The sequence below is a fragment of the Streptomyces sp. 3-6 genome (assembly GCF_056323165.1).
On record NZ_JBWHZP010000013.1, the window covers coordinates 112,593 to 170,263 of the forward strand.

Sequence of the window (57,671 nt, forward strand, 5' to 3'; positions counted from 1 at the left end):
AGCACCACGCCGGTCGCGGTCGCCGTCCGCCGCCGTGCTCGTGCTGTGTCGTCGGGGTCGTCGGGCACGCTTCGCGACGTTAGTGGCCCAGGGGGCCCCGGTCCATGGCGCCTCGGCCGCCGGGCCGGGGACAGGCTGTCCCCGCGCACCGCCCCGGCCGGTTCACTGCCCCGACGGGTGACTGCCCCGGCCGGGCACCGCCCCGACGGGTCACGCCCCGACCAGGCACCGCCCCGACCGGTCACTGCGCCGGCCGGACACCGGGCCGGCCGTGCTCGCGTGCCGCACGCGGCCGGGCGCCGGGCGCGTCCGAGGGCGGACGACCACGCGGGAGCGGTCCGTCAGCCGTGGGGAGCCGGGGCCCGCAGGTCGATCCGGTGCTCGCCCGCGTACACGTTCATGGAGCCGCCCCGCAGGAACCCCACCAGCGTCAGCCCCGCCTCCGTGGCCAGGTCGACCGCCAGCGACGACGGCGCCGACACCGCGGCCAGCAGCGGGACACCGGCCATCACCGCCTTCTGCGCCAGCTCGAAGGAGGCCCGGCCGGACACCAGCAGCAAGGTCCGGGACAGCGGCAGCCCGCCCTGCTGCAGGGCACGGCCGACCACCTTGTCGACCGCGTTGTGCCGCCCCACGTCCTCGCGCACGTCCAGCAGGTTGCCGTCCTCGTCGAACAGGGCCGCCGCGTGCAGGCCGCCGGTCCGGTCGAAGACCCGCTGGGCGGCACGCAGCCGGTCGGGCAGTTCCGACAGCAGGTCCGCCGTGACCCGCAGCGGGGGAGTGTCGGCGATCGGCCACCGGGTCGTGGTCCGCACGGCGTCCAGGCTCGCCTTGCCGCACAGACCGCAGGACGACGTCGTGTACACGTTGCGTTCCAGGGTGATGTCCGGGACCGGGACACCGGGAGCGGTCTGCACGTCCACCAGGTTGTAGGTGTTGACGCCGTCCGCGGTGGCCCCCGCGCAGTAGACGATGTTGCGCAGGTCGGAGGCCGAGGCCAGCACGCCCTCGCTGACCAGGAAACCGGCCGCCAGGGCGAAGTCGTCGCCGGGGGTGCGCATCGTGATCGCCAGGGGCCGCCCGTTCAGCCGGATCTCCAGGGGCTCCTCGGCGACCAGGGTGTCGGGCCGGCTGGACACCACCCCGTCCCGGATGCGGAGCACCTTGCGTCGTTCCGTGACTCGTCCCATGTCCCCAGTCCTGGTCGTTCCCCGTTCCGTGCGGGCCGCGCGCCGGACGTCCATTGTCCCGCACCGGGCGGACGGCCGGGTCGTGGCGCCCTGCGGGCGGGCCGGTGAGGGAGGGAACGGGTGAGGGGGCGGTGCGGGGCGGTGAGTCGGCCGCGGAGCGGTCCGGGCGACGGCCACCGGGACGTGGCGGGCCCGTACGGTGGCCCGACCGGGGGTCTCCGGGGGACGCCTCCGCGTGGTCGTCCGCACACGCACCGTCGGACTCCCGCCCCCGGCGCCCGGCGGGAGCGGAAGCCGACAACGCCCGGACCCGATTCCTGTCACTTCACCTGCACTCGTACCCGTGAGTCACTGATCAGACTGAGGGATCCCGCTTCCGAACGACGAGGGGACCCCGCCCATGATCGGCTCGCGCATCGCCGCTGTCGGCCACTACCAGCCCGCCCGGGTGCTCACCAACGAGGACCTGGCGGGCATGGTGGACACCAGCGACGAGTGGATCACGAGCCGCGTGGGCATCCGCACCCGTCACATCGCCGGACCCGACGAACCCGTCGACGAACTGGCCGCGCAGGCCGCCGGCAAGGCCCTCGCGGCGGCCGGCCGGACCGCCGACGACATCGACATGGTGCTGGTGGCGACGTCCACCGCGATCGACCGCTCGCCCAACATGGCCGCCCGGGTCGCGGCCCGGCTCGGCATCCCCGGCCCGGCCGCCCTCGACCTCAACGTGGTGTGCGCCGGCTTCACCCACGCGCTGGCCACCGCCGACCACGCCCTGCGCGCGGGAGCGGCCACCCGCGCGCTGGTCATCGGGGCGGACAAGATGTCCGAGGTGGCGGACTGGACGGACCGCTCCACCTGCGTGCTCGTCGGTGACGGGGCGGGGGCCGCCGTCGTGGAGACGGCGGCCGAGCCCGGCGTCGGCCCGGTGCTGTGGGGGTCCGTGCCGGAGATGGGCCACGCGGTGCGGATCGAGGGGACCCCGCCGCGCTTCGCGCAGGAGGGGCAGAGCGTCTACCGCTGGGCGGCCACCCGGCTGCCGGTGATCGCCCGGCAGGCCTGCGAGAAGGCCGGACTGGCCCCCGAGGACCTGGCGGCCGTCGTGCTGCACCAGGCCAACCTGCGGATCATCGAACCGCTCGCCGCCCGCCTCGGCGCGGTCAACGCCGTCGTCGCCCGGGACGTCACCGAGTCCGGCAACACCTCCGCCGCCAGCATCCCGCTCGCCCTGTCCAAGCTGGTGGAACGGGGAGAGGTGAGCACCGGCGACCCCGTCCTGCTGTTCGGCTTCGGCGGCAACCTGTCCTACGCGGGACAGGTCGTCCGCTGCCCCTGACCTCCCGGGCAGGGCTGATCTCCAAGGCAGGGCTGATCTCCCGGGCAGGGCGACCTCCAAGGTAGGGCGTCCTCCTGGGCAGGGCTGATCTCCCGGGCACGGGCTCGGCGGCAGTCGTGGCCGCCCCGGGTCCGTGCGGCGGTCGTGCGGGATCAACGGCAGTCGTAGGTGACGTCCACCCGTGCCGTGCGCTCGACCGGCGTCAGCAGGCGCAGCTCGGCGTGCCCCTCGTAGCGGCCCCGGCCCTCGAAGGTCCACAGCAGGTGCAGCCGCGCCTGCGTCCGGCCCCGGGGCAGCTCCTCGCGGAGCACGCCCGAGGAGGTGCCGTCGCTGCGGGTCCAGCGGTAGGTCAGCACACCGGGCCGGCCGTTCGTCGTCACGGTGCCGACGAGATCCGCGGTGCCCTCGCAGCGCACCGTGGCCGGCCGGGCCGTGACCGCCACGTCCCGCACCGCGAGGTCCGGGCCCAGACGCTGCCAGGCCAGGAAGGCCAGCACGCACAGCAGGACGACCGCGGGCAGCGCGTGCCGCCGCATCCCCCGCCGCACCGGCGGCGCGGACGGTGCGGGCAGCGCCGGGACGACGGGCGTCCCGGAGGAGCGGTGTGCCGGCGCGCCCTCGACACCCGGGCCGAAGCGCAGCACCGTCCCCTCTACCCGGTCCGGCGGCACGGGGGGCGACGGCTCCGGCGCACCGCCCGCCGCTGCGGGGTCCGCGCGGCGGGTGTCCGCGGCCCGGGGCGTGACCGCTTCCGGGGACGTCCCGTCCCGGCCGGGGCCCTGGTCGTCGGGACGGTCGCGGAGCATCGCCGTCTCCGGTCCGGGCCGCTGGATCCAGTGGCTCGCCAGCACGGTGGCGCTGTAGTCGTCGTCCTCCCCGGGCGGGTTTCCGGGCGTGGGCCGCGGCGTGGGGTCGTTCGCCGATGTCATCGCAGGTCGCACCGCCGGGTGAGGAGCTGTTGCGACGCGCCCCCGTCCGCCGACGCCGGCGAGGTGGCCGCGCGCACCGTCCAGTAGCAGCCGAGGGTGGTGAAGGCGTGCTCGACGGTCACGGTGTACCGGGTGGCGCCGCTGCGCCGGACCACCTGCGCGGGCCCGTCCTGGGCGGCCGGCTGTCCGGAGACGTCGCCCGTGAACCAGCTGAGGGAGACCGACACCGGTCCGGTCCCGTCCGTCACCACCGTGACGGTGGTCGTGGCGGTGGTGGCACCGGTCTGCCGGAACTCCGAGACGGCGATGTCCTTCACCGCCGGTGCGGCGGGGGCGGCCGGTGAGGTGTCCGGCGGCGGGGGAGGGGAGGTGGGGGTGCCCGGCCCGGTCGCGGGGCCGCCCGGAGTGCCGGTGCCGGGGTCCGTGTCGGGGTCGGTGCCCGGGTCCGTCCCCGGGGCGGGGCCGGTGCCCGTCGGGTCCGGGCCGCCGGGTGCCGCCGTCGCCGTGCCGGACGGCCCGGCGGACGCGCCGGCCGCGGTGGCGGACGCCGACGGACCCTCCGGCCCGTCCGGTCCGGCCGTCGCGCCCGGCGCGGTGGGGCCCGCGGTGACGCCCGGGCGGGCGCTGGTGGTGGCGAAGACCTCGGCCGCCCGGCGCTCCGTGTCGCCGCCCGACGGCTGGGCCTGCGTCAGCAGCACGGCCAGGACGACGGCCGCCGCCGCGGCCAGCAGTCCCGGACCGCTCGGCCGCCAGGCCCGCGCCCATCCACCGCCCGGCGGCTGCCGCAGCACGGTGCGGGCGGTGTCCGTGGCGGAGAACGCCTCCGAACGGGCCGAGGGCAGCAGCAGCGGCAGCAGCGCGACCAGCGAGGCCAGCCGCCCCCGGCCGCGGTCCTCCCAGCCGGGCCCGTACGCGGCGCCCGCCACCGCCTCCATCTCCGCCACGAACGCCCGTGCGTCGCCCGGCCGCCCCGCCGGGTCCTTGGCCAGTCCGCGCCGGACCAGCGACCGGACGGCCTCGGGCACCTCGGCGTCCGGGACCGGTGCGTCGACATGGCGCAGGGCGAGTTCCGCCAGGTTCTCGCCCGGGTAGGGCTTGCGGCCGGTCAGGCACTCGAAGAAGGTGGCCGTCGCCGCGTACACGTCGGTGGCGGGGGAGGCGGGCTCACCGCGCCACTGCTCGGGAGCCATGTAGGCGGGGGTGCCGGCCACCCCGGCGCGCGTCCCCGCGTCCACCGCGATCCCGAAGTCGACCAGCTTGGAGGCCCCGTCCGGGCCGACCAGGACGTTCTCCGGCTTGTAGTCCCGGTGGACCACCCCCAGCCGGTGGGCGTCGGCCAGGCCCAGCAGCGAGCCCTTGAGCACCGTCAGCGCGGCCTCCGGCTCCAGCGGGCCCCCGCGTGCCAGCAGGGCGCGCAGGGCCACCCCGTCCACCAGTTCCATCACGATGGCCGCGCCGTCCGGGCTCTCCACGTACTCGTACAGCCCGGCCACGTACGGGCTGTCGAGCCCGCCCAGCAGCCGGGCCTCCGCGCGGAAGTCGTGGACGAAGCCGGGGCGGGTGCGCAGCGACGCGCTGAGGTACTTCACCGCCACCGGCACCCCGGTGCCCTCGTGCACGGCCAGCACCACCCGGCCGCTCGCCCCCGCGCCGAGTTCCAGCGACTCGGCGTACCCCGGTACCGTCCACGCGTTCATCGATCCCCCCGGACCGCAGTCCGTCCCCCGGAGCATGGCGCACCCCGGGGCATCCGGCCCTCGCGAACACAGACACGTTTCAGGCCACCGCGGTTGCGGGGGCCGTCGTCCGGGAGGAGCCGGCCTCCCGGAACCTTCTCGTCCGCCCTGGTGGCCACGGGTGGGCCCCCGGCCGCCCGGCCGTCCGGAAGGCGGTCCTTCCGGGGAGAGCGCTCCCCGGCTTTGTCCTGTGAGTGGAAAAAGTAGGGGGCAATTGCTGCACGACTTCTTCCCAGCACCGGCAGCCGCTGCTACGTTCCCTTCCGAAAGCAGGCCGCACACGTGGCCGGAATCCGGTGCGCACAGCCGATCGAGGCGGGGAGGGGCTCGTGAGACGCATGACCGCCCGACCCGCGAACGCCCACCAGGCCCGGCTGCTGCGCCTGTTGCGCGACGGTGGTCCCAACTCCCGCGCGCAGCTGGGCGATCAGGTGGACCTCTCGCGGTCGAAGCTGGCCGTCGAGGTGGACCGGCTGCTGGAGACGGAGCTCGTCGTGGCCGACGGCCTGGCCGCCTCGCGCGGCGGACGCCGTTCGCACAACATCCGGCTCAACCCCCGTCTGCGCATGCTGGGCGTCGACATCGGTGCGACCTCGGTCGACGTCGCCGTCACCAACGCCGAACTGGAGATCCTCGGGCACATCACCCAGCCGCTGGACGTGCGCGAGGGGCCGGTGGCCGTGTTCGAGCAAGTCCTCGCGATGGCGGCCAAGTTGCGGGCCTCCGGGCTGGCGGAGGGGTTCGACGGCGCCGGCATCGGCGTCCCCGGGCCGGTCCGCTTCCCCGAGGGCGTCCCGGTGGCCCCGCCGATCATGCCGGGCTGGGACGGCTTCCCCGTGCGGGAGGCGCTGAGCCAGGAACTCGGCTGTCCCGTCATGGTCGACAACGACGTGAACCTGATGGCGATGGGGGAGCAGCACGCGGGCGTCGCCCGCACCGTCGCCGACTTCCTCTGCGTCAAGATCGGCACCGGCATCGGCTGCGGCATCGTCGTCGGCGGAGAGGTCCACCGCGGGACGACGGGCAGCGCGGGCGACATCGGGCACATCCAGGCCGTGCCCGACGGCCGCCCCTGCGCCTGCGGCAACCGGGGCTGCCTGGAGGCCCACTTCTCCGGCGCGGCCCTCGCCCGCGACGCCACCGAAGCCGCCCAGCAGGAGCGTTCCCCGGAACTCGCGGCCCGGCTGGAGGCGAACGGCACGCTCAGCGCCGCCGACGTGGCCGCCGCAGCCGCCGCCGGGGACGCCACCGCCCTCGACCTGATCCGTGAGGGCGGCAACCGCACCGGCCAGGTCATCGCCGGGCTCGTCAGCTTCTTCAACCCCGGCCTGGTGGTGATCGGCGGCGGGGTGACCGGCCTCGGCCACACCCTGCTCGCCGCGATCCGCACTCAGGTCTACCGCCAGTCGCTGCCCCTGGCGACCGGCAACCTCCCCATCGTCCTGGGCGAACTGGGCCCCACCGCCGGCGTCATCGGCGCGGCCCGGCTCATCAGCGACCACCTGTTCTCACCCGCGTAGGCACCACGGCACACCCGCACCACGGCACCCCGTACCGCCGCACCACCGCACAGCGCCACCGTTCCACGGCACGGCGCCACTACGGCTCCTCACCCGGCCCGTTCCGCCGCACGACCGCACCGCCACGGACGTACCACCGCACCACGTACCACGCACCACGTACCGACGCACCGACGTACGGCCACCGCACCGCAGCACCACGTACCGCCCGGAAGCACCGCGTACCGCACCACCACACCAGACACGACAGCACCCGGCACCGCACCACGGCACCAGGCGCCCCGCACAGCGCCCTCCCCACACCGCTCCCCACACAGCGCCCCCCGCACGCCACCGCCACGACCGCCACCACCACAGCCCTGCCCTGACAACGTTGGCCCGGCCGCGCCCTGACACCGGCCCGCACGCCCGCCGAGGGGAAACCGCATGGCAACCCGACCACCGCTGCTCCGCATGTCCGGCATCACCAAGTCGTTCCCGGGAGTCCGGGCCCTGGACGGTGTCGACCTCGACGTCCAGGCGGGCGAGGTGCACTGCCTGCTCGGCCAGAACGGGGCCGGCAAGTCCACCCTGATCAAGGTGCTGGCCGGCGCTCACCAGCCCGACACCGGCACCATCCACTGGCAGGGCGAGCCGGTCACGCTCCGCTCGCCGATCGCCGCCATGCGGCTGGGCATCGCCACCATCTACCAGGAACTCGACCTGGTGGAGCACATGTCCGTCGCCGAGAACGTCCACCTCGGCCATGAACCCACCAGCGCCGGATTCGTCGTCCGCGGCCGGGCCGCCCGGACCGCGACCGCCGAACTCCTCGGCCGGCTCGGACACCCGGAGATCGACCCGGCCCGGCTGGTGGGCCGACTCTCCGCCGCCCAGCAGCAGATCGTGTCCATGGCGCGGGCGCTCTCCCACGACGTGCGGCTCATCGTCATGGACGAACCGTCCGCCGCCCTCGACCCCGACGAGGTCGACAACCTCTTCCGGATCGTCGCCGGACTCACCGCCGAGGGCGTCGCCGTCGTCTACATCTCCCACCGCCTGGAGGAGATCCGCCGCATCGGCGACCGGGTCACCGTGCTGAAGGACGGCCGGGCCGTCGCCGGCGGGCTGCCCGCCGAGTCGACACCGACCAGCGAGGTAGTCTCCCTGATGACGGGCCGCACCGTCGAGTACGTCTTCCCCGAGCGGCCGGCCGGACAGCCCTCCGGTGAACCGGTTCTCACGGTCCAAGGGCTCTCCCGCGAAGGGGAGTTCGAGGCCCTGGACCTCCAGGTGCGCCCGGGGGAGATCGTCGGGCTCGCCGGACTCGTCGGCTCCGGGCGCTCCGAGATCCTGGAGACGGTCTACGGCGCGCGCCGACCGGACACCGGGCGGGTCCTCGTCGACGGGCGCCCGCTGCGGCCCGGCAGCGTCCGGGCGGCCGTGCGGGCCGGGATCGGCCTGGCCCCCGAGGAACGCAAGGCGCAGGCGCTGCTGATGCTGGAGTCCGTCACCCGCAACGTGTCGGTGTCCTCCATGTCCCGCTTCTCCCGGGGCGGTTGGATCGACCGCGGGGCCGAACAGGGGGCGGCCCACGCGGCGATCCGCGAGCTGTCACTGCGGCCCGACAACCCCGACGTGCCGGTGCGCACCCTGTCCGGCGGCAACCAGCAGAAGGCGGTGCTCGCGCGCTGGCTGCTGCGGGGCTGCCGGGTGCTGCTGCTGGACGAACCCACCCGCGGCGTCGACGTCGGCGCCCGCGCGGAGCTGTACGCGGTGGTCCGCCGGCTCGCCGACGAGGGCCTCGCCGTCCTCCTGGTCTCCAGCGAGGTGCCCGAGGTGCTCGGCCTCGCCGACCGCGTCCTGGTCCTGCGCGAGGGGCGCGTCGTCCACACCGCGCCCGCCCGTGAACTCGACGAACACCGTGTCCTCGACCTCGTCATGGAAGGAAGCCCGGCCACATGACGCAGCCCGTCTCCCCGCCGCGGGACACCCTCGGCAAGACACCGCCGGCCGTCGGCCCGCCCGCCTGGCGCGCCGTGCTGTTCCGCGCCGATGTCCGCACGCTCTCCCTGCTGGGCGTGCTCGCCGTCCTGATCCTCATCGGAGGCTTCACCCGACCGGACGAGTTCCTCGACACCCGCAACCTCCAACTCGTCCTCACCCAGGCGTCCGTCATCGGCGTCGTCACCGTCGGCATGACCTTCGTCATCACCTCCGGCGGCATCGACCTGTCGGTCGGCGCGATCGTCGCCCTCGCCTCCGTCTGGGCGACCACCGTCGCCACCCAGGAGTTCGGCTTCGCCGGCATCCTCTTCACCGCCGTCCTGGTCGGACTCGGCTGCGGACTGGTCAACGGGGTGCTGATCGCCTACGGCGGGATGGTGCCGTTCATCGCCACCCTCGCCATGCTCGCCTCGGCCCGCGGACTCGCCCTGCAGATCACCGACGGCCGCACCCAGATCGTCACCGTCGACAGCGTCCTCGACCTCGGCGAACGCGACGCCTACGTGCTCGGAGTGCCGCCGCTCGTGCTGGTGTTCGCGGCGGTCACCGTGATCGGCTGGCTGCTGCTCAACCGGACCACCTTCGGCCGCCGCACCGTCGCCGTCGGCGGCAACGCGGAGGCCGCCCGCCTGGCCGGCATCGACGTCCGCCGCCAGCAGCTCTACCTCTACCTGCTGTCCGGACTGTGCTGCGGCATCGCCGCCTTCCTCCTCATCGTGCTGGCCGGCTCCGGCCAGAACACCAACGGCAACCTCTACGAGCTCGACGCCATCGCCGCCGCGATCATCGGCGGCACCCTGCTCACCGGAGGCCGCGGCACCATCGTCGGCTCCGTCCTGGGCGTCCTGATCTTCACCACCATCACCAACATCTTCGCCCTGAACAACCTGCAGAGCGACGTCCAGCAGATCGCCAAGGGCGCGATCATCGTCGCCGCCGTGCTGGTCCAGCGCCGTACCGCGAGCACGACCTAGGAAAGGGTTCACCGCCATGCCGCTTCCCACACCGTTCACGAGCCGCAGAGGGCTGCTCTTCGGGGCCGCCGCCGTGTCCGCCGGTGCCCTGGTCACCGGCTGCACCAGCAACGAGCCGAGCGAGAAGGAGTCCGACGCGGGCGCCCAGCCGGCCGCCGACGACAAGCCCGGCAAGCCGGTCACCATCGGCTTCGCCGGACCGCAGGCCGACCACGGCTGGCTCAACGCCATCAACGACAACGCCAAGAAGCGCGCCGAGAAGTACAGCGACGTCACCCTGGAGATCACCGAGGGCTCCAACGACACCGCGCAGCAGATCGGCCAGATCGAGACGCTCATCAACAAGAAGGTCGACGTCCTGGTCGTGCTGCCCGCCGACGGCAAGGCTCTCACCCAGGTCGGCCTGAAGGCGATGCGGGCCGGCATCCCCGTCGTCAACCTCGACCGGATCTTCAACACCCCGCAGGCGTACCGCTGCTGGATCGGCGGCGACAACTACGGCATGGGCCTCAACGCCGGCCACTACATCGGCGAGAAGCTCAAGGACACGCCGGACGCCCGGGTCGTCGAACTCGCCGGCCTGGACAACCTGGAGCTCACCAAGCAGCGCACCCAGGGCTTCGACGACGCCCTGAAGAACTACCCCAACATCAAGAAAGTGGCCCGCCAGGCGGCCGAGTTCACCGTCGAGACCGGCCAGGCCAAGATGGCGCAGCTGCTGCAGGCCCAGTCGAAGATCGACGCGCTGTGGAACCACGACGACGACCAGGGCGTGGGCGCGCTGCGCGCCATCGAACAGGCGGGGCGCGACGAGTTCCTGATGGTCGGCGGCGCGGGCGCGCTGTCCGCCTTCGAGGCCATCAAGGCCGACAACGGTGTCCTGAAGGCCACCGTGCTGTACCCGCCGACGATGGCCGCCTCCGCGATCGACCTGGCCCGCGCGCTCGGCCAGGGCAAGGGGGTCGGCGGGCTCGCCGAGTTCGAGATCCCCGCGTCGCTGACCTGCTACTCGGCCGTCGTCGACAAGGACAACGTGGACCAGTACATGTCCACCGGCTTCAAGTGAGGAGCCCCGGCCCACGGGCCTGACCAGCCCACCGGGCGGGGCCCGCCCCCGCCCGCACGGACGACGAGGAGGACATCCGTATGGCACAGCCGCAAGCGTCAGAAGGGGCAGCAGGCACGGGGAAGCCACGCCTGCGCGTCGGCATGGTCGGTTACGCCTTCATGGGCGCCGCCCACTCCCAGGGCTGGCGCACCGCGGGCCGCGTCTTCGACCTGCCGCTGGACCCCGAACTGGCCGTGATCTGCGGCCGGGACGCCGCCGCCGTGCGCGCGGCGGCCGACCGGTACGGCTGGGCGGCGACCGAGACCGACTGGCGCGCCCTCGTCGAACGGGACGACGTCGACCTGGTCGACATCTGCACCCCGGGCGACAGCCACGCCGAGATCGCGCTGGCCGCGCTCGCCGCCGGCAAGCACGTGCTGTGCGAGAAACCCCTGGCCAACACCGTCGCCGAGGCCGAGGCGATGGTCCGCGCGGCCGACGAGGCGGCCGCGCGGGGCCGGACCGCCATGGTCGGCTTCAACTACCGCCGGGTCCCCGCGACCGCGCTCGCCCGGCGGATGGTCGCCGAGGGCCGCATCGGCACCCTGCGGCACGTCCGCGTGTCCTACCTCCAGGACTGGCTGGTGGACCCGCTGTTCCCGCTGACCTGGCGGCTGCGCCGCGAGCAGGCCGGTTCCGGTTCGCTCGGCGACCTCGGGGCGCACATCGTCGACCTCGCCCAGTACCTGGCCGGCGAGCACCTGGCCGGGGTGTCCGCCCTGACCGAGACGTTCGTCCGGCAGCGCCCGCTGCCCGCCGGCGCGACCAGCGGCCTGGCCGCCGTCTCCGCCGCCGGCACCGGCGAGGTCACCGTGGACGACGCCGCCCTGTTCACCGGCCGCTTCGCCTCCGGCGCCCTGGCCTCCTTCGAGGCCACCCGGTACGCCACCGGACGCAAGAACGCCCTGCGCATCGAACTCAACGGCGAGCGCGGCTCGCTGGCCTTCGACCTGGAACGGCTCAACGAGCTGTCGTACCACGACGGCACCGAGCCCGGCACGCACGCCGGGTTCCGCCGCATCCTCGTCACCGAACCGGACCACCCCTACCTGGACGCCTGGTGGCCGCCGGGACACGGTCTCGGCTACGAGCACACCTTCGTGCACCAGGCACGCGACCTGGTCCACGCGGTCGCCGAGGGCCGCACCCCCGCCCCCTCCTTCGCCGACGGGCTCCAGGTGCAGCGCGTCCTGGCCGCCGTGGAGGAGAGCGCGGAGAAGAACTCCGTCTACACACCGATCGCCGCCTGAGGAGGACGGATACGAATGCCGCGCGACTTCACGCTGTTCACCGGCCAGTGGGCCGACCTGCCGCTGGAGGAGGTCTGCCGCCTCGCCCGCGACTTCGGCTACGACGGCCTCGAACTCGCCTGCTGGGGCGACCACTTCGAGGTCGACAAGGCCCTCGCCGACCCCTCCTACGTCGACTCCCGGCACCAGCTCCTCGACACGTACGGACTGAAGTGCTGGGCGATCTCCAACCACCTGGTCGGCCAGGCGGTGTGCGACGCCATCATCGACGAACGCCACCAGGCCATCCTGCCCGCCCGGATCTGGGGCGACGGTGAGCCGGAGGGCGTCCGGCAGCGGGCCGCCGCCGAGATCAAGGACACCGCCCGGGCCGCGGCCCGCTTCGGCGTCGACACCGTCATCGGCTTCACCGGCTCCGCGATCTGGCACCTGGTCGCCATGTTCCCGCCCGCCTCCGAGGCGATGATCGAGCGCGGCTACGAGGACTTCGCGACCCGCTGGAACCCGATCCTGGACGTCTTCGACGCCGAGGGCGTGCGCTTCGCCCACGAGGTGCACCCCGGCGAGATCGCCTACGACTACTGGACCACCGTCCGCACCCTGGAAGCCGTCGGCCACCGGCCGGCCTTCGGCCTCAACTTCGACCCGTCCCACTTCGTGTGGCAGGACCTCGACCCGGTCGGCTTCCTCTGGGACTTCCGCGACCGCATCTACCACGTCGACTGCAAGGAGGCCCGCAAGCGCCTGGACGGCCGCAACGGCCGCCTCGGCTCCCACCTGCCCTGGGGCGACCCGCGCCGCGGCTGGGACTTCGTCTCCGCCGGCCACGGCGACGTCCCCTGGGAGGACGTCTTCCGCATGCTGCGCTCCATCGGCTACGGCGGGCCCGTGTCCGTCGAGTGGGAGGACGCCGGCATGGACCGCCTCCAGGGCGCCCCGGAGGCGCTGACCCGCCTGAAGGCGTACGACTTCGAGCCGCCCAGCGCCTCCTTCGACGCCGCGTTCAGCAGCTGACGGACGCCGTCGCCGCAGGTCGGGAACGGGGGCCGGTGACCCTGCCGGTCCCCGGTCCGGCCTGCCCGGACCCCGCTTTGTCCTGTGCCGGGAGAAAGTTCAACCAGTGGCGGTCCAAGGGCTGTTGGACCCGGACGAACGCGGTTACCGTCCCTGAAGTGTCCGCGACACACACGCCTCCGGGGTGACGGCGCACCCCGGCGCCCACCCCCCTCGCACGTCCGAGCACCCGTTCCGTACGGCCCCACCCCGTTCCCGGAGGGACTTCGTGCACAGAAGCCGACCCACATCCGCCCGCACCACGAGGCGTACCCGATTCCGCACCGGCCTCGCCCTGTTCACCGGCCTGCTGCTGGCCGTCGGCGCCCCGGCGACCGTCGCCGGAGCCCACCCGGGGCATCCCGAGCACGACGAACCGGCCGCCGTCGAAGGGCAGTTCCAGCAGGTGCCGCTCGCCAAGGGCGAGCCCGAGATGGGCGAGCCGATGTCGCTCGCCGTCCTCCCCGACCGCAGCGTCCTGCACACCTCGCGCGACGGCACGCTCCGCCTCACCGACGAGGGCGGCGTCACCAAGGTCGCCGGCCGCATCCCCGTTTACAGCCACGACGAGGAGGGCCTCCAGGGCGTCGGCATCGACCCGGACTTCGAGAACAACCGGGCCATCTACCTGTACTACGCACCGCCGCTCGACACCCCCGCCGGCGACGCCCCCGAGACCGGCACCGCCGAGGACTTCGCGCCGTTCGACGGCGTCAACCGCCTCTCCCGCTTCGTCCTCAACGCCAACGGCACCCTCGACCTGTCCAGCGAGAAGAAGGTCCTGGACGTCGCGGCCACCCGGGGCATCTGCTGCCACGTCGGCGGCGACATCGACTTCGACGCCGAGGGCAACCTGTACCTGTCCACCGGCGACGACACCAACCCCTTCGCCTCCGACGGCTACACCCCCATCGACGAACGCGCCGACCGCAACCCGGCCTTCGACGCCCGCCGCACCTCCGGCAACACCAACGACCTGCGCGGCAAGATCCTGCGCATCAAGGTCGCCGAGGACGGCTCGTACACCGTCCCCGAGGGCAACCTCTTCGCCCCGGGCACCGAGAAGACCCGCCCCGAGATCTACGCGATGGGCTTCCGCAACCCGTTCCGGATGAGCGTCGACGACAAGACCGGCGTGGTCTACGTCGGCGACTACGGGCCCGACGCGGGCGCCGCCGACCCGGACCGCGGACCGGCCGGACAGGTCGAGTTCGCCAAGGTCACCGAGGCCGCCAACTTCGGCTGGCCGTTCTGCACCGGCGACAACGACGCCTACAACGACTACGACTTCGCCACCGGCACCTCCGGCGCGACGTTCGACTGCGCCGCCCCGAAGAACACCTCGCGGCACAACACCGGCCTCACCGACCTGCCGCCCGCCCAGGCCGCCTGGATCCCCTACGACGGCGGCTCCCTGCCCGAGTTCGGCAGCGGCTCCGAGTCCCCGATGGCCGGCCCGGTCTACCGCTACGACCCCGACCTCGACTCCAAGGTGAAGTTCCCCGAGGCCTACGACGGTGACTTCTTCGCCGGCGAGTACGGCCGCCGCTGGATCAAGCGGATCGAGCAGGACGACGACGGCTCCGTCGCGAAGATCAACGACTTCCCGTGGACCGGCACGCAGATCATGGACATGGACTTCGGCCCCGACGGCGCGCTCTACGTCCTGGACTACGGCCTGTCCTGGTTCCAGGGCGACGAGCACTCCGCCCTGTACCGGATCGAGAACGCCGAGGACGGCTTCTCCCCGATCGCCGAGGTCCGGGCCGACAAGACCTCCGGCGCCGCCGGACTGAAGGTCAAGTTCACCGCCACCGCCAAGGACGCCGACTCCACCGACCTCACCTACAGCTGGGACTTCGGCGACGGCACCAAGGGCGAGGGCCTCACCCCCACCCACAAGTACAAGAAGACCGGCACCTACTCCGCGACCTTCACCGCCAAGGACCCCGAGGGCAACACCGGCAACGCCAGCGTCCGCATCGTCGTCGGCAACACCGAACCCACGGTGAAGATCGACGTCCCGGGCAACGGCACCCTGTCCGCCTTCGGCGAACCCGTCCCGTTCAAGGTGACCGTCACCGACCCCGAGGAGAAGGTCGACTGCTCCAAGGTCAAGGTCGTCTACAGCCTCGGCCACGACTCCCACGCCCACGAACTCACCAGCGAGACCGGCTGCGAGGGCACCCTCGACCCGCCCCCCGGTGACGGCGGCCACGACCCCAACGCCAACATCTACGGCGTCGTCGGCGCCGCGTACACCGACGGCGGGGCGAACGGCCAGGAAGCCCTCACCGGCACCGCCCGCACCGTCCTGCAGCCCCCGCACCGCCAGGCCGAGCACTTCGGCACCCAGCAGGGCGTCTCCGTCATCGACAAGACCGGCGCCCACGGCGGCAAGACGGTCGGCAACATCCACGACGGCGACTGGATCTCGTTCACCCCCTACCGGTTCGACGGGCAGAAGAAGATGACCGTCCGCGCCTCCTCCGGCGGCTCCGGCGGCTACCTCGAACTGCGCACCGGCTCACCCGACGGCAAGCTGCACGGCTCGGCCTACATCCCGCCGACCGGAGGCTGGGAGACGTTCCAGAACGTCGACGTCCCCCTGCGGTCCCTGCCGAAGAAGACCTCCGAGATCTTCCTCGTCTTCCGGGGCGGCGACGGCGCGCTCTACGACATCGACGACTTCGAGTTCTCCAAGGAGCGCTTCAAGGCCGGCAAGAAGGTCCTGGTCTTCTCCAGGACCGCCGGCTTCCGGCACGACTCCATCCCCGCCGGCATCGCCGCGCTGAAGGAACTCGGCGGCCCGGCCGGCATCACCGTCGACGCGACCGAGGAGGCCGGCCAGTTCACCACCGCCAACCTCGCCAAGTACGACGCGGTGGCCTTCCTGTCCACCACCGGTGACGTCCTCAACGCCGACCAGCAGAAGGCGTTCGAGAACTACGTCAAGAACGGCGGCGGCTACATGGGCATCCACGCCGCCGCCGACACCGAGTACGACTGGGAGTTCTACGGCGGCCTCGTCGGCGCGTACTTCGACTCGCACCCGGCCGTCCAGAAGGCCACCGTGCGCGTCGAGGACCACGACCACCCGTCCACCGCGCACCTGGGCGACGCCTGGGAGCGCACCGACGAGTGGTACAACTACCGCACCAACCCGCGTGAGCAGGCCAAGGTCCTCGCCACCCTGGACGAGACGACCTACCAGGGCGGCACCATGAAGGGCGACCACCCGATCGCCTGGTGCCAGAACTACGGCGGCGGCCGGTCCTTCTACACCGGCGGCGGCCACACCAAGGAGTCCTACGCCGAGGAAGCCTTCCGCGCCCACCTGCTCGGCGGACTCCAGTACGCCACCGGCCAGGTCAAGGCCGACTGCAGGCCGAGCAAGGGCTACCGGACGATCTTCAACGGCCACACCCTGGACGGCTGGAAGCAGGCCGGCCCCGGCGGCTTCGACGTCAAGGACGGCACCCTGGAGTCCAACGGCGGCATGGGCCTGCTCTGGTACCAGGCCAAGGAACTGTCGTCGTACTCCCTGAAGCTGGACTGGAAGATGCGCGGCGACGACAACTCCGGGATCTTCGTGGGCTTCCCGGCCTCCGACGACCCCTGGTCCGCCGTGAACAAGGGCTACGAGATCCAGATCGACGCCACCGACGCGCCGGACCGGACGACCGGTGCGGTCTACTCCTTCAAGTCGGCGAACATCAAGGCCCGTGACCAGGTCCTCCGTCCGCCCGGCCAGTGGAACTCCTACGAGATCAAGGTCAAGGGCGAACGCCTCCAGGTGTTCCTCAACGGAGTCAAGATCAACGACTTCACCAACACCGACCCCGAGCGGAGCCTGACCGACGGCTACATCGGTCTGCAGAACCACGGCCCCGCCGACAAGGTCTCCTTCCGCGACATCCAGCTGAAGGAGCTGCCCTCCTAGGGCGACCAGAACGGCGGCGGGCGGAGGACGCCGGACCTCCGCCCGCCGTCCCGCCGGGCCCCCGTGGGCCCGGCACCGCTCGTCCGCCTCCGGCGCTCACCCCCGGTTCGCGTACGACAAGGAGGCTGCCCATGTCCGCCGAACCGTTCCTCCCCACCCCCACCGCGACCCCCTCCGCGGCCCCCCGCTTCGGCGTCTGGCTCGTCGGGGCCCGCGGCTCCGTCGCCACCACCGCCGTCACCGGCTGCGCCGCCGTCGCCGCCGGACTCCACCCGCCGACCGGCATGGTCACCGAGACCGCCGACTTCGCCGACTGCGGCCTGCCCCCGCTGTCCTCCCTCGTCTTCGGCGGCCACGACACCCTGGACTGCCCGCTGCCCAAGCGCGCCGAACACCTCGCCGCCGGCGGCGTCCTCCCGCACGGCCTGCCCGCCGCCGTCCACGCCGAACTCCTCGCCGCCGACCGGGAGATCCGACCGGGCGGGCCTGTGCCGGGGACCCACGGCGGTGCCGGCGGTGCTGGCGGTTCCGGCGGTGCCGGTGGTATCGGAGGGGCTTCCGGCATCAGGCAGCAGGGCGGCGAGCCCGTCCGGACGGGGGACTGTGAGGCCGCCGGTAGGCAGGACGGTGAGGCCGTCCGGACGCGGGGCGACGGGTCCGTCCGTACGCAGGACGGCTGGATCGACGCGTTCGCCGCCGACATCCGCGACTTCGTGCGCCGCCACGAACTCCAGGGCGCCGTCGTCGTCAACGTCGCCTCCACCGAGCCCGCCCCCACCGACGGCTCCCTGCCCGCCAGCTCCCTCTACGCGGCCGCCGCCCTCCGCGCCGACTGCCCCTACGTCAACTTCACCCCCTCCACCGGCCTGCACCACCCGGCCCTCGCCGAAGCCGCCGCGGCCTCGGGCCTGCTGTACGCCGGACGGGACGGCAAGACCGGACAGACCCTGCTGCGCTCGGTGCTCGGCCCGATGTTCCGCCGACGCGCCCTCGCCGTGCGTGCCTGGTCCGGCACGAACCTGCTGGGCGGCGGCGACGGCGCCGCCCTCGCCGACCCCGGGGCAGCCGCCGCCAAGAACGGCGGCAAGGAGCGCGTGCTCACCGACACCCTCGGCACCACCCCCGAGGGCGAGGTCCACATCGACGACGTGCCCGCCCTCGGCGACTGGAAGACAGCCTGGGACCACGTCGCCTTCGACGGCTTCCTCGGCTCCCGCATGATCCTCCAGACCGTCTGGCAGGGCTGCGACTCCGCCCTGGCCGCCCCCCTCGTCCTCGACCTGGCCCGGCTCACCCTCCGCGCCCGGCAGAAGGGCCTCACCGGGCCGCTGCGCGAACTCGGCTTCTACTTCAAGGACCCGGTGGGCGACGGCCCGGCCGCGCTGGACGAGCAGTACGCGGACCTGCTGACCCTGGCCGCACGGCTCCGTGATGACGCCGGCGGGGCGGGGGGCCCGGACGGAGGGCATGGAGGCAACGGAGGGGACGGAGGGCGGGGCCGGCGTGACCCGCAGGGCGGGCATGACCAGCAGGGCCGGCGTGACCCGCAGGGCGGGCGTGACGAGCACGGCTCGGGGGTGCGGCGATGACCGGCCGGGGCGCGTTCGCGGAGGGCCGGTTCCCGCCGGGCACGCCGGTCACGGGCGCCTCCGGGACGGCATGGGGCCCGTCCGGGGCAGCGCGGGGCACGTCCGGGGCCCTGTCGGACACGGGCGGGTCCGCCTCTGGCGAGGCCGGAGAGGCGGACCCGCCCGCCCCGGCCCCCGCACTCGCCCCCGTCCCGCCCGCCGACGGCGTACCCCGCCCCGCTGTCCCGCACGTCGGACCCGGCCGGCTCGGTGCCTGGGCCGAACTCCTGCGTCTGCCCGCCCTGTTCACCGTCCCCGGCGACGCCCTGGCCGGAGCGGCGGCGGCCGGTGCGCGGCCCGGGGTGCGGACCCTGCTCGCCATCGGCTCCTCCGTGTGCCTCTATGAGGCGGGCATGGCGCTGAACGACTGGGCGGACCGGGAGGAGGACGCCCGGGAACGCCCGCACCGCCCGATCCCGTCCGGCCGCATCCGCCCGGCCGCCGCCCTCGCCGCGGGGGGCGTGCTCACCGGTGCCGGTCTGGCGCTCGCCGCCGCGGCGGGCCGCCCCGCCCTCGCCGTGGCCGCGCCGCTCGCCGCGACCGTCTGGTCCTACGACCTCAGCCTGAAGCACACGCCCGCCGGTCCGGCGGCCATGGCCGCCGCCCGCGGACTCGACCTGCTCCTCGGCGCCGCGGCCACCGGAAGCGCCCAGGACGACGGCGGCCGGGACGGTGATGCCGGCCGTGGCACCCGTGCCGCCCTGCCCTCCGCCGTGCTGCTCGGCAGTCACACCCTGGCCGTCACCGCCGTGTCCCGCCGGGAGACCACCGGCGGGGCGGTCCTGGCCCCCCTCGCGGCACTCGCGACGACCGGGGTGCTCACCCGGCTCGTCACCCACCGCCGCACCCAGCTCCCGGCAGGCCGGCGGGCAGCAGCCGCCCCCGGCCTGCCGGGCCCCGGCACGGCCGCGCCCGCTTCTCCGGCCGCCGGAGCCCTGGCCACCGTCCTGGGCGCCGCCTACGCCGCCACCGCCGCCCGGCCCTACGTCCACGCCGCGCTCAACCCGTCACCCCCGCTCACCCAGCGCGCCGTCGGTGGCGGCATCCGCGCGACGATCCCGCTCCAGGCCGCCCTCGCCGCCCGCGCAGGCGCCCCGGTGACCGCCCTGCTGGTCGCGGCCCTGGCCCCGGCGGGCCGGTGGTTCGCGCGGCGGACCGCGATGAGGAAGGTGAGCATCACATGAGTCGCGACGCGTCGAGGAACAGGCACCGGGGCAGCGGCGAGGCAGCACCGCCGCCCCCGCAGGACCCCGTCCCCCTCCGCTTCGGCTACGGCACCAACGGTCTCGCCGACCTCCGTCTCGACGACGCCCTCGGCCTGCTCGCCGACCTCGGGTACGACGGAGTCGGCCTGACCCTCGACCACATGCACCTCGACCCCCTCGCCCCGGACCTGGCCGTCCGCACCCGCCGGGTGGCCCGGCGGCTGGACGCACTCGGGCTCGGGGTCACTGTCGAGACCGGCGCCCGCTACGTCCTCGACCCCCGCCGCAAGCACGGTCCGTCCCTCCTCGACCCGGACGCGGACGACCGGGCCCGGCGCGTCGATCTCCTCCTGCGGGCCGTCCGGGTCACCGCCGACCTGGGCGCGCACGCCGTCCACTGCTTCAGCGGCGTCCTGCCCGAGGGCACCGACGAGGACACCGGATGGAAGCGCCTCGCCCGGACCCTCACCCCCGTCCTGGAGGCGGCCGACGCAGCCGGCGTCCCCCTCGCCGTGGAACCCGAACCCGGCCACCTCCTGGGCACCCTCGCCGACTTCCACCACCTGCGCCGTCTCCTCGGAGATCCGGAGCCGCTCGGGCTCACCCTGGACATCGGCCACTGCCAGTGCCTCGAACCCCTCCCTCCCGCGGACTGCGTGCGCGAGGCCGCCCCCTGGCTGCGGCACGTCCAGATCGAGGACATGCGGCGCGGTGTGCACGAGCACCTGCCCTTCGGCGACGGGGAGATCGACTTCCCGCCCGTCCTCGCGGCCCTCGCCGACACCGGCTACCGGGGCCTGACCGTGGTCGAACTGCCCCGCCACTCCCACGCGGGCCCGCACTTCGCCGCCCACTCCCTGCCCTTCCTCCGCGCCGCCGCCCCGTCACCTGCGAGCCCGCCCCGCGCCGCCGCCTCCTCCGCTCCCGTCACGCCCGCCGCCCCCGCCCGCCCGACGGCCTCCCCTCCGCGGTCTCCCGCTCCGGCCCCCGCCGCCCCCGCCACCACCCGCACCTCCGATCCCGTCCCCTCACACGGCGATCCCTCCGCCACCCCCGAAGGGAGCACCACCCCATGAACCGCCCCCCTGCCGTCCCGGGCACCCCGGAGACGGATTCCGCGGGCGCCGCCGTCCCGTCCGCCGCCGCCCACCCCGCGGCACGCGCGACGACCGACGCCTCCGCCCCCGGCGCCACCGCATCGGAGGCCGACGGCTCCGCCGCCCCCGAGGCGCGCCTCACGCCCGCCGGACTGCGCCGGCACCTCACCGACCGCCTCGAACCGGCCGCCCTCGCCTGGCTGGACCGGGCCCTCGAAGAGGCCGCCGAGCACCCGGGCACCCACGGCCCCATCTCCGTGTGGGAGCTGCGGCTCGCCGAGGCCGGGCGCCGCTGCGGGACCGCCCACGCCGACGCCGCCCGCGTCCTCATCCTGAACGCCGCCCGTGCCGATGCCGACGCCCTGAACCGCGTCTACTCCCAGGGCACCGCCGACGAACGCCGCGCGGTCCTGCACGCCCTGGCCCACCTGGTGCCCGGCCCGGACGCCGTCCCGCTCGTCGAGGACGCCCTGCGCACCAACGACACCCGCCTCGTCGCCGCCGCACTCGGCCCCTACGGCGCCCGGCACCTCGACCCCCACACCTGGCGGCACGCCGTTCTTAAGTGCCTGTTCACCGGCGTCCCCGTCGACCGGATCACCGACCTGGCCCGGCGGGCCTGGGGCGACGGCGAACTCGCCCGCATGCTCGGCGACTTCGCCGAGGAACGCACCGCCGCCGGCCGCCCGGTCCCCGATGACCTGCACCGCGTCCTCGCCCTCACCGCGACCGCCGGCCCCGCCGCCCCGACGCCCGCCCCGGACCGCCCGCTCACCCCGCAGCCCTCCCCTGTGGACGACCCCCACGCCGACACCCCCCACGCGGACGACCCCCACGTCAAGGAGACCTGATGCGCCTCTTCGACCCCCACATCCACATGACGTCCCGGACCACCGACGACTACCAGGCCATGTACACCGCGGGGGTCCGCGCCGTCGTCGAGCCGGCCTTCTGGCTGGGCCAGCCCCGCACCTCCCCGGCCTCCTTCCTCGACTACTTCGACGCCCTCCTCGGGTGGGAACCCTTCCGCGCCGCCCAGTACGGCATCGCCCACCACTGCACCCTCGCCCTCAACCCCAAGGAGGCCAACGACCCGCGCTGCCTCCCCGTCCTCGACGAACTGCCCCGCTATCTCGTCAAGGACAACGTGGTGGCCGTCGGCGAGATCGGCTACGACTCCATGACCCCCGCCGAGGACACCGCACTGGCCGCGCAGCTCCAGCTCGCCGCCGACCACGGGCTGCCCGCCCTCGTGCACACCCCGCACCGCGACAAACTCGCCGGGCTGCGCCGCACCCTCGACGTCGTCCGCGAGTCCGCCCTGCCGATGGACCGGGTCCTCGTCGACCACCTCAACGAGACCACCGTGAAGGAGGCCAAGGACAGCGGCTGCTGGCTCGGCTTCTCCGTCTACCCGGACACCAAGATGGACGAGGACCGGATGGTCGCCATCCTCCGGGAGTACGGCCCCGAACGGGTCCTGGTGAACTCCGCGGCCGACTGGGGCAGGAGCGACCCGCTGAAGACCCGCAAGGTCGCCGACCTGATGCTCGCCGAGGGCTTCACCGAGGACGACGTGGACCGGGTGCTGTGGCGTAATCCCGTCGCCTTCTACGGGCTCAGCGGCCGGCTCGCCCTGGACGTCACCGCCCCCGGAGACACCCACGAGGGCAACTCCATCCAGCGCGGCGCCCCGAAGGACGCGCCCGGTCCGGCCGCCGCCCCCGCCGCGGGGGCGTGAGCCATGCGCTTCCGCCACCCCGACGGCTCCACCGTCCACCTCGCCTACTGCACCAACGTCCACCCCGCCGAAACCCTCGACGGCGTCCTCGCACAGCTCCGCGACCACTGCGAGCCCGTGCGCCGCCGCCTCGGCCGGGACCGCCTCGGGATCGGCCTGTGGCTCGCCCGGGACGCCGCCCGGACCCTGGTCGCCGACCCCTCCGCCCTGCGCGGCCTGCGCTGCGCCCTGGAGGAACGCGGACTGGAGGTCGTCACCCTCAACGGCTTCCCCTACCAGGGCTTCGGCGCGGACGAGGTCAAGTACCGCGTCTACAAGCCGGACTGGGCCGACCCCGAACGCCTGGAGTACACGACCGCCCTGGCCCGCGTCCTCGCCGGGCTGCTCCCCGACGACGTCACCGAGGGCAGCATCTCCACCCTGCCGCTGGCCTGGCGGACCGCCCACGACGACCGGCGGGCCGCCACCGCCCACACCGCCCTGCGCACCCTCGCCGAACGACTCGACGCCCTCCAGGACCTCACCGGACGCTCCGTCCGGGTCGCGCTGGAACCCGAACCCGGCTGCGTCGTCGAGACCACCCGTGACGCCCTCGCCCCGCTGACCGCGATCGGCCACCCCCGCATCGGCGTCTGTGTCGACACCTGTCACCTCGCCACCTCCTTCGAGGACCCGCACACCGCCCTGGACGACCTCACCCGGGCCGGGGTGCCGGTCGTCAAGTCCCAGCTCTCCGCCGCCCTGCACGCCGAACACCCCCACCTCCCGGAGGTCCGCGCGGCCCTCGCCGCCTTCGCCGAGCCGCGCTTCCTGCACCAGACCCGCACCCTCACCGCCGCCGGCCTGCGGGGCACCGACGACCTCGACGAGGCCCTCGCCGGGACCGCCCTGCCCGACGCGGCGCCCTGGCGGGCCCACTTCCACGTCCCCCTGCACGCCGACCCCGTCACACCCCTCACCTCCACGCTGCCCGTCCTGACCTCCGCCCTGACCCGCCTCGTCGGCGGCCCGCGCCCCCTCACCCACCACCTGGAGGTCGAGACCTACACCTGGCAGGCCCTCCCTCCCGACCTGCGCCCCAAGGGCAGGGCCGCGCTCGCCGACGGCATCGCCGCCGAACTCGCCCTGGCCCGCGACCTCCTGACGGACCTCGGCCTGAAGGAGCTCCCATGAGCCGCCCCACCCCCCTCCTCGTCCTCGACGTCGTGGGCCTCACCCCCCGCCTCCTCGACCACATGCCCCACCTGAAGTCCCTCGGCCAGGCCGGCTCGCGCGCCCCCCTCGGCACCGTGCTGCCCGCCGTCACCTGCGCCGCCCAGTCCACCTTCCTCACCGGCACCCTGCCCGCCGAGCACGGCATCGTCGGCAACGGCTGGTACTTCCGCGAACTCGGCGACGTCCTGCTGTGGCGGCAGCACAACGGCCTCGTCGCCGGCGACAAGCTCTGGGACGCCGCCCGCCGCGCCCACCCCGGCTACACCGTCGCCAACATCTGCTGGTGGTACGCGATGGGCGCCGACACCGACTTCACCGTCACCCCCCGTCCCGTCTACTACGCCGACGGCCGCAAGGAACCCGACTGCTACACCCGGCCGCCCGCCCTCCACGACGAACTCACCGAGAAGTTCGGCACCTTCCCCCTCTTCCACTTCTGGGGCCCCGGCGCCGACCTGGTCTCCAGCCAGTGGATCATCGACGCCACCCGCCACATCATGCGCACCCGCCACCCCGACCTGACCCTCTGCTACCTCCCTCACCTCGACTACGACCTCCAGCGCCACGGCCCCGACGACCCGCGCTCCCTGCGGGCCGCCGCCGACCTCGACGCCGCGCTGGCCCCCCTCCTCGACGACGCCCGCGCCGAGGGACGCACCGTCGTCGCCCTGTCCGAGTACGGCATCACCCGCGTGAACCGCCCCGTCGACATCAACCGGGCCCTGCGCCGCGCCGGACTGCTGGACGTGCACACGCAGGACGGCATGGAATACCTCGACCCGATGGCCTCCCGCGCCTTCGCCGTCGCCGACCACCAGATCGCCCACGTCTACGTACGCCGGCCCGAGGACCTCGACGCCACCCGCGCCGCCCTCGACGGACTGCCCGGCATCGACCAACTCCTCGACGACGAGGGCAAGAAGGCCCACCACCTCGACCACTCCCGCTCCGGTGAACTGGTCGCCGTGGCCGAACCCGACGCCTGGTTCACGTACTACTACTGGCTCGACGACGACCGCGCTCCCGATTTCGCCCGCCTGGTCGAGATCCACCGCAAACCCGGCTACGACCCGGTCGAACTCTTCATGGACCCCCTCGACCCGTACGTCAGGGTCAAGGCCGCCGCCGCACTCGCCCGCAAGAAGCTCGGCCTGCGCTACCGCATGGCGGTCGTGCCTCTCGACCCCTCACCCCTGCGCGGAAGCCACGGCCGTCTCCCGGCGACCGACGACGACGGTCCGCTCCTCATCTGCTCCACCCCCGATGCCGTGGGCGACCGCGTCGCGGCCACCGACGTCAAACAGCTCCTGCTCCGCCTGGCCGGCCTCGACACCTCGTTCACCCGGCCCACTGACCCACTGACCTGCTGACCCTCCGACCCGCCTCCCTGTCCGACGCACCTCCCCAGTGCATACCGCCGTCACCGGCACCCCGGGCGGCCGTGCGCGCCGTTCGCGCACGGTCCGGCAGGGACCGACTACCAAGAGTGAAACACACGACACTGACAACGGCCGGTCCCGGCGGTTCCGGCACCGGCCACGACCGAGAAGGCAGGCCCCGCGTGACCCTCCACCCCGAGCTCTCCGACACCGCGCCATCCGCCACCGGCGGGCCCGACGAGTCTCTGCGCCGCAGCCTCGGTGTGGGCCGGCGCCGCTTCCTCACCACCTGCACCGCCGTGGCCGCCGGCGCGGTCGCGGCCCCCGTCTTCGGTGCGGCCCCGGCACTCGCCCACGGCCGGGACAGCGACCACGACCACGGTCACGGCGCCGGGCACGGCCGCGGTCAGGTGCTCGTCCCGCCGCACAAGCGCGGCATCATCCTCTACACCGTCCGCGACGCCACCGCCCGCGACCCCCTCGCGAGCGACCTGCCCTCCGGCTTCCGCGAGGTGTTCAAGCAGCTCGCCCGGCACGGCTACCGGCAGGTCGAGTTCGCCGGGTACCGGCAGCACGCCAACGCCCCCGGCGGCGACAACCTCGAAACGGTGCAGGGCGCCAGGCTCCTGCGCCGCTGGCTCGACGACTACGGGTTGCGCGCCCAGGGAAACCACGGCTTCATACCGCCGTCCTGGCCGCTCACCCCGGCGGACAAGGACACGTTCAAGAAGCACCTGGAGATCGCCAACATCCTCGGCATGGACCACATGGGCACCGGCGGCGACCCCACCGGCAGCTCCCACCGAGAGGACTGGGACGTGGCCGCCGACAAGTGGAACGCGCTCGGCGCCATCGCCCGCCGCGAGGGCATCAAGCTCTACACCCACAACCACGACAGCGCCTACGGTTTCCTCCTCGACCGCGGCCCGCTCGACGACCAGGGCCGGCCCACCCGCAGCTCCGGCATCCGCAAGCTGGAGTACTTCCTGAAGGTCACCGACCCGAAGCTGGTCTGGCTGGAGATGGACATCTTCTGGGCGCACGTCGCCCAGTACAAGTTCCACACCTACACCGCCGCCGACGGCTCCACCCGCAGGAACGTCTTCGACCCGGCGGGCCTGGTCGCCCGCCACAACAAGCGCTACCCGCTGTTCCACGCGAAGGACGGTGTCGTCAGCACCACCAACGGCATGGGCTGGGACATGGTGCCGTTCGGCACCGGGGACATCGACTACACGACGTTCTTCTCCCGGGTGGGGCAGCCGAACTACCGCAACCCCATGGTCGAGGACGACAACTCGCCGAGCGCCACCGACCCCGCGCAGTCGCTGCGGGAGGCGAAGATCAGCTACGACAACATGGCGGCCCTCCGCAAACGGCGCTGCTGACGGCCTGCCCCGGAGGCCACCTGGAGCCGCCGCGCGACCGGGAGGTCGAGGAAGCCGCTCCCGGGCGAGCCGAGCGGCGTCGGCTTGGAGCGAGCCGGAGGCGATCGAGGTCGGTTGCCGTCGGTTGCCGTCGGTTCGGGTCGGTCCTCATCGGTCCTCGTCGGTCCTCGTCGGTCCTCGTCGGTCCTCGTCGGTCCGAGCCGATCCGTGCCCAGCCCGGGCGTCAGCCGATGCCCTGACGGTCCGGTCGCAGCCCGAACGCACGGTCCGCCGGGGACGGGGCGACCCGCTCCACGGCCTGCCGGAGCAGCTCGCGATGCCGCCGGAGCGGTGCGCACCGCTCCGGCGGCACGAGCAGCAGCAGGTCGTCCAGTCCGGCCAGCATGCGCCGCGTCACCTGCGGCGATTCGGCGGAATGGCCCCGCACCTCGGCGAACCCGAGGTCCACCAGGGCCTCCCAGCCGGGCAGCGGCTGCACCAGCCGGACCGCCCCCGCCCGATCACGGTGCAGCGCCACGTCCAGCGGCCGGCGGGACAGCACCGCCAGCAACTGCACCACCCGGTCCAGGGCCTGCACGGCGGTCGTCGGATCGTTGATCGCGGCGGACATCGCCCGCAGCGCGATGTCGGACAACTGCCGCAGTCCGAACCCCAGATCCTGGTGGAAGGTCCGCTCCACCCCCACGCCCATGGAGTACCGCAGGACGCGCGTGGGCGGCGCCTGCCCGCCGTGCACCGCGAGCACGGGCGTTCCGGGCACCACGAAGTCCCCGATCCGCGGCACCAGCCGCAGTACCACCCCGTGCCGCCGGGCCACCCGCACGAGTCGCCCGATGTGCACGTCCCGCAGCACGCCCGCCCGTCCCTCGTGCGGGATCCACGCTGTGACCGGTCCCAGCTCGGGCCGCTTCTCGCCGACCTCGGCCGCGGGCATCAGCGCGACCGCGCGGAAGGACTCCGCGGCGATCCGTGCGATCACATGACTGACCCGCATGAGTCGCAGCGTCGTGTTCACGTACATCACGAACAGCAGCAGGCTCAACGCGACCATCCCCAGGGTGAGGACCGACTGCACCAGCGGGACGGACACCACCCGCCGTGGATCGGTGGTGCTGTCGAAGGCGGTGAGCACGAGCAGTGTCAGGACGAACGTCGCGAGGAAGACGGCGAAGGTGGCCTTGGTGATCCGGCTCCGGACGAAGATCCGCACCACCCGGGGCGTGAACTGCCCGCTCGCCATCTGCACCGCGACCAGCGAGATGCTGAAGACCACACCGATGAAGGTCATCATCGCCGAGCTGACCGCACCGACGACGGTCTTCACGTCCTCGGCGAACCGCACCAGGTCGTCGAGCGTCTCGAAGTCGCCCTCGTCCCGCAGCGACTGGACGATCGCCGTGTCCAGTTCCTCGGTGACCAGCCACACCACGAAGACGGCCACCATGGCGGCTGTCGGCGCGAACCAGAAGGAGTCCCGCAGATGTTCCCTCAGCGGTGAGAGGGCACGCCGCCGACGCCCCGGAAGCGCACGGTGGGTCATCGTCCAGTCACTCATGGTGTGACCCTAGAGTGCTCGGGCCCTCAGGTCCCGGACCGCCGCCGCAGCGAAGGAAACGCAGGTGAAGGCCGCTGCGAAACCTTGGTATGGTTGTCCGTGTCGCCCCGGGGCCCACCCCTGGCACGGCGACGGACACCTGGTCCGGGTGGCGGAATGGCAGACGCGCTAGCTTGAGGTGCTAGTGCCCTTTATCGGGCGTGGGGGTTCAAGTCCCCCCTCGGACACTCAGAACGACGCATGCACGGGTGCGGGCCGAGAACGATCTCGGCCCGTTTCGCTTTCCCGGCATCCCGTGAGGATCGTGGAAGGCCCTCGCAACGCCTCCGGTGGGGGGAAGAGTGCGCGGCCGGTCCATCCCGGCACTCCCTGCACTCACCGTTCGCGAGACGCCGCCCCGCCGTAGCCGCACACCGTGACCCGTGAGGGGGAGCAGGCCGTGCCTGCCCACGCCGCCGCCACCGCTCCCCGCCCCCGGCCCGCCGGCAGGGGAGAAGGGTCGTATGCGTGCCCACGCCGCCCGCTCCCCGTTCCCGGCCCGCCGGCGCCGTCGGCCGATCCGTCGACCACGCCCTCGCCCCTGCCCCTGCCCCTGTTCCGCAGCGGTAGACCCAGCTCCCGGAGGGCAAGCGGGCAGGCCCCGCTCCCGGAGGGTCGGCGGGCAGCCCCTCGGGTTGCGCTGCCGGGTGTCCCTCCCGCGCCCTCGGTCGGGAGGGACACCCGGAGCCGGTGTGCGACGGGCCGCCGGGTGCCGTCGCGCGGACCGTCAGGGGTAGGACACGACCGTCGACGGCACGGTGTCCGACCCCGAGGTCGGCGCCCCCGTGTCGTTGATGACGCACTCGTACTGGCCGTTGCCGCTCAGCGAGACGACCAGGAGGTGATGGAAGCGCACGCCGGGGCGCACCGGGGCGGCGAAGCCGTGGTGCTGCACGATCGTCGGGTTCACGTTGTAGTAGCAGTAACTGCCCATGCCCCAGCCCTCGTGGGTGGTGACGTGGTCGCCGACCCTGTACGCGGCGTAGCCCTTGATCGAGCCGTTCTGGATGGCGGCCTGGTCGGGGGCGTCGTAGGCCTTCTCGTTCTGGAAGAAGATCGTGCGGCCGCGTTCGCCGTTCCACTGCACGTCGTACTTGTTGAAGTGCTCGACGAACAGGCCCGTCGCCAGGACGTCGTGGCCGTTGACGACGACGCCGTAGTCGCAGCGGTTGGTCTCCCAGCCGACGCCGTCGCCGTGGTCGGCGCGCCACACCCAGGTGTGGTCGATGAGGGTGTGCCGGGCGTTGACGACCATGCTCGTGGTCGCCCGGCCGGGGCCCGCGCCGCCGATCCGGATGAACACGTCCTGCACGGTGATCGGGTTCGCGGCATGGCTCCGGGACGCCCAGCGCGGCCCGACCTCCAGCAGGACGGGCGAGTTGACGGTCCCGGCGTCGATCAGGAAGCCCGCCAGCCGCACGCCGTCGACGTCGGCCACCCGCATCGCGGTGACGCCGTTGTCGGGGATGAGCGTGGCGTAACCCAGGCCCAGGACCACGGTGTTCGGCCGGTTCACGCGCAGGGGCCGGTCGACGTGGTAGATCCCCGGGGTCAGCAGCAGGTGCAGGCCCTGGTCGAGCGCCCGGTTGAGGGTGGCGGCGGAGTCGCCTGGCCGGGCGACGTAGAACCGCTCCAGGGGCAGCGAGGTGCCGCGTGGGGTGCCCTTGCCCCAGGTCACCCCGCGGGCGTCGGTCCGCAGCGCGGGCAGGAACACCCGGTAGCGGTGGCCGTCGAGATACAGGAAAGGCTTCTCCCGGGACCGGGGCGTGGTGCTCAGGGTCGTGTACGGCGGGTCGGGGAACCCCTGGGCGGGCGCGCCCTCGACACCGGAGAAGACCATGTTCCAGACGCCGTTGGTCCAGCCGCCGACGGAGCTGTCCCGGGTGTACCACTGCTGCTGGGAGTACGGTCCCACCGTGCCGTCGATGCGGCTGTCGGCGATGTAGCCGCCGCTGGCCCAGCCGTAGCCGTCCGGCGCCAGGTTGAGCCCACCGCGTACGTGCATGCGGCGGAACGGGGCGGCCTGGGCGACGGCCCAGCGGTTGGTCCCGTTGACCGGGACGACGGCCAGGTTCTCCGCGGAACGCCAGAAGTTCTGGGTGGCGTTGCCGTCGAACCAGCCCGCGTCGACCGTGATGTCACCGTGGATGGTGGTGTCGTCGGGGGAGAGGCCCAGCCCCGAGATCGACGTGTAGAACCCGATCTGCGCGTTGAGGCCGTGGTACGTGCCCGGCTTGAACAGGAACTGGTAGCGCCCGGGCCCGAACTGGTCCGACTCCTGGCGGGCGAACACCTCGTCGAGCCTGGCCTGGATGTTCCGCGTGGACGGGTCGAAGACGATCACGTGGGGGCCGAGGTCGCCGCCGCCTTTGAGCCGACGGGGTCGTCCGCGGTGGCGGGTGGAGGCGGACGCGGTGGCGGGCAGGGCCGCCAGCAGCGGGGCGGCGGCCGCGGCACCGATGACGGCGCGTCGGCCGACCGCGGGCAGCCGTGACGGTCCGGGCGAACTCGCGGACGACGACGATCCGGGCGAACTCGCGGACGAGGTGGGGGAGTCGGACGTCATGGGGGCGGCTCTCCTGTTCAGGAAGTGTTCGGGAAGCGAACGGATCCCGGTTCACGAAGTGAACGGGGTGGGGCGGTGAGAGCGCTCTCTCGCCGCTGAATGGTTCATCCCCGGAACAGTCGCGTCAAGAGGTACGGCGTGACTCGGTGGCCCGGGATGGTTCCAGCCGTCGCCCTCCGCGGGCCCCCACGCGGCGTGCCGGCCGCCGTAGTTCCGTACCCACGGTGAGCCGACGCCCCAACCCTTGACGCCCCGCGCCCGGAGGGTTTGACTCACGGCCTGGATCACGTCGTGAACCGTGAACCGTGAACGTGCACGCTGAACCGTCGTACGGCAGGGCGGTTCAGATGCACCCGGCTTTGGCGCCGGGCGTCCTTGCCGGTGCGGCGAGAGCCGCTGCGCCGGTGTCCAACTCCACCGCGTCGCGGCCGTCGTGCGGACGGCTGTGGACCAGAAACACCGTCGCCGCAGCGAGCCGCCCAGCGCCCCCGCGCCCAGCGCCCCCGTGTGCCGCGCCGGCGAGGGTGAGCTGACGCAGTGATATCGAGGTGACGCCGTCGGACGGCGCCACCGCTCCGGGAAGGTCACAGGCGTGCCGCCGCGTCAGCCCGCCGCGTCCGCCGTCTCCCAGGGGCTCGGCCCCGAGCCGTCCCGCCAGCGCAGCAGGTCGGAACCGTTCACACAGACGATCCCGCACTGCTCGGCGTACTCGAGCGCGGGGCCGGTGAAGTCGCTGGTGGTCACCATCACGGCCACATCCGCCCCGTGCACGGTGAAGCACGTGCCACCGAACCGCTGCATGTCCTGGGAACCCACCCTGTTCGTGTCGCCGTACCGCTTGCACTGGACGACGAGGAGACGCCCGTCCGGCGTCCGCGCGACGACATCGGCGCCCAGGTCGCCGGCCCCGCCCACGACCTCGACGTCACAGCAGCCGTCCCGACGGCACAGCTCGGCCATCGCCTCCTCGAACTCGTAGGGATCCAGGGCGTCGTAGGCCGCGGGGCGCGCGTCCGCCACCGGATCGTCGATCACAGCGGTGAGTTCGGGCCCCACCACCTCGCCACCGGACGGCGCCCCTCCCGCCTCCGGGGCGGGAGAACCGGCCGGGGTGACGGGAGAGTGGGGCACGGTGGCGTCCCCGGCGACGGAGGGCGTCTCGTCGAGCACGTCCACCGCCGTCTCCGCGGCGTCGTCCAGGGCCCGCGCGGCCGTGCGGGCGAGCTTCACCGCCGATATCCGGCGCCTTCTTCGCCAGAAGGCGACGGCCCCGGCCGCCACCAGGAGGGCCAGGGCCAACGCCCAGCCGGGACGACGCTCCACCGCGGCGGCCACCGTGCGGGCGGCCAGGCCCGTCAGGGTCAGGATGACGGCGAGGAGGAGGAAGTACATGGCGGTCTTGCGCAGTTCGAACGAGCGGCGGGTGCGCACGGAGTCCGAGGCGGTGGTGGCGTGTGATGCGGGCACGGCCATGGTGATGTTCCTCCCGGGAGACGCCGACGAAGGTCAACCACCGACTGCCCAGGTACGCGATGTTGTACCGGCCACGGTGATCACGGCTTCGCGCCCACCAGCATCAAGTGCCGGTGCCGGACGGTGCCGGAACAGTGCGATGAGGAAGGAGACTTGCTCTCGGCCCGAAACAGCACGGCGCGCGCCGTTCACGCGTGCGCGGCACTCACGCCTCCGCGCCGAGCCGACGCAGAGAGTCCGGGCCGCGACCACCGGGCGCGCCGCCCCCTGATCACTCAACGCCCAATCCCCAACCCCCAATCCCTACCCCCCAATCCCCAAGCCCCAACCCCCCAACCGATGCCGACCCGGCGAACCGTGCCCCCGCCAGTCGGCGCGGACAACAGCCCTCCGCTCGCTCGCTCGGTCGGACCGACCGAGCGGCCGGCGGCAGTCGGTCATGAAGAGATGAAGTGCCGAAAGCCACTGTCCGCCGCCCTCTACGGGCGATACTGGCGCTTTCTGACGATGTGCCAACCAGGAGCGGAAACGATGCACGATGCGCAGGGAAACGTGACAACGGGCAGCATCCGGGGCGGACGCCACGCGGTGGTCGTCGGCGGCAGCCTCGCGGGGCTGCTCGCGGCACACGTCCTCGCCGCCCATGCGGACCGGGTGACCGTCGTCGAACGTGACCGGTTTCCCGAGGCGCCGGAGCCACGCCCCGGTGTGCCGCAGAGCCGGCACATCCACGTCCTGCTGGAGGGAGGGCGGACGGCCATCGAGTCACTGCTCCCGGGGTTCGTGCAGGAACTGGAGGGGGCGGGAGCGCCCCGGGTGGGTGTCCCCGCGGACATGGTGCAGTGGCAGAACGGGCGCTGGTTCCGTCGGCTGCCCTCATCGGCGCACTACCACACCGGTCCCCGCGCGCAACTCGAACACCTCGTCCGGCGACGGGTTCTCGCCAACCCGCTGATCAAGGTGCTGGAGGGCACGGACGCCGTCGGTCTCCTGGGAGACGCCTCACGTGTGCGTGGCGTGCTCCTGCGTGAACGCGGCGACGCGACCCGACCGGAACCCCGGTTGGTCGAGGCGGACCTGGTCGTGGACGCCTCCGGGCGCAGCACGAAGGCCTCTCAGTGGCTCACGGCGCTCGGAGCTGAGGCCCCGCACGAGGAGACCATCGACACGGGTCTCGCCTACGGCACGCGTGTCTACCGTGACCAGGAGGGCATCCTCGGCACCGACGCACTCGGCTACTACGTCGTGCCCAACCCCTCCCAGACGTACGGTGCCGTGGTCCTGCCTCTGGGAGACGGCACCCACCTCGTCACCCTGTCCGGACTGCGCGTTGACGAACCGCCCACGGACGGCGACCAGTTCGTGGCCTACGCCAAGAAGCTGCCGCACCCGCTCGTGCACCGCTGGCTGAGCACGGCCGAACCCTTGTCACCGGTCCACGGCTTCCGCCACACCGCGAACGTCCGGCGCCGGTACGACCTGCCCGGTCGTCGCCCGGCCGGTTTCCTGGCGGTCGGCGACGCCCTGTGCACCTTCAACCCGATCTACGGACAGGGCATGAGCGTCGCCGCCCTGAACGCGGTCGCGCTCCGCGACGCCCTGGCCGACCCGCGGCACCGGCCCACGACGCGCCGCGTTCAGCGGGCCCTGCTGTCCTCGTCCCGGCAGGCGTGGGACATCTCCGCCGGAGCCGACAAGCGCATGCCCGGTGCGACGGGCAACGCGGTCGCCCCCCGCGCGGGCGACCGAGCGGCCCACTGGTACCTCAGCCGGGTCCAGGACCGCTACGCCGGAGACCCCGTGGTGGGCGCCGCCTTCCGTTCCGTACTCAGCCTGTCCGCGCCCTTGACCGCCGTCTTCGCGCCCTCGGTGGCCCGGGCTGTTCTCTTCGGCACGCCCGTCCCGACGCCGACCGAGCCCCCGATGACCCCGGAGGAACCGCGACCCTGACATGTCGGGAGCGCGCCCGGCGACGGGATCGCGGCCGTAGACGGTGGCTGTTGCTGTAGCCGTGGCCGTGGCTGTAGCCGTAGCACCGTAGCTGTAGGCATCGTCGTCGAAGCGTCTCCTGCGATACGCGCCGACGGGGACGGACGAGTGCTACGGCGAGCCCACGAAAGCAAGGAAGGGCTTCGCCGGGCCGTGATGACTCCTAGGGGCACCGGGGAACACCTGGGAAGGCCAGGTGACGGCGGGACAACTCCCGATCCGACGGGCAGTCAGGCCCTGAACCGTTCAGCACGAGCAGCGCGGTGGTCGGGTCGGGCCCGAACGGCGCCCGCCGTGCATCGCGTAACCCCGCTCACTCCGATGCGCCCTGGCAACTCCCCGGACCGGCCGGTGTCATGGCGCCCGGTGGCCTTACATGACGACCACAACGTCCCTTGGTCACACGAACCGCTTGAGGAGCGATGGCACCCAATCCCGCCCCGAACCCGTACCTCCACGCGCCGCTCGCGCCGCCTCGACCACGGATGTTCGCGTCCACCCTCGCCCAAGTGCTCTGGACGCTCGTCCCGATCGTCACCCTCGGCCTGGCCCTGGCGGTGCCGTTCGTCGTCGCCTCCGTGAAGGGGGTGGTGAAGGTCTGGCTCGCGGCCGCGTACGTCATTGCCGAGATCACCGTGTTCTCCCTCGGTCTGGTGGTCAGCCCGACCGACGACGACGGGAGCGCGGTGCCCGGGCTCCTGCTGACGTTCCTGATCATCACGGCGGCGACCCACACCGCGCTCCTCGACCACGAGAAGGTCCGCCTGGCCAAGTAGGAAGCGAGGGCGGGCCGTAGCACGGGGGCTCGCTCGCAGCTCCGCGGACATGCAGGGGCGCGGCCCATGTCGGGAACGGCGGAAGGGAGCGTGCGGTGCCGTCAGCCACCGGGCCTCCTTCCGCTCCTGCCCGGTCGCGCCCCCGTGCCAGGGAAGTCAGTCGGACGGACACGTGCTGACCGTACGGTGGGGATTGCATGCCCGACGCACACGGCGGTCCGGTTCGCCCGCCCGGCCGCGCGATGGATCACATGCCCGACGCACGAGGCACATCGCATGATCGACCCCGGGGCGCCGGCACGCGCTGGGCGGCGAGGCCCCACCACGGGAACGGGGCGGATTCACCGCCCGCCCTGGCCACCGGCCCGACGCAGCCACCCCGCAACCGAACCACCGTCCCTACGCCGCCTCACTCCTCCCATCGCACGCCTTACCCCTCCCTTCTCACACACGACTTTTCCTCCGCACGCAGCCGACGCACGTACGCGTCCAGCTCCGCCGCCCCCGCGAGCATCGCCCGCCCACGGTCGGCCAGCCGCCCGTGCCACTCGCGCAGCGTCCCCTCCAGGGGCTCCAGCCCGCCCGCCTCCCGCACCTGCGCGAGCAACGGGGCGATCTGCTCCAGCAGATGTCCTCCGCGCCGCAGTTGATGGACGAGCCGCGCGTCACGCACGTCATCGTCGTCGTAGACCCGGTATCCGGTCACCGGGTCACGTCGGGGCCGCACGAGTCCGGCGGCCTCCCACTTGCGCAGCGTCGCAGGCCGGATGCCGAGCTCCCGGGCCAGCGGGCCGATGAACCGGCGTCCGGATCGTGACCCGGGAGTCCGCCGGTCGGGCTGTACGGCGGCGGAGGACGTCGGCACCAGATCACCGACCGCCCTCTCCACGGCCAGCAGAGTGCGCCGGTCGTCGAGCAACTGTGCGTGGCTCTCGTCGATCAGACGCAGCGCCTCGTCCTCCGCGCCGCGGTTCACGGCCTGCATGATCGCCGAGGCCGTCCGGTGACCGTGCGCCGGCACCAGCGCCAGGAACGCCGCCAGGGCCAGGACGTGGACCGAGGTGTAGGTGCGGTAGCCGTGGGCGGTGCGGTCGGCGGGGGGCAGGATGCCGGCGCCCTCGTAGTTCCGCACGGCTTGGGTCGACAGACCGTGCCGCCGGGCCAGGTCGACGGGCCGCAGTCTCCCACCGCTTTGAAGCTTCGTCCCCATTGTGCGGAGGCTACTGCGTCAAAGTCTCCATCGAAAGTTCAACGATACCGTTGAATCCATGGCCACCGACACGCACGACCTCGCCCACGCCGTCGACGCCGCAGCCGTGATGGCACTGTTCCCCTCCCGCCCGCAGGTCCTCGCCCTGGGGGAGCCCACCCACGGCGTGGAGGACCTGCTCCACCTCCGCAACGACCTCTTCCGCCGACTCGTCGAGGCAGAGGACTACCGGACGATCGCTCTGGAGACCGACTGCACGGCCGGCCTGGTCGTGGACGACTACGTCACCGGCGTGACCGGCGGTACCGGCGCGCTCGACCACGTCATGGAGCACGGGTTCAGCCACGGCTGGGGCGCCTCGGAGGCGAACCGCGCCCTCGTCCGCTGGATGCGCGAGCACAACGAGAACCGCCCGCAGCGGGAGCGTCTCCGTTTCGCGGGCATCGACGGCCCGTTGGAGATCGACGGCGCCCAAAGCCCCCGCCGTTGCCTCATGGCACTCCACACCTACCTCGCGGCACACGTCGAGGCGGCCTTGCTGCCGTGCACCACCGACACCCTCGACCGCCTGATTGGCCCGGACGAGCGGTGGACCGAGCCGGGCGCGCTGATGGACCCCGCCCGGTCCGTCGGCCGCTCGGCGCAGGCCGGGGAACTGCGCCTCCTGGCCGACGACTTGACGGCCGTGCTCGACACCCGCATGCCCCACCTCGTCACGGCCGGCCCCCGTGAGGACTGGCACCGGGCGCGGCTGCACGGGCGCACCGCCACCGGCCTGCTCCGCTACCACTCCTGGATGGCCGACACCTCCCCGGCCCGTATGCCGGGGCTGCTGGCCACCCGCGACGCCATGATGGCGGACAACCTCCTCGCCCTCGCCGAACGAGGCCCCGTCCTCGTCCACGCCCACAACAGCCACCTCCAGCGCGACCTGAGCACGATGAGCATGTGGGACCACCCCCACCTGGAATGGTGGAGCGCCGGCGCGCTCGTGAGCACCCGGCTCGGCGACCGGTACGGCTTCCTGGCCGGCGCCCTCGGCACCCTCGCCCACCACGGAGTGGGCACGCCGCCCCCCGACACCCTGGAAGGCCACCTGCACCCGAACCCCGCCCCCACCTGCCTCGTCAGCGCACCGCGACTGGCGGAAACCCTGCATGACACTCCACCCGCCCGCCGCACCTCCCCGTACTTCGGCTACGCCCCACTGGACCCGTCCCATCTGCCCCGCATCGACGGGATCGTGTACCTGAGGGATGCCCGGCAGTGACCGGCCCCTGAGCCCTCCCGGGAGCCCGCCCGTGCCCCGCCTTCGCCCGCGACCTGACCCTGCCCCCGCCCGTGCCTCGCCTTCACCCGTGCCCCTGGCTCCGCCCGGGCCCGGACTCCGTCCATGACGTCGGGAGGCCCCCCGGGCTCCACCGGCCGTCGTCGAACAGACCGTGCACTAGGGTCTGCGTGGCCGTGTGACACGCTCGGTCCTGTCGCCCGCCGGAAAGGGACGTGATCGGCGTGATCCTGGGACTGGGGCTCTTCCTCCTCTGTGGTGCGGGAGCACTCGTCGCCCTGGCCGGGGTCGTGGCGATGGCCCTCCCCGGGCGGCCTCAGCCGTGGTCCCAACACCTCCTGCGCCGCGCGGCCGTGGCGACGGCGTGCGGGGCGGCGGCCGTGTACTCCTTGGGCCTGTTCGGCGTCCTGGCATCGGAGCAGGCGTTCGGCGAAGGCGCGGACTCGACCCCGGCCCCCGCCTGCCGCCACGGCATCGCCCCGGAGGTGAAGCAGGGCCTCTCGCACCACCGCTCCTCCTACCTGCCGCTCCGCTTCGACTGCGTCCGCGACGACGGCACCGTGTACTCCGGCGACCCCGACTACGCCTGGATGAACGGCACGGCGGCCTCCCTCGCCCTGGCCACCGCCGCCCTCGCGATCGGCGCGGGCTACGCGTCCGAGCTCCGGGCGCGCCGGACCGCGGCAGCGGTGTCGTGACCCTGCTGAGGGCGGCGGCGGTCTCGTGACCCTGCTGCTGGTCTTCGTCGGCCTGGTCATCGGCTGGGTCGCGCTGCGCGGCCTGCTGGCGCACGCACGGTTGTCGGTCTGGGTGCGGACCTCGGTGTTCTGGTCGGTCCCGCTCGGCTCGCTCACCTGGGCCGTGATCATGGTGGCAGACGAGCCCGTGCTCTTCCCGGACACCGCCCCCTGCCCGAGGGTGCCGTACGGGGAGGGCGTCATCGGCGACGGCGAGGTCACCGGAGTGTCCACTGCCTTCCCGCCCCGCGCGTACTGCCTGTGGGAGGACGGCACCGTCCACGAACTCGCGCCCGGAGCCGAGTTCCTCTTCTGGGTCTTCTTCGCCGTGACGGTCCTGTCGCTGGGTGCGGGCCTGTGGCACGCGGTCCGTAACCCGCAGGCCCTCCTGCGGTAGGCGCCCGGTCCCCGCGGAGGGTTCGCGCCCTTCGCCCACCGGGCACAGGGTGACCGGTCCGCGGCGACTCAGTGGGTGTAGCGCCCCTGCGCGCCCTGGACCGCCCGGTCCCGCCACAGGCAGTACACGGCGGCCGGGTTGTCCCAGTACCGCCACGGCAGCGCGTCCACATGGCCGTCGACCAGACGGAACTGCTGCAACGCCAGGTCGTACCGGCCCTGCCGGGTGAGGAAGTAGGCCAGCAGATGCCGTACGGACGCCGTGTCCGGGTGGTCCGGCGGGGCCGCTTCCACGTCGGCCAGAGCGGCGTCGACCATGGCGACGAGGTAGGGCGCACGGAAGTCGTCCGTCTCGGCCTGGGTATCGCGGTGCTCGTACCACGCCACCAGGGGCAGCGCGGTGAGGAGACTGCCGGGCGGAGCCGAGGTCGCGGCCTCCTGCGCGAAGGAGACGGCCAGATGTTCCGACCCGCGCCATTTCGCGCACCAGTACTGGAGGGCGGCGCGGTGCGCACCGTAGTGGTGCGGGTCCCGGGCGGTCACCTCCTTCCAGAGCTGCCGCATCTGCTCCTGGGACGCGCCGAGTCCGAGCGCGGCCCAGATCTCGGCGACGAACGGGGACGGGTCGCCCGGATTCAGTTGTACGGCACGCGCGTTCAACGCCGGCGCCTGCGCGAGGACCGCGTGGAATTCCGCGAACTGCTTCCGGCTGGTCTCCCGCGCCCAGGAGGCTCCCCGCAGGTGCCAGGCCAGCGACACCGTCGCCCGTGCCCGGATCAGCGCGGCGTCGGGGTCGTCGGGACCCACTGCCGTTTCCCATGCCTGCAGCCAACTCCCGGGACGCGCGGCCTCATGGTCTCCCAGTGCGTCGGCGTGGAAGGAGCGGCGCCCCCAGTCACCCAGCTCCCTGCTCCGGGCCAGCAGGTGGGCCGCAGGCTCCCAGTCGCCCCGAGAGGCCGCGGCGCGCGCCTGCTCCAGCTCGGGGTCGGCGGCGACCTGCCGGGTGTTCTGGGCCGACCGCGGAAGCAGGCCGAGCGCCTTCGCCCGCCGTGCGGATCCCTTCGGGGCGGCGGGTCCTGCCATGGTACGGCGGTAGGCCACGACAGCGATCGCCGCCACCAGGGTCAGGACAACGACGCGAGCGACATCCACAGGTCATGCACCGCCCCGGCAGCGCGTGCTCGTCATGGAGCCGTGCACACACCGGTGTACACACACGAGTTGACCCATAGGGGCGTCCTCCAGGGAGGGAAAAGGGGGGGCGACGGAGCGTCGGGTGATCGCGAGGAGTCAGGAGTATGCCCTGTCGCCGGGACCAGTCGCCAAGGTGTTCCCAGCATGGGCCCGAGCGGCGGGGTGGCGCGTTCCCCCAGATCGTTGCGCGATCGCCGAACGGCGGGTGCCCGGGCCCCGGCTGCCGTCTCCACCCGTTGTTTCGGCGAGCGGCACACCGGCCACTCGACGTCCTCCCCTTGAGGCTCAACATCAACCCCTCGGCACGCGCTCGGCGGCGACTTGGGCAAGGCAGGCTCGGGTGGCCGGCGCGCCGCGCGGACGAGCTCGGGGCCGCGGCCGAGACGCAGGGCGGCGGGTGCGCGCCGGCGTGCACCCGCCGCCCGGGACCGACGCGGCCGTTACCGTCGGTGCGGCGACCAACGGTCCGCCGAAGGCGCGGTCGTCACTTCACCACGACGTTGTCCCCGGACGACTTCGACGGTCCGGTCGTGGTGTTGCCGTAGTACACCCAGCGCCACGTCCCCGTCGTGGAGGCCTTCACGGTCGTCCGCAGGTTGCCCGAGCCGTTGGCGTACACCTTCTTCACCGTGCTGTAGGAGGTGGCGCCGGACGGCTTGAACTGGAGGGTCACCCGGCGGTCTCCGTAGGAGGCGTACTTCCTGGTCTCCCAGTTGGCCCGGGTGACCTTTCCGGTCACGGTGATGGTCTTGCCCTTGGCCACCGGTTCCGGCGAGGCGTTGACGGTCAGGCGCGAGCTCCGCTTGACGTGGACCGTCAGGCCCTTGTCGTCGACGTCACCGCCGCCGCCCTTGAAGTACACCTCGGCCCCGACGCTCCAGGCCCCGGCCTCGCTGTTGCGCATGTCCCACACGCTCGGGTCGAAGTACATCGTCTCGTCGAAGTCGCAGACGCTCGCACTCACCCTGATGCAGTCGCTCGTCTCGATGGCGTGCCACAGCCGGTCGTCGCCCTTGCGGTACAGGAACACCGCCGGCCACTTCCAGCTGCGCGTGGTCGTCATCCGGAAGGAGGCGGGCACCGCGACCTCCGCCGACGTTCCGATCACGATCGGCTTGCCGCCGTTCACCTGGACACGGGAGAACGAGACCCCGCCCTCGGCCGCCCCGGCCGGCACCGCGGCCACGGCTGTGAACGCCGTCGCCGCCCCACCGGCCACGACGACTCTCCAGAACTGCTTCCCCACCTGGTCCCCCATCCGTACCGACAGGCGCCGGAGTTCGTCCCCGGCGCCTTACAGACGACCGGCGCCGACGCCGGGTTGTGTCCCTGCAGATCACGAAGCGGCATCGGAAGGCCCCGCCCCTGGTGGGGCCGCGAGGGCGGTCGGGTTGCGGCGAGCAGGGCGGAGCCCCCACGCCGGCGACAGGCATCGGCCTCCGAGGGGCACGAGGGGCACGAGGGACGAGGGAGCTGGGGGCCGCGGCCGGGTACGGCAGGGCGCCGTGCGGTGCGGCCCCCGGGGAGGGCGCAGGCGGGGCTGCCCGGAGTCCGGTGGCCAGGGCCTGCCGACATCAACGGCAGGCCGGAGGAGCATGTCTAACGTATCGTCAACAGTCGGGTATAACGGTCCCGTTGTTGTCCCGTGCCTCGTCGTTGCCCCAGCGGGAGAGGTAGTACGCCGAGACGTACGCTCCCCGCCCGTTCTTGCCCGGGTAGGTGGTGTCGAGGTCCGTCTTGAGCCACCAGTGGTTGTAGGTGCCGTTGGCCCCGCGGATCTCCTGACCCCACACCTTGCAGTACACGTAGTGCGTGCCCGCGTACAGCATGCCCTGCGCGTCGTTGGTGTTGGGCTGTGCGTAGCCCGTGGTGCCGGCGAAGGTGTCGACCCAGTACCTGCCGGTGCCGCCGCAGCCGTTGTCGCTGGTCAGGTGGTGGCTGCCGTACGAGCCGGGGTAGGCGAGCGCGGTTCCGTTGATCCGGATGTTCTGGCCGACACCGTTGAGGAGCTGCTCGTAGTGGATGTGCGCGCCGGAGCTGTTGCCGGTACTGCCGGTGGTGCCGATCTGCTGCCCCTGGCTGACGTGGGCGCCGCTGGCGACGGAGAAGGCGTTCAGGTGGAAGTAGTACGTCTGCCAGCCGCCGCCGTGGTCGATCGTGATGTAGTTGCCGGCGCCGTTCGCCTGGTAGTGCCGGGTGGCGGTGCCGGCTGCCGAGGCGAGGACGGGCGCGTTGTTGGTGGCGCCGCCGTCACTGCGGACGAAGTCCAGCGCCCGGCGGACCTCGGCCGAGTGGTGACTGTACGTCCATTTCTGGCCGCAGGCGTAGGGGGCTTTGAAGAGGGGAGCGGCCTGCGCGGGCGTCGCCACGAACAGGCCGGCCACCAGGGCCATGAGGCTCACGAGGGTGATGCGTATCGATCGCATTGCCGTCTCCGAACTGCGAGGTGCGTGCGGTGGTGGTGTCAGCGGATGCGGACGGCGCCCAGGATGCCGCACGTTGGCGTGTTCACGACAGTGGGCAGTAGGCAGTGCGATGGCGCGCGGAAGCCTCCACGGAGACGCCGTCCTGCCGTCGGTCCCTGCGCAGTCGCGTGACACGTCAACGACATGGAAGCCGCACGGCAGTTGGCAGATCGAGCGGCGCACGTCGTCCCCTCAGGCACGATGTCCGCGGTGGCTTCGGCTCACTTGACGAAGACCGCTCGCGCCATGCCATCCGGGTCGGGGCCCGCCTCGGCGAGCAGCTCTCCGTCGGCGGACCAGATCCCCGAACGGCCGGAGGTGCGATGGAATCCGCCACCGGTCGGACCCGCGAAGGCCGCGGTGGCGGCCCACACGCCGTGGTCGGCCGCGACCCGGCGGGCACGCTCGCCGTGCACCTCGGCCTCGTCGGCGGCGTGGACGACCCCGGCCACGTAGCCGTCGATACCCAGCGCGGCCGTCCTCGTGGCGTGCTCGGGGATGCCGGTGTCGCGGCAGACGGCGAGCCCGAGCCGCCACCCGTCCACGTCGATCACGGCCGGCTCGCCGGGTACGAAGCGGACCGCCTCGCGGCCGTGCAGGTGGACCTTTCCGTAGGCCACCCGCGCGCCGCCCTCGTCCACCGCCAGGACGCCGATGCGCGGTCCCGCGACCGGCGCGCCGACCAGGGCGAGCGTCCCCGTCCCGACGCACGCGGCGATGAGCGGAGCCAGTCGCCCATCGTCCGGGGAGACCGGCGCCGCGTCCAGTTCGTATCCCGTCAGCGACATCTCGGGGAACACCACCACCCGTGCGTTCGCCGCCCGCACGGCCTCCGCGTGAGCCACCGCGTTGGCCCTCACGTCGTGAGCCCTGCACCGCGGTTGCGCCACCGCGATGCTCAACGACTGCCCCACCTCTGCCTCCCCTCGGCGGATGGCACGACCATCTCATCCTTCCGCGACACGGCCGAGTCGATGCGTCCGTGCCGGGAGTGGATGTCCGGCAGTCCACCAGCACCTCACCGCTTGCCCGAGCTCAAGCCCTTCGACCTCGTCGCTTCGGGGTCACCGTTCGCGTGCGAACGACGTCTCAAGGGGAGCGTCACCTGTTCCCTGCTGTGCGAACGGGTGCCGCACTCTCCCCGCGGAGTCACAGTCCCGGGCAGGAGTCATCGTCACGGAACTGTGTACACACGGGTGCACACGCACGAGGTGACCCATCGGGCGAGGTCCTCCTGGGAGGGGGCTTGAGACGACGGAGCATCGGAAGATCGCGAAGAGTCCGGAGTATGCCCTGCTGCTGTCACCTGCCGCGAAGGTATTCCCGACAGCTGTACGAGCGGCTGGGTGCCGTGGTGTCACGGTGGGGGCTGCCGTCGGCGCCTGCGCGGGACTGGTTGACTTCTTCCGCGGGCGGTCGACACCGGGCCTTCGGCCGTACGTTCCGCCCGCCGGCCATCGTTGCGGCTCACTGAAGGAAGTGCACGTGGAGCAGTTCGCTGCGGGCAAGGTACTGCGCGGCAGGTACCGGCTGGATCGTGTTCTGGGCAGGGGGGCGATGGGGCATGTCTGGCAGGGCACGGACGTGTATCTGGAGCGTCCTGTCGCGGTCAAGACCGTCACCGCGGATCTGCTGGCCCTGCCCGACCGGCGCCGTACCGCCTTGGCGCGTTTCGAGAGGGAGGCGAAGACCGCGGCGAGCCTGGATCACGCCAACGTCACCACGGTCTACGACGCGGCCGTCACCGAAGAGGTCTGTTGCCTGGTGATGCAGCTCGTCGACGGAGCGACCCTCGGCGATGTGGTCGACTCCGCAGACGAGGGGCGCCTCTCTGTGCCCGTCGCGGCCTCGGTGGCCGCGCAACTGTGCTCGGGGCTCTCCGCGGCCCACGCCGCCGGCCTCGTCCACCGGGACCTCAAGCCGCAGAACATCATGGTCCGCACCAGCGGCCTGGTGAAGATCCTCGACTTCGGTCTGGTGAAGGTCCTCGCGGACACCGACCCGCAGCTCACCATGACCGGCGAGACGCTCGGCAACGTGGCCTTCGCCTCGCCCGAACAACTGGCCGGGGACAGGACGCTGGACGGTCGCAGCGATCTGTACGCGGTGGGATGCCTGCTGCACCACATGCTCACCGGCCGGCTGCCCTTCCAGGGGCAGGGCCCCGCCGAGCTGGTGAGCCTGCATCTCACCGCGTCGCCGCCCCGGTTGGCCGACCACGGAGCAGAAGCGCCGGCCGCACTCCAGGAACTGACGCACGCCCTGCTCGCCAAGCGTCCCGAGGACCGTCCCGCCGGCGCGGCGGACGTGTATGCGGCCCTCGCCCCCTACCTGCCGGCCCCCGACCCGGCGCTCGCGACCCGGAGGATGCCGCCGGAGGATCCTCGGCGGCCGTTCCTCCTGCCCCAGGCGCCGGTCATGCCGCACTGGCCGGGGCGAGCTGCGGAGCGACCCCGGGGAGGGATCACGCGGTGACCGGCGGCCGGATCTCGATCAGTTCCTTGAGGAACGGGCTCGGTTCCCCGTGCCAGAAGACGTCCAGGCTGTCCCGGGCGCGCGTGGCCGCCACGAAGAGCAGGGATCGGGCACGCAACATCTCCGCCCGGTACCGCGCCGGGTCCGTCGCCTGCCGCTGCTGGACGGCGGAGCGTGGCACCAGCCCGTCGGTCACCCCGGCCAGGATCATGCGCCGGTACTCCAGGCCCTTGAAGCGGAACATCGTGCCGATGTGGACGCCGCTGTCGCCGAGGGGCCCGTCCGGGCCGATCTCCAACGCCATGATGTCGTGCAGTCGCAGCGTGTACGCGACCTCGCGCGCCATGTCGTTCGTCGGCACGGCGACGGCGATCTGCTCGTGCGGAACCTCTCCCCACGACTCGATCAGGGCAGCGATCGCCTCGCGCTCCTCCTGCCAGTCGGCCAGCCGGTGCAGGTCCGGTACGCCACCGCTGAGCACGGACCGGAACCCCGCCAGCGTCTCGGTGCTGCCGTCGAGGTCGTCGTACGTCTCCTCGCCGAGCACGTTCAGCGCGGAGCGCAGGATCTGCCGGGTGGTGCGGTAGCTCAGCGACAGCTTCGACGACCGGCCCCGGATGTTGATGCCGAGGCTGCCGAGAGTCACCTGGTTCTTGTAGATGCGCTGGTGGGTGTCACCGACCAGGAACAGGTCGTTGCGGTCCGGAGCGGTCATCGCGCGCAGCATCTTCCAGTGCGCGGGCCGCAGGTCCTGCGCCTCGTCGACCACGATGTGCCGGTACCGGTAGCGCAGCCAGCCCCCCGAACCGTCGGCCACGTGGATGTTGTCGAGCCCACCCGCCTCCTCCCGCCGGCGCTCGATGTCCTGAATGCGCCTGGCACGTCCCGCCTCCAACTGCGCCGCACGCTCGGCGATCTGGTCCCATGTCTGCACGCCGAGCCGGTCCAGGCGCTGCGTGAACCGCTCGGCGAGCTGCCAGATCTCGGCACGCTCGGCGCGGCTGACCGTGCGCCCGCGTCCGGCGCGGCGAGCCCGGAAGTAGTCCGTGCGGGACGTCACAGCCTGGCCGAGGATCACCTGCGTCCACTCGTCGTGCAGGAACTCCGCGTCCCAGCCGCCCTCGCCGAGCTCGTCGAGGAGCGAGCGCCATTCGCGGACCGCCTGCGCCTCGTCGACGATGCGCTTGCGATTGCCCGGTTCCGCCTCCCGCACGGTGCGCAGCGCGAGCTGGTCGACGTGGCTGATCTCGACGCGCGACAGCAGCGCCTCACCGCCCAGGGCCAGCAGCCGTGAACGCAGGTCCGCCGCCAGGTTCTTGTTGTACGTGGTCAGCAGGACCGGCTTGGTCCGGCCGGCCGGGAGCCGCTCCACCAGGTGCTTGACCCGGTGGAGCGCCACGATCGTCTTGCCGGTGCCGGGACCACCGCCCACCCGGGCAGGACCGCTGTAGTCCCGGGTGACGAGCTTGGCCTGAGTGGGGTGCAGGAACACCTTCCAGCGTCCGAAGTCCTCGCCCTCCAGCGCCTCTCGGAGCGCGTCGTCCGTCGTGGTGACGATCGTGGCGGGGCGGTCGACGGCCGCGCTGAAGTCCTCGGGATCCACGGGGTCGGGCGTCGCGACGGGCGCGGTGACCTGCTCCAGGACATCGTCGTACGACTTGCCGTCGTACAGCGCCAGCAGCACCTCGCCGGAGAGCTGCGGCGCGTACTCGACGAGGCCGAGGAGCTGGTCCTCAGTGGTCAGCGCGGCGACGACGGGCACCAGGGACGGGGCCACCCCCAGGTCGGTGAGCTCCTGTTCCGACCACTGCGCGAACAGCGGCTCCGGAGCGGCGGGCCCGGCGGGACGGGCGGGCTCGGCCGGGGCGCCGCTCGGCGGGGGAGCGGGAGCGAGCACTTCCTCCTGTACGACCTGGAGGTCCACGTACTCGATACCGCCGGTGACACGGTTGACCGAGTACGTGAGCCGGTCCAGGTGCGCGTACACGTCCTTGCGGTGCTTGACCGAGACGATCAGCCAGTCGTCGTCGGCCAGCCGCAGCAGCAGGGCGCGGTACTCGTCGTTGACACGCGCCGAGTGCAGCTTGTCGTGCCCCTGCAACTGCTTGAGGCGCAGGCCCGCGGAGTCGGGGTTGGTCTTGAACTTGTGCTGGAAGTCGTAGATCGCGCCCTTGACCGGGCGGGGGAGCTTGAGGATCTCCCGGTCCGCCTTGTCGAGCAGGCGCAGTGTGACGTTCTTGCCGGTCACGGCTGTTCGTTCCCCCCGTTGTCCGTGGTGGTGTCGTCTGGCTGGTGATGGCCGATGCGGTCGGCGAGAGTGTCGGCCGTCCAGTCGGCGGCGGGCCGCACCTCCCAGCCGGCCGCGGCGAAGTCGCGGTCCCGGTCTGCGGCCTCCGGGTCGAAGTCCTCGCCCTCCGGTGGGCTCGGGGTGCGGACGACTCCGACGCGTGCGTCCGGCCAGGCCAGTTCGGCCTGCCAGCCGGTGTGCGCGTCGAGCTCGTAGCCGTCCTCGGGAACCGGGACGCCCCGCGCGGCGAGGGCCTCGGCGAGCGCGAGCAGACCGGGCTCGTCCGGGTCGAGGTACTCGACGACCTTGTCCCATGCCGAGTCCCGGACGGGCGGCGCCTCACGCGGGGTGGACACCTCGGCGGCCGGGGGAGCCTGGGGTGCGGGCGGTGCGGCCTCGGCCGGTGCCGGGGTGCCGTCGGCGAGAGTGAGGCGGACGCTCTCCAGGACACCGCCGCCGCCCGTCACCGCCAGCGTCTCCACCGCGAACCCGTCGAGACGGCCGGTCGTGAGCTGGACGGCGTCACCGCCGCCGGTGTCGAGGAACTGAAGCACGTTGGACCAGTACAGCCAGGCCCGCCAGCGCCGCTTGTGCGCCTCCTCCCGGGCGTGGACACCGGGCGCGTCGTCGAGGAGGACGATGCCGGTCCACGCGGGGGGCCTGGCCCGGCCGTCGGCGGCGAAGACCAGCGGCAGCTCCGAGCGGTCGGTCACCGCGAAGAGCTGCACCGGACCACGCGGCCCCGCCGGTTTCCCGCCGCGCAGCGCCGCCGTGATCTGTCCGCCCAGCCCCTCCGGGGTGAGGGCGACCGGGCGGATCCCGGTGCCCATGAAGCCCGCCAGTGCCGCCTCCGCCCGCCACTGCCAGCGCTGCGCGTCCGGCCGGCGCAGGTACTCCACGAGCTGCACGGCCGGGTTGACCCACACCGTCTCCGCGAGTTCCCCGGGCAGCCCGCTGCGCACGGTGGAGTAGTAGCCGCGTGCCTTGTCGCGGGCCGCCTCGCCATACGGCTCCCACACCGGGTCGGCCGGTCCCGCACCCCCGCTTCCGGTATCCCGGACGCGGCGCCGCCAGTCGCTCACATCGCCGTAGGTGAGCTGGAAGACCCGGAGCCCTTCCGCGCGCAGCCGGGTGCGCTTGTCGGCGTCGTCACCGGCCCGGTTGTGCTCCCGGCCGGCGTGGAACTCGTAGCCGTCCAGGTACAGCGCCACGCGCGGGCCGGGCGCGTCGACCCGTTCGAAGAGGACGTCGGGGCGGGTGCCGTCGAGGACCCGCTGCTGGGAGACCCGCCAGCTCAGCGTGGTGCCGTCGGCGGCGGTGAGCCGCAGGTCCAGCGCGTGGGTGCCGGCCGGGGTGATGTAGGCGTCGCCGCTGGCGCGGCTCTCGGGCAGCCGGGCCCACTCCCGCAGCGTGTCGATGAACAGGACCTCGAGGTCGCTCTCGGCCTGCTGGTGCATCGGGATGTGCTGGGTGGTGGCGACGGGGGAGGTGGCCCAGCGCTCGCCGTCCGCGCCGAGCAGTTCGTCCAGCATCTGGCGGACCTCGTTGCGGCTGACCTTGTCGTAGTCGGCCGGCGGTACGCGGCGCAGCAGACAGCGGTGGCAGCCGTCGAGGCCCTTCTCCAGGCAGCCGCAGCCCTCGATCACCTCGCGGGCCTTCAGCAGGACCTCGCGGAAGCCGTCGGAGGTCGCCAGGCGGTGCAGGTACCCGGTGCCGCCGGGCAGCCGGTCGTAGACCACGAGGAACCGGCGCGGCCAGTCGCGGTCCTCGCCGTCCGGCATGGACGCGGCGGTGATGTCGATGTGGTCCGGGTCGCCGCCGTAGCGGGCCGCTATGCCCGCGAACAGCGCGGCGGTGAACGAGGCGAGCCGCTCCTTGGCCCGCGCCACGGACGCCGGCAGCAGGATGCGGACGGCCTCCGTGGTCAGCTCGTGCGCCAGCAGCAGCGGTACGTCCTGTCCGGCGCCCTGCGCCTCCCCGCCGCCGCGCAGCCGCCGGCGCGGGCACCAGAGCTGGTGGTGGGCGCTCGCCCGGGTGGACTGGGCGAGGGACGCGGTGAGCGCGTGCTGCGACTGGTCGACGACCGGCCGTCCGTCGGCCGTCGCGCCGCCGCAACTCGTGCACACGTAGAACGGGTTGAGGCGTACGTCGTCCCCGGCCAGCGGCACCGTGCTGCTGCCGTCCTGCCGGTCGATCCCCAGGTTCAGGGTGCGCACGACGGCCCTGCGGGTGAAGTCGGCGCCGAAGACCGCGGTGTCGTGCCGCCACGATCCGGCCGCCAGGTGCGCCGGGTCGATGTCGACGGTGGTGAGCACCGCGTACCGCCTGCGGTCCCGCTCGTCGCGGTCGTCCCGCACCCGGGCGTCGTCCCGCTTGTCCCGGGACGTCACGCGGCGGGGCTCCAGTACGTGGTGCACACAGCCCGCGTCGGCGATCTCCCGGGAGCCGCACCGGGGGCACGGCGAGGTGTCGTTCTTCGGGTCGCCGTGGGTGCGCGCGTACCCGCAGGCCGGGCAGAGCCGCCACACCGACCAGGCGCGCCGCTCGGGGCTGCCGATGTCGAGGGCGCGCACGACGTGCCGGTAGCCGTTGACGTAGAAGCTGTTGCCGGGCGCGAGTTCGGTCAGGGCGAGTTTGCGCGAGCGTTCGTAGTCGCGCATCTCGCTGCGGTACACCCACTCGCGCCGCTCGTCGTCGCCCTCCGGCGCCTCGGCGCCCTCGTCGCCGTCGGCGGCCTCCTTCCAGTAGAGGGTGGCCTCCAGGGACGTCGTGGTGTCGGTGAGGCTGTAGTTGGGCAGCAGGCCGAGTTCGACGAGGGCGCCGTGGGCGCTCGTCTGGCTGAGCTGGCGCAGCAGTTCGCCCGTGGCGCGCCGCTCCGCGAGCAACTCGCGCCGCTCGGCGCCCTGTTCACGGTCCTCGGCGAGCAGCCCGTCCACCGCTGTGTCGATGGCGGCGATACGGCGGCGCAGCTCCTCGCGGCGCGCCGTCCACTGCTCCTCGGCCTCCGCCAGCGTGCGCGCGATGCCGCCGGTGGCGTATGCCCGCAGCTCGTCGGCGGCGTGCGGGGACACTCCCCGGTCGTCGTCGGGGCCGCCCGGCGCCTCGGGGAACAGTGCCAGGAACTCCTCGACCAGCCGGGCCCCGTGGGTGAGCGCCGCGTCCGACAGGTCCTGGCACCAGCCGGTCGTGCCGAACAGCGCCGACGACAGGCGCGGCACGGGCATCAGCGACTCGCCGTCCGCCGTGGTGAGTTCGCCGCGTGCCGCCCGGTCCAGCAGATGCGCGGTGTACTGGCGGCGCAGGATCTCGACGGCCGACAGGTAGCAGCCCGGCGGCACGATGTCCCCGGCGATCATCTCGGTCGGGTCGTCCAGGTAGTACCGGTCGCGGGCCCGGCGACCGCCGAAGGCGACCACCAGGGCGTTGCCGGTCCTGCGCCCTGCGCGCCCGGCACGCTGCACGTAGTTGGCCGGGCCGCCCGGCAGCGAGCCGAGCAGTACCGCCGACAGGTCGCCGATGTCGATGCCGAGTTCCAGGGTGGGCGTGCAGGACAGCACATTGGGGTCGGTGTAGTGGGTGCCCTGCCGGAACGCCCGCTCCACGCCCTCCCGTTCGGGCCGGGTGAGCATGCCGGTGTGTTCGGCGGTGACGACCCGGTAGGTGCCGCCCGTCAGATACAGGCGGCGGTAGTAGTCGGCCCGGTAGTCGCGTTCCAGTTTCCCGCCGAAGCCGCCGCTGCCCGCCCCGGTCGACGACATGCCGTACTGGGGAGGCGTGAGGACGCCGGTGCAGCGCCAGCGCGGGCAGGGGTGCCCGTACCAGCGGGTGCGCCGCTCGGGCGGTACGACCTGCTGCCAGCCGCACTCCTCGCAGGCCACGAACGCCTTGTTGACCAGGTCGTCCGCCAGCAGCCGCACCTGGATGTGGCCGGGCTGCAACCCGTACACGCGGGTGGCGCGGTCCTTGGCGGTGCGTGCCGAGACCACGCCCTCGTCGGCGAGGACGGGCAGCAGCCGCCGCAGGTACTCGGTCGCCTGGGCCGCGTCCAGGCCGAGGCAGCGCCGCGTCCAGTCCTGGTACCAGTTGCCGCGACCGCTGATCGTGTCGAACTTGGTCTTCTCCTTGGGCCCGGCGAGCAGGAACCTCGGCGGTGCCACATACCCCTCGGGGAAGGCCGGCATCCCCTCCGGACGCTGCCCGGAGATGAGGTACTGGTTGACGCCCGCTTCCTTGATCCAGGTGTCCAGCCACCGGTGCCGGACGCCGCCGCGCAGCCGCATCCGCTCCAGCAGCCCCCGCACGTACGCCAGATAGCGGTCCGGTGTGGGCAGGCCGCCGTCCAGGCCGAGTTGGCCCGGCAGCGTGAGATGCAGATCGCGGGCGAGCGCGACGATCCGGTCCGGTTCGGCGATCACCACCTCCGCGGCCGTGGTCCGGGTCAGCTCCAGGGTGCGCCCGAGCCGCGAGCGCAGCCCGAACTCCATGACCGTCGCGAACGCGAGCCGCTCCCCGATGAGTTTCCACGTCCGCGCGTCCCCGGTGCCCCGCCCCGACAGCAGCCGGTCCACGCCCGGTTCGTCATGCAGGTCCGGCGGGACGACCGCGGCCAGTGTCTGCGGATCGTCCACGGAGTCCAGGACGTCGCCGATCAGATCGTTCAGCGGCAGCGGCGCGCCGTTGTCGTCCAGCCGGTGCGCGAGCAGCGAGCGCAGCGAGAACTTGTACGACGCGTTGGCGACGTATCCGGCCCGGTGCGCGGCGTCCTGCGTGGAGTCGTTGAACAGCAGCGTCTTGCGCTCCTCCGGCGCCAGCGCGATCTCCTGGCCGCCGGTGAACAACTGGGTGACCGTGGCGGACGCCAGCGCGGCCAGCGCGGTGCCGAGGAAGCGGATGCCGTTGTCCGCGCCGCACGCGGGGCAGGTGTCGTCCTTGGCGGCCCGGTCGGCGGTCTTCTTGTCCAGCACGGCCCGCGCGAACCAGGCGTCCTGCAATCCCTCCCCGTCCTCGGCGACGGGCATCCGGTACGTGCCCTGCGCGCCGTCCAGCACCACCACGGACTGCGGGTCCACGCCGCCCGCCGCCTTCGGCGCGCTGCCGGTGAGTGCTGCGAGGGCGTCCCGCGCCTCGGCCGGCGTCGCCGAGATGAAGTACCGCAGCCGCCGCTTGTCGCGCCCGACGGCGGCCTGCCAGATCTTCTGCGGACCGGTCTCCAGCTTCTGCGGATCGGCCTCCGGGGACAGCGCCGCCCACCCCGAGCGGCCGCAGACGCGGCAGTAGACCGCGGGCAGGTGCGCCTGGGCCGGCCGCTGCACGGTGTCCGAACCGGGCAGCGCCTCGGGCCGCCGTGAGTCCGCCGTCGGCCACTCGTCGCCGTCGGACGACTCCTCCGACGCGGACGCCGCGGTGAGCGCCGAGCGCCGGGCGACGGTCCGCTCGTCCTCGTACCAGCGGAACTCCGGCCGCGCGCCCACCCCGCTCAGCACCCGCCCCACCGGCCGCACCCACAGATGCGCCTCGATGTGCAGCAGCGGACGCGGCCGCCGCTCGTCGGACTCCGGGTCCCGCGCGGACGACAGCAGCGCCACGAACCGCGACAGCGCCTCCAGCGCCAGCCGCGGATTCTCCCGCGCGGTGCGCGCCCACGCGTACCCGAAGCGGGCCATGCGGTCCCGCAGCCCCCACGCGTCGAGCGGCTCGCCGTTCAGCAGCGCGAGCACCCCGTGCGTGAAGTCGTGCTTCTTCAGCAGCCGCCCGATCCGGAAGGCGTCCAGTCCGCGCCGCCCCAACAGCCGCTCGGCGAGCCCGTCCAGGTCCAGCCGGTCCGGGTCGGACTCGACGCCCGGCCCACCGGAGACCTCGATGACCTCCTTGGGGTCAGGGGGCTCGGGCAGCTCGTAGTCGATGTCGCCGACGAAGTCGTCGGCGCTCAGCCGCTCCTCACCGACCACCGAATCCGGACCGAACGGCACACCGAACACCTGCTCGGCGACGGCCAGGATGCCACTGCCGTCGCCCCCGCCCTCACCGAGGGTCGCCGAAGTCGCCACCGGGCAGATCGACCCCAGCGGCCGCTCCGGCTTCGACGCGCCCACGGCCGACGCCAGCCGCCGCAGCAGCATCGCCACATCCGTACCCTGCGCGCCGTCGTAGGTGTGGAACTCGTCCAGTACGACATACGCAGGGTCCGCGCCCTCCCACAGCGGCCGGTCATCGGCCCGCTGGAGCAGCAGGTCCAGCATCTTGTAGTTGGTGATCAGCACATCCGGCGGCGCCTGGCGCATCTCCTCGCGCCGCGTCATCACCCGCCGGAAATCCGTGTCCGGTTTGTCGCCGATGTAGAGACCGGCCGTCACCTGCGCCAGCTCCGGCTGCGCCAGATACTCGCCGATGCGGCCGGCCTGGTCGGTGGCGAGCGCGTTCATCGGATACAGCAGTACGGCCTTCACCCCGCGCCGCCCCAGCGCCTTCTGCCGCCGGCAGTGGTCCAGTACGGGGATCAGGAACGACTCGGTCTTGCCCGACCCGGTGCCGGTCGTCACCAGCGTCGGCTCGGCGGCTCCCCGGTAGGTGCTCAGCCGCTGCCACGCCTTCGCCTGATGCCGCCACGGGGTGAACGACGGCTGCCACTCCAGCGCGGCCTGCCATCCGTCGGCGGCAGGATGGAACGGCGTCCGGATCCGCAGGTACGGCCCCCGGAATATCCCCGTCTCCGGGTCCCCCAGGAACCGCTCCAGCGCGAGCCGCGTGTCCTCGTCGGCCAGCGCGTACGTCGTCGTGAGGTACTGCGTGAGACTGCCGCGGAGCTGCGCGGCCGCCAGGGTGGGCTTCACGAGGACCTTTCGGGCGAGTCGGCTGTCGGAACCGTCGGTACGCACCACCGCGACGCCGGGCACCGGTACCGTGACGATCGGCACCCAACATAACGCCCACCTCGGACAACGGGACCACCCGGTCGGATCCCGGACGTCCACGACAGGAGACGGGGCGCGGACATCAGGGGCCGGCCTCGTCGGGCGGTGCGGTCGGTGACGTCATTCCGTTGCAGGTGGGATCACGCTCAAGGACGCCCACACCGTCTTGCCGGGGCCGCCGCGGCGGTCGGTGACGCCCCAGTCGTCGGCGAGGGCGGCGACGAGGAGCAGGCCGCGGCCGGACTCGGCGTCGGGGGCCGGGGGCACGGTGGTGGCGGGCCGGCGTTCCGCGCGGGTGTCGGAGACCTCCACGCGCAGCCGCGCCCCGTCCGCCTCGACGGCCAGCCGGACGTGGAAGTCCCGGCCGGGCACGCGCCCGTGCCGGACGGCGTTGGCGCACAGCTCCGCTGTGATCAGCGTCAGTGTCTCGTTGACGTCACTGGTGTGCGGGTGGCCCCAGGAGTCCAGGCAGTGCGCGACGAACAGCCGGGCCAGGCGTGCACCACGCGGGGTCGAGGTGAAGGCCATCGCGAACTCGTTGGAAGGCATGGGGAGAAGGGAGAGCAGCCGGGGCCGCTGGGGGGAGGGACTGTGCATACCGTCAGCGTGGTGGCCACGAGGGGCGTGTCACCAGCGGCAACGCCTGTACGGGAGTGTGCTGTACGCGTGGACGCGGGCCAGGGCCCGTGCGGTCGGTGTCGCGTTGTCTCGATTGCTTCACGGTGCTGTCCCGGTTGGGATCTGGCGGTGTGGGCGTCGCAGGAGCCCGGTTAACGTTCCTGATCGCAAGGCTGTGCGTACGTCCGTTTGTTCGGTACGGCGTGGGGCCTTCCTGTTCATGTTGCCGCTCTGACGCATCACGGGGGTACGCCGAAATGGCCATGCGAGACAACACGTCGGACGACAGAACGTCCGGGATGTTCGGGGGACCTTCCCGTCGGCGTGTGCTGCGGTTGGCCGGGGGCGGTCTCGCGCTGGCGGCCCTGACCGCCGGCACGGTCGGCTGCGAAGAGGGCGCGGTGGAGGTCGAGGACCCCGGGAACGCCGGCGGTGACAAGCCGAGCGGCGGCGACAAGGACTCCGGCGGCGGCACCGACAAGAACGGCCAGGGCCCCAAGCCGCTGTGGACGAAGTCGACCTCGGCCGAAACCTACGGCGACAACGACGAACTCGTGGTCGCGGGCGGCGCCGTGATCGCCAGCGGCAGTCCGCTGGCCGTCCTCGACACCAAGACCGGCAGCGAGAAGTGGAACCTGCCCGGCGGCGCGGTCCCCGGCGCGCCCCTGCTGCTCGGCAAGGACACGCTGTACCTGGCCAGCAGCGAGTACGACGGCAGCGTCATCGGCTACGACCCCGCCTCGGGCAAGGAGACCTGGCGCAGCCACCTGGGCAAGGGCTACCGGCAGCCGCGGCCGATCGCGGTGGACGAGGGGCAGGTGTACGTCGTCGCCGAGATCCTCGAGGACGACGGCTCGTCCAGGACGAACGTCATCGCGGCCCTCGACAGCACCACCGGCAGGATCGCCTGGAAGGAGCAGCGCGACCTCGGCACCATGCAGAACGGCATCCACGCCGCCGTCCGCGGCCGCCACCTCGTCTACACCGACTTCAAGAAGAACCTCACCGTCCGCGACACCGCCACCGGCAGTCAGGTGTGGACGCACAAGACGACCAAGACGAACTACGGCTTCTTCGCCGTCCACGAGGATCTGGTGATCGTCCCGCAGGGGCAGAAGCTCCAGGCCTTCAACCTGTCCGACGGGAAGGAGAAGTGGGCCTTGGAGGCATCGGAGTTCGCCCTCTTCAAGGAACCCTCCGTCGTGGAGGACGTGCTCTACATCGCCGACAGCGCCAGGACGTTGCGGGCCATCGATCCACGCACCGGCAAGCAGCTCTGGAAGTCCGAGGCCCTCGCCGACGCCGGTCTCCAGGTACCGCGCCAGTACGTCAAGGTGAAGGACACCCTCTTCGGCGCCACGGACCTGGACAAGAAGGGCGGCATCATCGCCATGGACGCGAAGTCCGGTGCCGTGCGCTGGACGTTCAACGACGGGACCGGTGACCACCACGCCTGGCTGGTGGCCACCGACGGCGAACGCGTCTTCGCCCTCCACGGCAACAAACTGCACGCACTGCCTGCGTGACGCACACGCCGGACGAGGGCCCGCCAGGGTGCAAGGCGTCGTGTTCGCCCGATTGTGGCGGACCCGACGCCCGGACGGTTGCAGCAGTTATCGTCGGCGCGACGCCCGCCGACCCGTCGGCACCGCGGTCATCACTTCACTACGACGTGGTCCCCGGACGACGTCGACGGTCCGGTGGTGGTGTTGCCGTTGTACAACCAGCGCCACGTGCCCGACTTGGAGGCCTTCACGGTCGTCTTGAGGTTGCCCGAGCCGTTCGAGTACACCTTCTTCACCGTGGTGTAGGAGGTGGCGCCGGCGGGCTTGAACTGCAGCCTCACCAGGCGGCCTCCGTAGGAGCCGTACTTCCTGGTCTCCCAGTTGGCCCGGGTGACCTTTCCGGTCACGGTGATGGTCCTGCCCTTGGCAACGGGTTCGGGCGAGGCGTTGACGGTGAGACGGGAGTGGCGCTTGACGTGGATCGTCAGACCCTTGTCGTCGAAGTCTGCACCGCCGCCCTTGAAGAACACCTCCGCCCCGACCCTCCAGGCCCCGGCCTCACTGTTGCGCATGTCCCAGATGCTCGGGTCGAAGTACATCGTCTCGTCGAAGTCGCAGACGCCCGACTTCACCTTGATGCAGTCGCTCGTCTCGATGGCGTGCATCAGCCGGTCGGCCCCCTTCCGGTACAGGAACACCATCGGCGACTTCCACTTGCGCGTGGTCGTCATCCGGAAGGAGGCGGGCACCGCGACCTCCTTCGACACCCCGATCACGATCGACTTGCCGCCGTTCACCTGGACACGGGAGAACGAGACCCCACCCTCAGCCGCCCCGGCCGGCACCGCGGCCACGGCCGTGAACGCCGCCACCGCCCCACCGGCCACGACGACTCTCCAGACCTGCTTCCCCACCTGATCCCCTGTCTTCGTACGGAAGGCGCCGGAGATCCAGCCCTCCGGTGCCCTGAAGACACCCGGCACCCATACGAAGTTGTACGCCCGCTGATCACGATGGCGCATCGGACCGTCCCCGCCGGGTGCGCGGGCTCGCGAACCACAACGCGCAGGCCACGGTCCGCACCGCTCCGTTCCCCGTCCGGATGACACTCGACCCGAGATCGGCCGACCGGCATGGATGTGACTGCCGTGAAGGCGGTGCCGACCTTGTGTGGTGTTACCTTCCGCGACATGACCGATCACGCGCTACGGCTGCTGCGGCAGGACCGCCGCCTGGCGGAACTGGCCGCCTTTCCCTTCGACTTCGACCTTGACCGTGCCGCCCACGGCCATGTCGAGGAGGTCCGCCTCGCCTCGGGCGAGCCGCTGGAGACGGTGGCCGGGGACGACACCGGCGGTACGTACTTCGTGTGCGCGGACGGCTCGATGCTGTACGCCGACTCGGAGGGCGCTGCGGGGATCATCGGCTCCAGCGTCGACGAGGCCCTGGAGCTCGTGATCGGCCTGCCCGGCTGGCGCGGCTGCACACGTCTGTCGCCGGACGACG

General features: G+C 72.7%; 40 protein-coding genes and 1 tRNA gene (2 of these 41 cut by a window edge). 25 read left to right on the forward strand and 16 right to left on the reverse strand.

The window, feature by feature from the left end:
• Positions 1–68: the 5' end (the start) of a DUF4185 domain-containing protein gene (locus AC02VZ_RS18325; RefSeq protein ID WP_432058499.1), read on the reverse strand. It extends 1,177 nt beyond the left edge of the window; 68 of the gene's 1,245 nt are visible here — the first part of the coding sequence; its start codon is at positions 66–68; its stop codon lies off the left edge, out of view.
• Between the two features lie 273 nt (positions 69–341).
• Entirely contained in the window at positions 342–1,190 is an 849-nt protein-coding gene (fdhD, locus tag AC02VZ_RS18330) for a formate dehydrogenase accessory sulfurtransferase FdhD (protein WP_476475872.1), read from the reverse strand.
• A 400-nt stretch (positions 1,191–1,590) separates the two neighbouring features.
• Between fdhD and AC02VZ_RS18335 the strand changes: the two genes are divergently transcribed.
• The gene (locus tag AC02VZ_RS18335; protein ID WP_432058501.1) at positions 1,591–2,529 is read left to right on the forward strand and encodes a beta-ketoacyl-ACP synthase III; all 939 of its coding nucleotides are present in this window, start codon (positions 1,591–1,593) and stop codon (positions 2,527–2,529) included.
• A 152-nt stretch (positions 2,530–2,681) separates the two neighbouring features.
• On the opposite strand, the gene AC02VZ_RS18340 is transcribed toward AC02VZ_RS18335, so the two are convergent.
• Positions 2,682–3,458 carry a hypothetical protein gene (locus AC02VZ_RS18340; RefSeq protein ID WP_476475873.1) on the reverse strand — a complete coding sequence of 259 codons (777 nt, stop codon included), beginning with the start codon at positions 3,456–3,458 and terminating at the stop codon, positions 2,682–2,684.
• On the reverse strand, positions 3,455–5,155 hold the full coding sequence (locus AC02VZ_RS18345) for a serine/threonine-protein kinase (protein ID WP_476475874.1): 1,701 nt from the start codon (positions 5,153–5,155) through the stop codon (positions 3,455–3,457). Before AC02VZ_RS18345 ends, AC02VZ_RS18340 begins: the two co-directional genes overlap by 4 nt.
• 377 nt (positions 5,156–5,532) lie before the next feature.
• Here AC02VZ_RS18345 and AC02VZ_RS18350 point away from each other — a divergent pair, with 377 nt between their 5' ends.
• From AC02VZ_RS18350 to AC02VZ_RS18420, 15 genes are all read left to right on the forward strand, one after another.
• Positions 5,533–6,714, forward strand: a complete 1,182-nt coding sequence (locus AC02VZ_RS18350) for an ROK family protein (protein WP_432058504.1) — start codon at positions 5,533–5,535, stop codon at positions 6,712–6,714.
• Between the two features lie 426 nt (positions 6,715–7,140).
• A complete protein-coding gene (locus tag AC02VZ_RS18355; protein ID WP_432058505.1) occupies positions 7,141–8,658 on the forward strand; it encodes a sugar ABC transporter ATP-binding protein in 1,518 nt (505 codons plus the stop codon).
• On the forward strand, positions 8,655–9,674 hold the full coding sequence (locus tag AC02VZ_RS18360) for an ABC transporter permease (protein WP_476475875.1): 1,020 nt from the start codon (positions 8,655–8,657) through the stop codon (positions 9,672–9,674). Before AC02VZ_RS18355 ends, AC02VZ_RS18360 begins: the two co-directional genes overlap by 4 nt.
• A gap of 16 nt (positions 9,675–9,690) precedes the next feature.
• Positions 9,691–10,740: a substrate-binding domain-containing protein gene (locus AC02VZ_RS18365; RefSeq protein ID WP_432058507.1), complete on the forward strand. Its 1,050-nt coding sequence runs from the start codon at positions 9,691–9,693 to the stop codon at positions 10,738–10,740.
• 80 nt (positions 10,741–10,820) lie between these two features.
• Positions 10,821–12,032 carry a Gfo/Idh/MocA family protein gene (locus tag AC02VZ_RS18370; protein WP_432058508.1) on the forward strand — a complete coding sequence of 404 codons (1,212 nt, stop codon included), beginning with the start codon at positions 10,821–10,823 and terminating at the stop codon, positions 12,030–12,032.
• Between the two features lie 15 nt (positions 12,033–12,047).
• The gene (locus AC02VZ_RS18375) at positions 12,048–13,046 is read left to right on the forward strand and encodes a sugar phosphate isomerase/epimerase family protein (RefSeq protein WP_432058509.1); all 999 of its coding nucleotides are present in this window, start codon (positions 12,048–12,050) and stop codon (positions 13,044–13,046) included.
• 268 nt (positions 13,047–13,314) lie between these two features.
• A complete protein-coding gene (locus AC02VZ_RS18380) occupies positions 13,315–17,028 on the forward strand; it encodes a ThuA domain-containing protein (protein ID WP_476475876.1) in 3,714 nt (1,237 codons plus the stop codon).
• A gap of 131 nt (positions 17,029–17,159) precedes the next feature.
• Positions 17,160–18,617 carry an inositol-3-phosphate synthase gene (locus tag AC02VZ_RS18385; protein WP_476475877.1) on the forward strand — a complete coding sequence of 486 codons (1,458 nt, stop codon included), beginning with the start codon at positions 17,160–17,162 and terminating at the stop codon, positions 18,615–18,617.
• A complete protein-coding gene (locus AC02VZ_RS18390; protein ID WP_476475878.1) occupies positions 18,614–19,840 on the forward strand; it encodes an SCO3242 family prenyltransferase in 1,227 nt (408 codons plus the stop codon). Before AC02VZ_RS18385 ends, AC02VZ_RS18390 begins: the two co-directional genes overlap by 4 nt.
• On the forward strand, positions 19,837–20,937 hold the full coding sequence (locus AC02VZ_RS18395; protein WP_476475879.1) for a sugar phosphate isomerase/epimerase family protein: 1,101 nt from the start codon (positions 19,837–19,839) through the stop codon (positions 20,935–20,937). The genes AC02VZ_RS18390 and AC02VZ_RS18395 overlap by 4 nt, the downstream gene beginning before the upstream one ends.
• The gene (locus tag AC02VZ_RS18400; RefSeq protein ID WP_476475880.1) at positions 20,934–21,809 is read left to right on the forward strand and encodes an EboA domain-containing protein; all 876 of its coding nucleotides are present in this window, start codon (positions 20,934–20,936) and stop codon (positions 21,807–21,809) included. The genes AC02VZ_RS18395 and AC02VZ_RS18400 overlap by 4 nt, the downstream gene beginning before the upstream one ends.
• A complete protein-coding gene (locus tag AC02VZ_RS18405) occupies positions 21,809–22,699 on the forward strand; it encodes a TatD family hydrolase (protein ID WP_476475881.1) in 891 nt (296 codons plus the stop codon). The genes AC02VZ_RS18400 and AC02VZ_RS18405 overlap by 1 nt, the downstream gene beginning before the upstream one ends.
• A 3-nt stretch (positions 22,700–22,702) precedes the next feature.
• Positions 22,703–23,872: a metabolite traffic protein EboE gene (gene eboE, locus AC02VZ_RS18410; protein WP_476475882.1), complete on the forward strand. Its 1,170-nt coding sequence runs from the start codon at positions 22,703–22,705 to the stop codon at positions 23,870–23,872.
• A complete protein-coding gene (locus AC02VZ_RS18415) occupies positions 23,869–25,284 on the forward strand; it encodes an alkaline phosphatase family protein (RefSeq protein WP_476475883.1) in 1,416 nt (471 codons plus the stop codon). The genes eboE and AC02VZ_RS18415 overlap by 4 nt, the downstream gene beginning before the upstream one ends.
• Positions 25,285–25,475: 191 nt before the next feature.
• Positions 25,476–26,681 carry a sugar phosphate isomerase/epimerase family protein gene (locus AC02VZ_RS18420; protein WP_432058299.1) on the forward strand — a complete coding sequence of 402 codons (1,206 nt, stop codon included), beginning with the start codon at positions 25,476–25,478 and terminating at the stop codon, positions 26,679–26,681.
• A 223-nt stretch (positions 26,682–26,904) separates the two neighbouring features.
• Here AC02VZ_RS18420 and AC02VZ_RS18425 read toward each other — a convergent pair whose 3' ends face one another.
• Positions 26,905–28,236, reverse strand: coding sequence for a DUF2254 domain-containing protein (locus tag AC02VZ_RS18425; RefSeq protein WP_432058298.1), 1,332 nt, complete (start codon positions 28,234–28,236; stop codon positions 26,905–26,907).
• Positions 28,237–28,378: 142 nt separating this feature from the next.
• Here AC02VZ_RS18425 and AC02VZ_RS18430 point away from each other — a divergent pair.
• Positions 28,379–28,463, forward strand: a tRNA-Leu gene (locus AC02VZ_RS18430).
• A gap of 539 nt (positions 28,464–29,002) precedes the next feature.
• On the opposite strand, the gene AC02VZ_RS18435 is transcribed toward AC02VZ_RS18430, so the two are convergent.
• Together AC02VZ_RS18435 and AC02VZ_RS18440 are read right to left on the reverse strand one after the other, a co-directional pair.
• Positions 29,003–30,841 carry a coagulation factor 5/8 type domain-containing protein gene (locus tag AC02VZ_RS18435; RefSeq protein ID WP_432058297.1) on the reverse strand — a complete coding sequence of 613 codons (1,839 nt, stop codon included), beginning with the start codon at positions 30,839–30,841 and terminating at the stop codon, positions 29,003–29,005.
• Between the two features lie 603 nt (positions 30,842–31,444).
• On the reverse strand, positions 31,445–32,314 hold the full coding sequence (locus AC02VZ_RS18440; RefSeq protein ID WP_476475884.1) for a restriction endonuclease: 870 nt from the start codon (positions 32,312–32,314) through the stop codon (positions 31,445–31,447).
• Between the two features lie 552 nt (positions 32,315–32,866).
• Between AC02VZ_RS18440 and AC02VZ_RS18445 the strand changes: the two genes are divergently transcribed.
• Together AC02VZ_RS18445 and AC02VZ_RS18450 are read left to right on the forward strand one after the other, a co-directional pair.
• On the forward strand, positions 32,867–34,264 hold the full coding sequence (locus tag AC02VZ_RS18445) for an NAD(P)/FAD-dependent oxidoreductase (protein WP_476475885.1): 1,398 nt from the start codon (positions 32,867–32,869) through the stop codon (positions 34,262–34,264).
• A 461-nt stretch (positions 34,265–34,725) separates the two neighbouring features.
• Complete coding sequence (locus tag AC02VZ_RS18450) at positions 34,726–35,079, forward strand: hypothetical protein (protein WP_476475886.1); 354 nt, start codon at positions 34,726–34,728, stop codon at positions 35,077–35,079.
• Positions 35,080–35,509: 430 nt separating this feature from the next.
• Here the strand turns inward: AC02VZ_RS18450 and AC02VZ_RS18455 are convergent, their stop codons facing one another.
• A complete protein-coding gene (locus AC02VZ_RS18455) occupies positions 35,510–36,289 on the reverse strand; it encodes a MerR family transcriptional regulator (RefSeq protein WP_476475887.1) in 780 nt (259 codons plus the stop codon).
• Between the two features lie 58 nt (positions 36,290–36,347).
• On the opposite strand from AC02VZ_RS18455, the gene AC02VZ_RS18460 reads away from it, so the two are divergent.
• The 3 genes from AC02VZ_RS18460 to AC02VZ_RS18470 all read left to right on the forward strand — a co-directional run bounded on the left by AC02VZ_RS18460 (position 36,348) and on the right by AC02VZ_RS18470 (position 38,711).
• Positions 36,348–37,559, forward strand: coding sequence for an erythromycin esterase family protein (locus tag AC02VZ_RS18460; RefSeq protein ID WP_476475888.1), 1,212 nt, complete (start codon positions 36,348–36,350; stop codon positions 37,557–37,559).
• 233 nt (positions 37,560–37,792) lie between these two features.
• Complete coding sequence (locus AC02VZ_RS18465) at positions 37,793–38,275, forward strand: hypothetical protein (protein ID WP_476475889.1); 483 nt, start codon at positions 37,793–37,795, stop codon at positions 38,273–38,275.
• Between the two features lie 25 nt (positions 38,276–38,300).
• A complete protein-coding gene (locus tag AC02VZ_RS18470; RefSeq protein ID WP_476475890.1) occupies positions 38,301–38,711 on the forward strand; it encodes a hypothetical protein in 411 nt (136 codons plus the stop codon).
• A 68-nt stretch (positions 38,712–38,779) separates the two neighbouring features.
• Here the strand turns inward: AC02VZ_RS18470 and AC02VZ_RS18475 are convergent, their stop codons facing one another.
• The 4 genes from AC02VZ_RS18475 to AC02VZ_RS18490 form a co-directional block, all read right to left on the reverse strand.
• Positions 38,780–39,793, reverse strand: a complete 1,014-nt coding sequence (locus AC02VZ_RS18475; RefSeq protein WP_476475891.1) for a hypothetical protein — start codon at positions 39,791–39,793, stop codon at positions 38,780–38,782.
• 595 nt (positions 39,794–40,388) lie between these two features.
• Entirely contained in the window at positions 40,389–41,150 is a 762-nt protein-coding gene (locus tag AC02VZ_RS18480; protein ID WP_476475892.1) for a hypothetical protein, read from the reverse strand.
• Between the two features lie 364 nt (positions 41,151–41,514).
• The gene (locus AC02VZ_RS18485; RefSeq protein WP_432058287.1) at positions 41,515–42,330 is read right to left on the reverse strand and encodes a M23 family metallopeptidase; all 816 of its coding nucleotides are present in this window, start codon (positions 42,328–42,330) and stop codon (positions 41,515–41,517) included.
• A gap of 260 nt (positions 42,331–42,590) precedes the next feature.
• Entirely contained in the window at positions 42,591–43,283 is a 693-nt protein-coding gene (locus AC02VZ_RS18490; RefSeq protein WP_476475893.1) for a carbon-nitrogen hydrolase family protein, read from the reverse strand.
• A 571-nt stretch (positions 43,284–43,854) separates the two neighbouring features.
• Here AC02VZ_RS18490 and AC02VZ_RS18495 point away from each other — a divergent pair.
• A complete protein-coding gene (locus tag AC02VZ_RS18495) occupies positions 43,855–44,844 on the forward strand; it encodes a serine/threonine-protein kinase (protein ID WP_432058286.1) in 990 nt (329 codons plus the stop codon).
• Here AC02VZ_RS18495 and AC02VZ_RS18500 read toward each other — a convergent pair.
• The 3 genes from AC02VZ_RS18500 to AC02VZ_RS18510 all read right to left on the reverse strand — a co-directional run bounded on the left by AC02VZ_RS18500 (position 44,834) and on the right by AC02VZ_RS18510 (position 54,591).
• Positions 44,834–47,092, reverse strand: coding sequence for a UvrD-helicase domain-containing protein (locus AC02VZ_RS18500; protein WP_476475894.1), 2,259 nt, complete (start codon positions 47,090–47,092; stop codon positions 44,834–44,836). The genes AC02VZ_RS18495 and AC02VZ_RS18500 overlap by 11 nt on opposite strands.
• Positions 47,089–53,961, reverse strand: a complete 6,873-nt coding sequence (locus AC02VZ_RS18505; protein WP_476475908.1) for a DEAD/DEAH box helicase — start codon at positions 53,959–53,961, stop codon at positions 47,089–47,091. Before AC02VZ_RS18505 ends, AC02VZ_RS18500 begins: the two co-directional genes overlap by 4 nt.
• 201 nt (positions 53,962–54,162) lie before the next feature.
• Positions 54,163–54,591, reverse strand: coding sequence for an ATP-binding protein (locus AC02VZ_RS18510; RefSeq protein ID WP_476475895.1), 429 nt, complete (start codon positions 54,589–54,591; stop codon positions 54,163–54,165).
• Between the two features lie 326 nt (positions 54,592–54,917).
• Between AC02VZ_RS18510 and AC02VZ_RS18515 the strand changes: the two genes are divergently transcribed.
• On the forward strand, positions 54,918–56,186 hold the full coding sequence (locus AC02VZ_RS18515) for a PQQ-binding-like beta-propeller repeat protein (protein ID WP_432058283.1): 1,269 nt from the start codon (positions 54,918–54,920) through the stop codon (positions 56,184–56,186).
• A gap of 131 nt (positions 56,187–56,317) precedes the next feature.
• Here the strand turns inward: AC02VZ_RS18515 and AC02VZ_RS18520 are convergent, their stop codons facing one another.
• Positions 56,318–57,079 (reverse strand): hypothetical protein, encoded by a 762-nt coding sequence (locus tag AC02VZ_RS18520; RefSeq protein ID WP_432058307.1) that lies wholly within the window; start codon positions 57,077–57,079, stop codon positions 56,318–56,320.
• A 276-nt stretch (positions 57,080–57,355) separates the two neighbouring features.
• On the opposite strand from AC02VZ_RS18520, the gene AC02VZ_RS18525 reads away from it, so the two are divergent.
• Positions 57,356–57,671 carry the beginning of a hypothetical protein gene (locus AC02VZ_RS18525; RefSeq protein ID WP_432058282.1) on the forward strand. 1,211 nt of this gene lie beyond the right edge of the window, so the window shows 316 of its 1,527 coding nt (coding positions 1–316); it begins with the start codon at positions 57,356–57,358; its stop codon lies beyond the right edge, outside the window.

Excerpts from the sequence above, each read along its gene's own strand:
- fdhD (WP_476475872.1), bottom strand. The coding sequence starts at position 1,190 with ATGGGACGAGTCACGGAACGACGCAAGGTGCTCCGCATCCGGGACGGG.
- AC02VZ_RS18335 (WP_432058501.1), top strand. The coding sequence starts at position 1,591 with ATGATCGGCTCGCGCATCGCCGCTGTCGGCCACTACCAGCCCGCCCGG.
- AC02VZ_RS18340 (WP_476475873.1), bottom strand. The coding sequence starts at position 3,458 with ATGACATCGGCGAACGACCCCACGCCGCGGCCCACGCCCGGAAACCCG.
- AC02VZ_RS18345 (WP_476475874.1), bottom strand. The coding sequence starts at position 5,155 with ATGAACGCGTGGACGGTACCGGGGTACGCCGAGTCGCTGGAACTCGGC.
- AC02VZ_RS18350 (WP_432058504.1), top strand. The coding sequence starts at position 5,533 with ATGACCGCCCGACCCGCGAACGCCCACCAGGCCCGGCTGCTGCGCCTG.
- AC02VZ_RS18355 (WP_432058505.1), top strand. The coding sequence starts at position 7,141 with ATGGCAACCCGACCACCGCTGCTCCGCATGTCCGGCATCACCAAGTCG.
- AC02VZ_RS18360 (WP_476475875.1), top strand. The coding sequence starts at position 8,655 with ATGACGCAGCCCGTCTCCCCGCCGCGGGACACCCTCGGCAAGACACCG.
- AC02VZ_RS18365 (WP_432058507.1), top strand. The coding sequence starts at position 9,691 with ATGCCGCTTCCCACACCGTTCACGAGCCGCAGAGGGCTGCTCTTCGGG.
- AC02VZ_RS18370 (WP_432058508.1), top strand. The coding sequence starts at position 10,821 with ATGGCACAGCCGCAAGCGTCAGAAGGGGCAGCAGGCACGGGGAAGCCA.
- AC02VZ_RS18375 (WP_432058509.1), top strand. The coding sequence starts at position 12,048 with ATGCCGCGCGACTTCACGCTGTTCACCGGCCAGTGGGCCGACCTGCCG.
- AC02VZ_RS18385 (WP_476475877.1), top strand. The coding sequence starts at position 17,160 with ATGTCCGCCGAACCGTTCCTCCCCACCCCCACCGCGACCCCCTCCGCG.
- AC02VZ_RS18390 (WP_476475878.1), top strand. The coding sequence starts at position 18,614 with ATGACCGGCCGGGGCGCGTTCGCGGAGGGCCGGTTCCCGCCGGGCACG.
- AC02VZ_RS18395 (WP_476475879.1), top strand. The coding sequence starts at position 19,837 with ATGAGTCGCGACGCGTCGAGGAACAGGCACCGGGGCAGCGGCGAGGCA.
- AC02VZ_RS18400 (WP_476475880.1), top strand. The coding sequence starts at position 20,934 with ATGAACCGCCCCCCTGCCGTCCCGGGCACCCCGGAGACGGATTCCGCG.
- AC02VZ_RS18405 (WP_476475881.1), top strand. The coding sequence starts at position 21,809 with ATGCGCCTCTTCGACCCCCACATCCACATGACGTCCCGGACCACCGAC.
- eboE (WP_476475882.1), top strand. The coding sequence starts at position 22,703 with ATGCGCTTCCGCCACCCCGACGGCTCCACCGTCCACCTCGCCTACTGC.
- AC02VZ_RS18415 (WP_476475883.1), top strand. The coding sequence starts at position 23,869 with ATGAGCCGCCCCACCCCCCTCCTCGTCCTCGACGTCGTGGGCCTCACC.
- AC02VZ_RS18425 (WP_432058298.1), bottom strand. The coding sequence starts at position 28,236 with ATGAGTGACTGGACGATGACCCACCGTGCGCTTCCGGGGCGTCGGCGG.
- AC02VZ_RS18435 (WP_432058297.1), bottom strand. The coding sequence starts at position 30,841 with ATGACGTCCGACTCCCCCACCTCGTCCGCGAGTTCGCCCGGATCGTCG.
- AC02VZ_RS18440 (WP_476475884.1), bottom strand. The coding sequence starts at position 32,314 with ATGGCCGTGCCCGCATCACACGCCACCACCGCCTCGGACTCCGTGCGC.
- AC02VZ_RS18450 (WP_476475886.1), top strand. The coding sequence starts at position 34,726 with ATGGCACCCAATCCCGCCCCGAACCCGTACCTCCACGCGCCGCTCGCG.
- AC02VZ_RS18455 (WP_476475887.1), bottom strand. The coding sequence starts at position 36,289 with ATGGGGACGAAGCTTCAAAGCGGTGGGAGACTGCGGCCCGTCGACCTG.
- AC02VZ_RS18460 (WP_476475888.1), top strand. The coding sequence starts at position 36,348 with ATGGCCACCGACACGCACGACCTCGCCCACGCCGTCGACGCCGCAGCC.
- AC02VZ_RS18475 (WP_476475891.1), bottom strand. The coding sequence starts at position 39,793 with ATGGCAGGACCCGCCGCCCCGAAGGGATCCGCACGGCGGGCGAAGGCG.
- AC02VZ_RS18485 (WP_432058287.1), bottom strand. The coding sequence starts at position 42,330 with ATGCGATCGATACGCATCACCCTCGTGAGCCTCATGGCCCTGGTGGCC.
- AC02VZ_RS18510 (WP_476475895.1), bottom strand. The coding sequence starts at position 54,591 with ATGCCTTCCAACGAGTTCGCGATGGCCTTCACCTCGACCCCGCGTGGT.
- AC02VZ_RS18515 (WP_432058283.1), top strand. The coding sequence starts at position 54,918 with ATGGCCATGCGAGACAACACGTCGGACGACAGAACGTCCGGGATGTTC.